Source organism: Lentzea albidocapillata subsp. violacea (assembly GCF_900100275.1).
Lineage (GTDB): Bacteria > Actinomycetota > Actinomycetes > Mycobacteriales > Pseudonocardiaceae > Lentzea > Lentzea violacea.
In genome coordinates this window covers 1-57671 of the sequence record NZ_FNET01000022.1, presented here as the reverse complement: position 1 = coordinate 57671, position 57671 = coordinate 1, and the positions used below count along the sequence as shown (strand labels likewise).

Below are 57671 nucleotides of genomic sequence, written 5' to 3'. Positions count from 1 at the left end.
GGCGTGTCCAGCATCGGCGCCATTCGCTTCAGTGCGGCGAGCCGACGGCCTTCGACCTGCTTGGCGACGCGCTCAGCGCGTGGAGTCGATTCCACGTACCGGCGGCGGCCCTTCTGGATCTTCTCCAGGTGGCCGGTGGAAGCGTCGGCCATCCGCTGCTTCATCCGAGCCGAGTGCTCGCGGCCGAACTCCGGGTTGTCCTCGTGCCACGAGAGGACCGCGTCACGCTGACGCTGACGCTCCGCAGGGTCCGCGAACTGGTCGATCGTGGTGCGGGAACGCCAGGCGAGCAGCTCCTCGTCCTGCCACTGCGCCAGGGACCGCTCGCTCCACTCCTCGCGTTTGCCGGGCTGCGTGAAGAACGCGCGCACCCGCTCTGCTGCGGCCGCGCGGTGCTCGGGCTTGGCCCAGTACTCGGCCTGCAGCGCACGCAGGCGCTCGGCGTAAGCCGTCTTCTCGGTCTCGCTCAGCGCCGAGTACCAGTCGAGGAAGCCCTGCTCGATGCGAGCGCGGAAATCCGGGTCCTGGTTGCGTTCAGCGAGCCGGGCGAGGCAGGAGGCGCGGAAATCGGGGTTCTTCCACTGCTCGGACAGCATCGCGGACTTGAACTCGGTGCCGCCCGCTGCGAGCCATGCGCGGTAGCCCTCGTGCACGTGCTCGCCCATCATCGCGGCGTGCAGTGCTGAGTGGTCTTCCCACGTCATGCGCTTGAGGTTGCGCGGGTCGTTGTTCCGCTTGTTGACGTCGACGTGGTGCCGGACGGTGCCGTCCTCGGTGCTGTCGAAGCCATGGCGCAGGTTGTACGCGTCGGCCAGGTAATGGGTGTACACCCATTCCTGCCGGTCGTTCATCCAGATCCGCTCATAGCCGTCGAGGTTGTGACCCTCCGCCTTCGAGGACACCGACCGATACAGCGGCATCAGCGAGTCGCCGGCCTGCAGTGCGTCCGCACGGCGGTAGGAACCGTCACGCAGCCGGAACAGGTGGTCTGGCGTGCATCGCACGGACTCGCCGTTGTCCAGGGTGACGCGGACGAGCGGCGCGTCCTTCTTGGTCAGCCGGGGCTCGACCAGCGGCACGACTACGACGCGGCCGGCCTTGTTGGTCGCATATCCGAAGTGCGTCACACCGCGCTGCCAGTCCTCGACCAGTTCCAGGAACGACAACGACTTGCCGGACGCCAGCGCGACCTGTGTCTCACCGACAAAACAGCCGAGAGCGGAGTCGCCTTCCACGAGAAAAAGTTCGCTACGCGAAACACCTGTGGTGCGGCAGTCGACCAGCTTGGCCGGCATCGCCGCGCCCTCAAGGGCCGTCTTGCGCCGCGCCGCGTCCTTCTGCTGCTTCTGGGTCAGCCGGACGCGCGAGGCGTCGACGACCTTCTGCAGCACGGTCTTGGCTTCGAGCTTGGTCTTGCGGTCCTCGGTCCACGCGCGGATCTGCTGGTCGACGATGCCCTGCAGCACCTTGGTGATGCCGGCGGTGGAGAGCTCGTCCTTGGTCTGCGAGGTGAACTGCGGTTCGGGGATGCGGACGTGGATGACGGCCGTCATGCCTTCGAGCACGTCGTCCAGGGTCGGCATCTCCTCCTTCGGCTTCAGCAGGCCGCGGGTCTTGGAGATGGCGTCCTGCACCGACTTCACCACGGCGCGGTCGAAGCCGCGGCGGTGGGTGCCGCCGTGCACGTTGCGGATCGTGTTGGTGAAGCATTCGACGATGCGCTCGTAGCCGGTGCCCCAGCGCAGCGCCACCTCGATCTCGGCCTGACGCTCCACTTTGGACCGCATCACGCCGTTCTCGTCGGCGGCGTTCTCGAAGTAGGTGCCGGTGCCGGTGATCACCAGCGTGCCGGAGACCGCGCGGTCGCCGGAGGGGGCGAGGAAGTCGACCATGTCGGTCAGGCCGTGCGGGTAGTGGAAGACCTCTTCGGAGATGGTGTCTTCCAGCGCGGACCGCAGGACGTAGGTGACGCCCGGCACGAGGAACGCCGTGTTGCGCAGCTTCTGGCGGACGGTGTCCACGTCGAGCGCGGCGCCGTTCTCGAAGTAGCGGGCGTCGTACCAGTAGCGGGTCGAGGTGCCGGTCGACTCGTTGCGCTTCATCTTGCCGACGATGTTCAGCCCGGTCTGGCGGGTGAACTTCGCCTTGGGGCCGGGGCCGTCGAAGACGCCGGGGACGCCGTGGGCGAACGACATCTCGTGGACCTTGCCGTCGCGCCGCACCGTGACGTCGTAGCGGTGGGAGAGGGCGTTGACGGCGGAGGCGCCGACGCCGTGCAGGCCGCCGGAGGTCTTGTAGCCGGAGCCGCCGAACTTGCCGCCGGCGTGCAGCTTCGTGAGCACCAGTTCCACACCGGACAGACCGGACTTCGCGTGGACGTCGGTCGGGATGCCGCGGCCGTCGTCGTCGACCTGGACGCTGCCGTCGGCGTGCAGGGTCACCACGACCTTCGTCGCGTGGCCCGCGACGCCCTCGTCGGTGGAGTTGTCGATGATCTCGCTGAAGAGGTGGTTGATGCCCCGGCTGTCGGTCGACCCGATGTACATGCCTGGCCGTTTGCGTACGGCCTCCAGACCTTCCAGATGGGTGAGGTCGTCGGCCCCGTACAGGGTCTCTGCGGTCACGGGTATTGCTCCCTGATTGTGTGCGGACTGCCAGCAGGGTATCCGCACCCTCTGACAATTCTTCGCAGGACGCCCGTCACGGTCGCGGAAACCGTCCTGGGTGGTGCGTCACAAAGCCCGGCGCCACGGTCTCCTCGCGGGGTGGAGTCGTGGTCCAGTCCTGGAGTACCCGCATCTCAGGGCCGTACTGCCCGGCCAGCGCGTTCACGTCGGCGTGCTGCCAGCGGCCGGTCGAGATGCGGTCTTCCAGGACACGCAGAGCGACGAGTTCTTCTGCCGCCGTGTGCATGCAGTGCCCGGCGCGGTTGACGAAGAGTTGTCGTACGTCACGTCCCCGGTAGGCGCCGGAGTGCTCGACGGCGGTGGGGTCGCCGAGCGCGTGCAGTGTCACGACGGGTGACCGGGGGCGGCTGGCGGGATCGCCGAAGGACCGAAGCCAGTGGACCGCGGAGGCGTCCGCGGGCACCCGTGGAGCGGCCGCCAGCGAAGCCAGGTCGTCCTGCAGGGCCACGCCGGCCTCCCGGTAGGCCGCCAGCACCAGTTCCCGCTGGGAGGAGCGCTCCAGCAACTGCCGGTAGTCCACACCCGTGTTCCAGCTCGGGTTGCCGCCGGCGCGCGCCTCGATGTCGGCGCGGCCGCTGCCCCACGCGAGCGAGCGGGCGAGCGTTCGGTCGTGAACGGCTGCCTGCGTCACCGCCTCCACCACTTCCACCGGACGGGGTTCGTGCACCCGTGACCAGGCCGGGATACCCGCTACGGCGTTGGCCAACGCCAGCCGGGCGCGTCCGGTCGCGGAACCCAGCGCGGAGTCGACGGCCGCGACCGCCCGCGTCTCGTTCACCGCGACGTCGGAGATCCGCACGACTTCCAGCGACGGTTCCAGCAGGGTCCGGACCACGAACCCCAGGTCGAGCAGCTGGTTGGACCGTTCGACGGCCCCTCCGAGTGCCCCGCACATAGCGAGCACCCCGTCGAACCGGCCGCGTTCCCCCAGCAGCACGGAGGTCAGCCCGCCCAGCGACGATCCCCAGGCGATCACCCGCCGTGGAGGTCCCACGGCACCCGAGAACCACGACACGAGCGCGGGTTGGTCGCGCAGCGCGTCGGGCACCGAATGGCCGTGCGGAACGCGGTATCGGGAGGCCGCGAGAGCGTAGCCACGCTCCAGCAGTTCGGCACGCGCGGCGGGCCGGGAGGCCATCTCGATCGGCGGCGTGTACCCGGCGGGGTACGTGCCGTGGCTGTAGAGCAGAAGCGTTCCGTTCCAACGAGATGGCACCTCGACCCGGTATTCGGCGCCCTCGATCTGTCCGGTGTGGACAGTCGGCGAACCGGTCTCCACCGGCATCAGCAACGACACCGCGAGCAGCAACTTCCCGAGCATCACGACCCCCTCCGACGATCACGTGAGAAACAGCCTCCCGGGAACCGGCCGGACCGGCGTCCGCCGAGCCGAGGATCCGGAGTACGCGAGGTTGCGTACGAGACCGTTCCGAGACCTTCCCGAAACGGACCCGTGAACCGGGATGAACATCGGCACGTATGCCCCGGTGTCGGAAGCGGATCGAAGGACGGAGTGGTCGCGTGCGGCATGGTGTGGACTCGGGTCTGTTCCAGCAGACCGCGCACAGCCCGTCCTACTTCGAGCTGTCGCGGACGGGTGCGGGTGAGCTCGTCGACTTCTGCATCCCGTGCAATCCGTACTTTCCGACGCCGGAGATGTTCGAGGAGCTGTCCAAGAACCTGGAGTCGGTGCTCAAGTTCTACCCGAGCGACTCCGGCAAGATCGCGGAGCAGCTCTCCAAGGTGCTGGCGCTGAACCCGGCGACGCTCGCGATGTCGAACGGCTCGACCGAGCTGATCACGTGGATGGACCACCTGTGGATCCACGAGAGCATCGCCATCCCGATCCCCACCTTCGGGCGCTGGACCGACCAGCCGATGGAGAGCAACAAGCGCGTCGACATGTTCCTGCTCCAGGAGAGCAACAGCTTCGAGCTCGACATCGACGAGTACATCAAGTTCATCCGCACTCGCGGCAGCAGGGTCGCGGTCATCTGCAACCCGAACAATCCCGACGGCGGCTACCTGCCGCGCCGGGAGATCATCCGGTTCATGGACGAGCTGTCCGACCTCGACCTGATCGTGATCGACGAGTCGTTCATCGACTTCGTCGAGGTCGAGCGCAATCCGTCGGTCGCGGCCGAGGCGTCCATCCGGCCCAACGTGGTGGTGCTGAAGAGCCTCGGCAAGAACTTCGGCCTGCACGGCATCCGGTTCGGCTACCTGGTCGCGAACCCGGGACTGGCCGGGAAGATGCGCCGGACGCTGCCCAAGTGGAACCTGAACTCCCTCGCGGAGACCGTCGTGTTCATGCTGGCCGAGCACGAGGGCGAGTACGCCGAGAGCCTGCGGCTGCTGAGCCGCGACCGCTACCGCATGGGCATGGAGCTGTCGCGCATCCCCGACCTGACCGTCTACTCGTCGCAGGCGAACTTCCTGTTCGTGAAGCTCGGCGGAGGCATGGACGGCCGCGAACTGCGCGACCACCTGCTGGCCAAGCACCAGGTCTTCATCCGTGAATGCGGCAACAAGCTCGGTATGACCAGCAAGTTCGCCCGGCTCGTCGTGCGGCCCGAACAGGACGTGGAACGACTCGTCGAGGGCATTCGCGACTTCACCCAGGCGAGGTGGACGAGCCACGCCGTGCACGCAAGCCACTCCAGCGAACCGTCGCTGCTCATGCACAGCGCCTGATCGCAGACAGCACCCCCAGAACTCATCTCCGAAAGGTTGCCCACAGATGTCATCACCGCACGCCCTCAGCGGTCGGCGCGGCCAGGTGGCTGCGGCCGCGCTGGTGGCCGCCACACTGCTGAACGCGGCCATGTTCGGCGGTACCAACGCCACGGCGTCGTCTCACCGCGAGGCTCCGCTCATCGCGGGTGACCCGGCCGTGGACAACACGGACCTGTACGCGTTCGTGAGTCCCGACCACAAGGACACCGTGACGCTGGTCGGCAACTGGTCCGGGTTCCAGGAACCCAACGGTGGCCCCAACTTCTTCCCGTGGGCCGAGGACGCGCAGTACGACTTCAACGTCGACAGCGACGGCGACGCCAAACCCGACGTCACCCTGCGGTTCACCTTCCAGGACGACGACCGGCGCAAGAACAACACGTTCCTGTACGCCAACGGTGTCGTGGACTCGCTCGACGACGAGAACCTGCTGTTCCGGCAGCGCTACAACCTCGAGGCGATCTACCAGAACGGCCAGAAGGTCAAGCTGGTCAGCAACGCCCCGGTCGCGCCGTCCCCGAACGGCCCGGCGTCGATGCCGGACTTCAAGAAGCTGCGCGACCAGGCGATCACGCAGATCGCCGGTGGCGGCAAGGTCTACGTGGGCCCGTCCGAGGACGCGTTCTTCGCCGACCTGCGCGTGTTCGACCTGCTCTACGGCGGCAACCTGAGCGAGGTCGGCCAGGACACGCTGCGCGGCTACAACGTCAACACCATCGCGATCCAGCTGCCCAAGCAGGCGCTGGCGTTGCGCAACGACGCCCACCGCAACCCGAACATCGGCATCTGGAGCACCACGCAGCGCCGCACCCTGAAGCTCTCGCCCGGCAAGGCGGAGGCGGTCGGCGACTTCGTGCAGGTCTCCCGCCTGGGCAACCCGCTGGTGAACGAGGTCGTGGCCCCCGCGGGTCTGAAGGACGCGTTCAACGGCCTGCGCCCCGACCAGGACGCCGGCGTGAAGGAGCTCGTCGACCGGGTCGTGAACCCGGAGCTGCCGAAACTGATCGAGGCGATCTACAAGATCCCGGCGCCACAGGGTCAGCGCGACGACCTGGCGGAGATCTTCCTGACCGGCATCACCAAGAAGCTCGGCGCGCAGATCAACGCCGACCTGAACTCGCAGGTCAACAACGCGGACGTGGACGCGCGGCGGTTCCGCCCGTCCGAGATGCTGCGGCTGAACATGATGATCGAGCCGAACGCCAACCCGAACCGCCTGGGCCTGCTCGCGGGTGACACGCAGGGCTTCCCGAACGGCCGTCGGCTGACCGACGACGTGGTGGACATCGCCGTCCAGGCGATGGAGGGTGCGGCGGCGTCCGGCAAGCTCGTCGACGCACTGGCCACGGGTGACAAGGTCGACGCGAACGACCAGCCGTTCGAGGCGAACTTCCCGTACGTGGGCCTGCCCCGCAACGGCACCGCCGTCAACGCCTCGGGCACCACGGCCGAGGTCGCGGTCAACCCGGTCGGCCGGATCGGCAACATCGACCCGATGGCCATGACCACGGCGGTCGGTTCCGCGCTCGTGTTCGGCGCCGGCTTCCTGTTGTGGCGCAAGCGCCAGCAGCACATCCGCAAGTACGGGTCGCACTCGAAGTGAAGTACCAGCAACGGCAGGCCGTCGCGGTGGTTCTCCTGGTCACCGCGGCGCTTGCCTACCTCGCCGCCTCCGGTCCTGCCGACAGCAGGGCCGGGGGCGCGCCCCTTGAGCCCGTCGTTCCCGCCGTGGCGCAGCAGAACCAGATGCACAAGGTCGTGCACCAGCTGCAACAACGGCTGCACGAGCTTCCGCAGGACAAGGACTCCTGGGCGCGGCTCGGTTCGTCCTATGTGGAACTGGCGAGGGTGACGGCCGACCCTGCCTACTATGCGAAGGCCGAAGGCGCACTGAAGAACGCGGGCGACACGGGTCCTGCCGCCATCGGCATGGGCACGCTGGCCAACGCCCGCCACGACTTCCACACGGCCCGTGACTGGGCCCTGAAGGCTGTTGCCGCACTGCCCGCCTCCGCGGAGGCGTACGGCGTGCTGGCGGACGCGTTGACGCAGCTCGGCGACGACGCGGGCGCGCAGGACGCGGTGCAGAAGATGCTGGACCTCAAACCGAACACGGCGTCGTTCGCCCGCGCTTCCTTCCACTTCGAACTCCACGGTGACGTCGAGGCCGCCCGCGAAGCGATGCAGCGTGCGCTGAAGTCCTCCACGACACCCGAGGAGATCGCGTTCTGCCGTTACCGGCTGGGCGAACTCGCGTTCGACCACAACCGGCTGGATGTTGCCGCCGAGCACTACGAGCAGGGACTCGCGGCGAGAGGAGACGACATGACTCTCACTCAGGGCATGGCCAAGGTCGCGGCGGCACGGGGCGACGTCCCGGTGGCGCTGGAGTCGTACCGCAGGCTCGTGGCGCGCGCTCCCCTGCCCCAGTACCTGCAGGAGTACGCGGAACTGCTGGAAGCCGGCGGGAAGACCGCGGAGGCCGCCCAGCAGTACGCCGTGCTTTCCGAGCAGCAACGACTGATGGAGTCGCAGGGTGCTTCCGACGATCTGGCCGCGGCCCTCGTCGCCGCCGACCGCGGTGATGGCATGCAGGCGCTGCGCCGTGCGGAAAGCGAGTGGAGCCGCCGGCAGAGCGTCTTCGTCGCCGACGCCATGGCGTGGGCCCTGCACGTCAACGGAAGGGACGCGGAGGCGTTGAGCTACTCCGACCGCGCGGTGGCGCTGGGCTGGCAGAACGCCACGTTCTCCTACCACCGCGGCATGATCCTGGCCGCGCTCGGCCGGGTCGCCGAAGCCCAGGAGGCACTGGTGCAGGCACTCAGGCTGAACGCGAACTTCTCCCCGCTGCAGGCCCTGAAGGCGGGTCGCAAGCTCGCGGAGCTTCGAGGCGGCCGGTGAGCCTGTCCAGCTGGGTGGTGCGGCCCGTCCTGGTGGCGGCGTTGCTGCTCGCCGGCATCTTCTTCGTCAACGGCGAGGCGTCCGCCCACCCGCTGGGCAACTTCAGCGTCAACCACTACCACGGGCTGCACCTGCACCCGGACCGGATCGACCTGCGGTCCGTGGTCGACGTGGCGGAGATCCCGACGCTGCAGGAGAACCTGAAGACCCGCGACGCGCGGCAGTGGTGCGACGAGGTCTCCCGCACCGACCGCTCCACTGTGGACGGTCGCCGGATCACCTGGACGCTCTCCAGCTCCACCAAGGAACACCCGGTCGGCCAGGCCGACCTCCTCACCACCCGGCTGGTCTGCGAGTTCACCGCCAAGGTGGATCTCGACCGGCCGGCCAGGCTCGAGTTCCGCGACGAGTCGAACACCGACCGGGTCGGCTGGCGCGAGATCACCGCCGCCGGCAGCGGCATCCGGCTCACCGGCTCGAAGGTGCCGACCGAGAGCATCAGCGACGAGCTGCGGACGTACCCGGAGGACCTGCTCAGCAGTCCGATGGACGTCCGTTCGGTCGTGTTCAGCGCCGAACCGGGCAGCGGGTCCGAGCCGAAGGTCGCCACCGGCTCCCCCGTCCAGTCGTTGAGCGTCACGGCGGCCAGGCTCAACGACATCCTGGGCAGCGACGACCTCACGCCGTGGCTCGGGTTCTTGGCGTTGTTGCTGTCGTTGGTACTCGGCGCCTCGCACGCCGCGTTGCCCGGTCACGGCAAGACGCTCATCGCCGCCTACCTGGCCGGACGACAGGGCACGCCGAAGGACGCGTTCATCGTCGGTGCGTCGGTCACGGCCACGCACACCGGTGGCGTGCTGGTCCTCGGGTTGATCATCAGCGCCTCCAGCGCGCTGGCCGGGGAACAGGTGCTGCGCTGGCTCGGGCTGGTCAGCGGTGTGCTGATCGCGATGATCGGCGTGATGCTGCTGCGCTCGGCCCTGTCGACGACCCGCGAACCCGCGCTGGCCGGAGTCACGACGGGACATGGACACGGACACGACCACGGGCAGGGGCACGGGCACGGGCCGGGGCACGGGCACGGGCACGGCCACGGCTACAGCCGCGCGAGCCTCGTCGGCATGGGCGCGGCCAACGGCCTGGTCCCCTCGCCGTCTGCGCTGGTGGTGCTGCTCGGCGCGATGGCCCTGGGCCGCACCTGGTTCGGCGTCCTGCTGGTCCTGGGCTACGGCATCGGCATGGCCGGCACGCTCACCGCGGTCGGGCTGCTGCTCGTGAAGGCGCGCGATCGCGTCGAAAGAATCCTGGACGGCCGAGCCACCCGCCTGCTGTCGCATTACGCACCCGTCGGCACGGCCGCGACGGTCATCGTCGTCGGCGCCTGGCTGACATTGCAGGCCGTCTAATTACACCAATGTAAGTCGAAGGGCCCGGATTCATCTGAATCCGGGCCCTTCGTCTGTTTCCACCCTTACAGGTTCGCCACCACGAACTGCTTGCCCTCGGTGTTCTCGACCGCGATCGACCGCACCTGGTCCGACGGGACGCTCACCATGCCGCGTACCGTCGCGCCCTCGACCCTGCCCTTCTCGGACGAGGTCCACGCGAACGCCTCGGACTTCGTGCCGTCCTTGGCGATCACGACCAGCTTGCACTTCTGCAGGGCGGGCAGGCCGTTGATCTTGGCCGTGACCAGGTACCGGTCCTGTGACGACGGTTCGATGCCCGCCACCAGCTTGATCCCGCCCGTCGCCGTGGCCTCGCCCGTGCGTGGTCCGGCGATCGACGTCTGCGGCGCCTGGTTCTGCATGAACGCCGCGGCACCCCCGAACGCGACCACCGCGGCTACTGCCGCGGCGGCGAGATAGCCCGGCCAGCGCCGGGGCTTGGCGTGCAGCGGTTCGGGAAGGTCCTCCACCGGCTGCGGACTGGCTCTCGGGCGTGGGGCGGCCTCCCGCTGCTGCGGAATGGCCGACTCCTGCCTGATCTGCCGCAGCGTGCGCTGCAGCACCAGGTCCGACGGCATGGGCAGGTCGTCCTCGAGCTCGTGCAGAAATGCCTCACGAGGCACGTCGTCAAGTGCTGTTCGGATCCGATGGAAGTCGGCGACCTGCGCACGGCAGGACGGACAGCCCCGAAGGTGCTGCTCCACGCCAAGACTCTCGTGCGCGTCCAGAACGCCGAGCGCGTAGCAGCCAAGGGTGACCGCGTCGTGCGCGCCAGCTGTCATACGACCTCCTCGTCGTCCCGATTCGACCCCCGCGGCGAAACGGTGTCACAAGGAAAACGGGCAGATAGGAGTGGTCGGTTCAGCGTTCGAACGAGTTCATTCTGATTGCGCATAACAATGGCATTACGTAACCGCCCAACTACCCTTCCACCTCGTGCTGAGCTGCCCTTTTCACTCGATCGGACGACTCAAGGTGCGGTGATTGACTACAGGCACGCCTGTGGACGAACCAGCGGTCGTTCCTCGGACTCGATGAACACCGCGAGGCCGTCCAGGACCCGTGCGAGACCGAACTCGAACTCGTCCAGGAGGCATTCGAAGCCGCCCGAGTTCCAGATGTGGGTCATCATCGGCAGCCGGTCCGGCGTGAAGTGCTCCCAGAGCGCCTCGCGGCCGTCCCACCAGTCCTCCTCGGACACACCGGTCTCCCGTTCGGCCTGGACGCGGTCCGCCATCGTGCGGCCGACGCCGTCGACGAAGTGGGACACCGTCGTCACCACGGCGACGATCTCCTCGGCCGCCAGCCCCAGCTCCGAGACGGCGGCGTAGGCCGCGTCCTGACGCGTCATGGCGTGCGGGCCGGGTATCCGGCGCGAGGCCGTCAGCTGCAGCATCCACGGGTGCGCGCGGTACATCGCCCACACCTGCCGGGCGAAGAACTCCAAACCGGCGCGCCACGGGCCCTTGGGCGTGGGCTCGGTCTCGCCCCACACCGCGTCCACCATCAGGTCCAGCAGCTCGGACTTGCCCGGCACGTGCCGGTAGAGCGACATCGCGGTGTTGCCCAGCGTCTCGGCGACCCGGCGCATGGTGAGCGCGTCGATGCCGTCGGCGTCGGCCACCTTGATGGCCGCCTCGACCACTCGCGACTGGCTCAGCGCGGCCTTCGGTCCCCTGGTCGGCTCGGCAGGCGGCTCCCACAACAGGCGCACGCTCCGGTCCCGATCGCTCTTCACCCAGCCCCCTTCACGAACCTGCTTGCTGTGAATCCTAGAACCGTGTACAACGTACACCTAGTGTACAACGTAAGCAGTTAAGCCATGGGGGTGAAGTCGTGGGACACGCGGTGCTCGCGGAAGGCCTGCGCAAGAGATTCGACAAGAACTGGGCGCTCGACGGGTTCGACCTGGCCGTGCCGACGGGAACGGTGTGCGGACTGCTCGGCCCGAACGGCGCCGGCAAGACCACGGCGGTGCGCATCCTGGCCACGTTGCTGCGCCTGGACGGCGGCCGTGCCGAGGTCGCGGGCCACGACGTGGTGCGTGAGGCACCGGCCGTGCGCCGGCAGGTGGCGTTGAACGGCCAGCAGTCCACGGTCGACGACGTGCTGACCGGCAAGGAGAACCTGGTCATGTGGGGGCGGCTCTACCACCTCTCCAAGCGCCAGGCCGAGACGCGGGCGGACGAGCTGCTGGAGCAGTTCGGGCTCACCGACGCGGCGGACAAGCGGGCCAAGCAGTACTCGGGCGGCATGCGGCGGCGCCTGGACCTGGCGTCGAGCTTCGTGATGCGGCCGTCGGTGCTGTTCCTGGACGAACCGACGACCGGCCTCGACCCGCGCAACCGCGGTGAGGTCTGGCGGGAGGTGAAGCGGGTCGTCGCGGAGGGGACGACGGTGCTGCTGACCACCCAGTACCTGGACGAGGCCGACCAGCTCGCGGACCAGATCGTCGTGATGGACACCGGACGGGTCGCCGCGCAGGGCACGCCGGACCAGCTCAAGTCCAAGCTCGGCGGCGACCGGATCGAGGTCGTGGTCCGCAACGCCGACGAACTGCCGGTCGTGGCGGACGTGCTCGGCCCGGACGCCGAGGTGGACCCCGACACGTTCCGGGTGAGCGCTGCCGTCGCCGACCGGGTGGCGGCACTGACGCGGGTGACGTCGGCACTGGCCGCGAAAGGCGTGGAAGCCGAGGACATCGCGCTGCGGCGGCCGACCCTCGACGACGTCTTCCTCGCCATCACCGGGCACAAGGCAGTCTCGGAGGTGCGGGCATGAAGTATGCGGTCGTCGACTCGTGGATCGTCGCCAAGCGGGACCTGATCCACTGGGTGCGCGAGCCGGTCAGGGTGTTCGCGAACCTCGCCTACCCGATCATCTCGGTGCTGATCTTCGGGCTGGTGTTCGGCAGCGCGATGAACGTCTTCGGCGGCGGTGACTACATCGAGTTCCTGCTGCCGGGCATGTTCGGCCAGACCATCGCGTTCGGTGTCGGCTCCACGCTGATGATGGTGTCGATGGACGCCGACCGCGGCGTGACGGACCGGTTCCGCGCCTCGCCGATGTCGCAGACCGGCGTCGTGGCCGGGCGCAGCATCGCGGACCTGGTGAACTCGTCGCTCGAACTGCTGGTGCTCGCGCTGTGCGGGCTCGTGATCGGCTGGTCGTTCCGCGACGGGCTGCTCAACGCGCTGCTGGCGTTCGCGCTGTTCCTGTGGCTGCGGTTCGCGCTGGTCTGGGTCGGCATCTACCTCGGCCTGCTGGTCAAGCCGGAGGCCGCGCAGGCGTCGTGGATGTTCCTGTTCCCGCTGACGATGTTCGCGAACACGTTCGTCTCGCCGGAGCTGATGCCGGGCTGGCTGCGGGTGGTCGCGGAGTGGAACCCGCTGTCGTCGACCGTGGCGGCGGCGCGTGAGCTGTTCGGCAACCCCGGGGTCGGCGGCGACTCGTGGGCCGCGCAGAACTCGCTGCTACTGGCCGTGCTGTGGCCCGCGGTGTTCGTGGCGATCTTCTGGCCGCTCTCGGTGCTGAAGTACCGCAACCTCAGCCGCTGAGAAGTCGGTCCGGAACTGGTCGGTGAGCCAGCTCGCGAGCAGTCGCCGCCAGTTCCGGACCCTGGCCAGCATCTCGGGTTTCAACGTCCGGTCGCTCTCCCACTCCTGCCAGTCCTCGCTCGCGAGCCAGCCGACGCAGCCCGCGATCCGGTGGATCCTGAGGAGTTTCAGGTCGGGCGTGTGGCCGTAACCAGTCCAGAACGCTTGGGGCAAAACGGTTCCGTGCAGGTAGAGGTGTTCCTCGAACGCCGCCAGCTCGTCGAGCGGGTTGCCCTGGCCGGGGTTGTCCCAGTCGATCAGCGTGGCCCTGTCGTCGCTGACGATGATGTTGTAGAGGTTCACGTCGTTGTGCAGCAACCCGACCTGGTGGACCTTCGCGAACGCCTCGCCGATGTGCCGCCAGACCTCTTCGGACACCGGCAGCGCGTCCGCCAGCGTCCGGCCCTCGACGTACTCGACCAGCACGTCACCCCGGCCGTTGTGCGCGAGGACCTCCGGCGCGCCGGGCACCACGAACTTCGGCAGGTCGCGCGCCACCTTGGGTTGCCGCAGCACGGCTTTGCGCCCGTCGGCCAGCGTCACGAGGTGCAGGACGTTGGTGAGGCCCTCTCCTTCCAGCGGCTCGACGCGGACGGCGGTCTCCAGCAGTCGGAACAAACACCCACCTCCAGTGGTGATCGGTGTAACACAAGGCACATCGGACAGATAAGGAACGTCGGGGGATGCATTCGGCGGCGAAGTACGCATGGAGGCATACCGATGGTTCAACGTTCTCGGCGCTTGGCGCTGTTCGCGGTCCTGACACTGGTTCTACCACTGGCTGTGACCGGACAGGCACTCGCTGATCCCAACAACAACTCCCCTGCGAAGCTCACCAAGGCCGTCACGCTGGACGGCGTCCTGCGACATCTCGACGCGTTCCAGTCCATCGCGGACACCCACGGCGACCGCGCGTCCGGACGTCCTGGATACCAGGCGTCGGTGAACTACGTGGTCTCGCAACTGAGCGCGGCCGGCTACTCGCCGAGCGTGCAGGAGTTCGACTTCCCGTACGTGGAGGACGACTCACGGCTCGACCGCGTCGCTCCTGCCCCGCGGATCTTCCAGCGGGACAACGAGTTCACCCGCAACGGGTTCACACCGACGTTCGAGGGTGACGTCACCGGCGTCATCCAGCCCGTCGACGTGACCGTCCCGCCCGCGCCCGTGCCGAACACGAGCACCAGCGGGTGCGAGGCAGCCGACTTCGCCGGGTTCGTCCCCGGCCGCGTCGCGATGCTGCAGCGCGGCACGTGCGGGTTCAGCGTCAAGGCGCTGAACGCGCAGGCCGCTGGGGCGGCCGCGGTCATCCTGTTCAACGAGGGCCAGCCCGGCCGCACCGGACTGACCACACCGATCGGCGACACCCCCGGTCTCGCGATTCCCGTGGTGTTCGCGACCTACGCCGCCGCCGAGGAGCTCATCGTGCTCACGCCGGGCGCCACGGTGCGGGTGAAGGTCGACTTCACCGAGGAGATCCGGAAGGCGTGGAACGTGTTCGCCGAGTCCCGTGCCGGCAACGCGAACAACGTCGTCATGGCCGGCGCGCACCTCGACAGCGTGCAGGACGGGCCCGGCATCAACGACAACGGCAGTGGCACGGCCGCGTTGCTGGAGACCGCGATCCACCTGAAGAAGGTCAAGACCAACGCTAAGGTCCGCTTCGCCTGGTGGGGCGCCGAGGAGGAGGGCCTGCTCGGATCCGAGCACTACATCGCCACGCTGCCGCAGGCCGAGCAGGACAAGATCGCGCTGTACCTGAACTTCGACATGGTCGGCTCGCCGAACCACTTCTTCGGCATCTACGACGGTGACGACTCGAGCGGCACCGCGCCCGTGCCGATCCCGCCGGGGTCGGCGCAGATCGAGGACGTGTTCGAGAAGTTCTACGCCGACCGCGGCCTGCCGTCGGAGGACACGGACTTCTCCGGCCGCTCGGACTACGGGCCGTTCATCGCGGTCAACATCCCGGCCGGCGGCCTGTTCACCGGGGCCGAGGACGTGAAGACCGCCGAGCAGGCGGCACGGTACGGCGGCACCGCGGGCATCGCGTTCGACCCGTGCTACCACCAGCCGTGCGACACCAGGTCGAACCTGAACCTGACCGCACTGGACGTCAACGCCGACGCGATCGCCACCGCGGTGATCACGTTCGCGTTCGACACCTCGACGGTGAACGGCGTACGTGCGCCCGGCAAGTCGCACGGACGCGCACCGCAGGGTTCCGCTAGCTAGACCAGAGGTCGCACCGGTGATCCGCCGGTGCGACCTGCTTGGTCACCGCTTCAGACCACGGCTTTGTTCCGCGACAACAACCGTGCCGCCACCGCCGCCGGCAGGTACATCAGCACGCCGTACACGGCGGACGGGATCGCCATCGTCTCGTCGTTGAGCACGGTCAGCGCCAGCGTGATCGCGATCGTGGCGTTGTGGATGCCGATCTCCATCGCGCTGGCGATCGCCTGCTTGCGCTCCACGTTGAACGCCTTGGGCACGTAGTAGCCGATCAGCAGGCTGAAGATGCTCAGCAGCAACGCCGCCGGGCCGAGCGTCCCGATGTTGTCGATCAGCTGCTGGTAGGCCTGCGCGATCGCGGCGATGATGACGAGCACCAGCACCACGACGGACGCGATGCGCACCGGGTCGTTCATCTTCAGCGCCCACGCCTCGAACCTGCGCCGCACCACCATGCCGATCGCCACCGGCACCAGCACGATCGCGAAGACCTGCACGAACTTCGCGGGCTGCAGCCCGACCTCGGCGTTGTCCGCCATGAAGTGCGCCATGCTCAGGCCGACCACCAACGGCAACGTGAACACCGCGAGCACCGAGTTGATCGCGGTGAGCGTGATGTTGAGCGCGACGTCCCCGCCGGCGAGGTGGCTGAAGAGGTTCGCCGACGTGCCGCCCGGCGACGCGACGAGCAGCATCATGCCGACCGCGAGCACGCCCTTGAGCCCGAACGCGAGCACCAGGCCGAGGCAGACCGCGGGCAGGACGATCACCTGGCAGGTGAGCGCGATGACCGCGGCCTTGGGGTACTTCGCGACCCTGGCGAAGTCCGCGACCGTGAGGGTGAGACCGAGTCCGAACATCACCAGGCCCAGTGCCAGCGGCAGGAAGATCTGTACGACTAGCACGGTGGCCTCCGCGGATGTCCAGCTTGTCCAGTGTGATCTGTTCGGAAGATCCTGGCGTTACCCCTGGGCTGATGGAATAGGCCAGGTGGCGGCACCGCAACCCGGATCCGTGATAGTCCTGTAGAAAACCTTCTGGAGGAAGAATGATCGCGGCGGTGCTCGGAGCGACCGGCAAGCAGGGCGGTGCCGTCGCCCGGCACCTCGTCGCGGCGGGCTGGGACGTCCGCGCGGTGACCCGCAACCCCGAGGTTCCCGGCGGCACGGTGGCCGACCAGGACTCACCGGAGTCGCTCGCGCAGGCCTTCTCCGGTGCCGACGCGGTGTTCAGCGTGCAACCCGCGCCGCACGACCCCCGCGCGCCGCAGGGCTACTCCCCCGCCACGGAGACCCGCTGGGGTCGCAACGTCGCCGACGCCGCGCTGGCCGCCGGCGTCGCGCACCTCGTCTACGCGTCGCTGGTGGAGGCCGTCGAGGAGACCGGCGTCGCGTCGTTCGACAGCAAGTGGGAGGTCGAGCGGCACATCGCGGACATCGGCCTGCCCGCGACCGTGCTGCGGCCGACGACGTTCATGGACGGCCTGTACGCGCCCGGCCTGCCCAAGCTCACCCACCTGCTGCACCCGTCGGTCCGCTACCACCTGGTCGCGGTGGACGACATCGGCGCGATCGCCGCGCGGGTCATCGCCGATCCCGACCGGTTCATCGGCTCGTCGCTGACGCTCGCCGGGGACCTGCTGACGCCTGTGGAGATCGCCGGGTTGATGGGTCTGGAGTACGAACAGTTCCAGGTGGACGATCCGGAACTGCGGAAGGTGTTCACCAGCGACGCCGAACCGGACGTCGACATCGAGGCCCTGCGCTCTCTGCACCCCGGGCTGCGCACCTTCGCGGAGTTCCTGGAGGACACTGGACGCCGTGCAGATCGGCGTGTTCACGGCCGGTGACCTCGAACCGGCCGGGATGGTCGCGCTGGCGGTCGCGGCCGACGAGGCGGGGGCCTGGCGGTGAAAGTCGGCAGCCCCGGGACGTCGAAAAGCTATGGTCGGCGGTGTGTTCAGCCTTGCCACACCGCCGCTCTTCGCCAGACTCCACGACGCACAGAACGTCCTGATCGCGGGAGCGGGCGGGGGATTCGACGTGTTCGCGGGCATCCCGCTCGGCGTCGCGCTGCGCGGGCAGGGCAAGCGGGTGCACTACGCCAGCCTCAGCTTCAGCGACCTGGAGCGCCTCGACCTCGGCGCGTGGCTCGAGCCCGGACTCGCCGCCGTCGCACCGGAGACCTCCGGCGAGGACGCGTACTTCCCCGAACGCGAGCTCGCGCGGTTCCTCGGCGACACCGTCTACGCGTTCCCGCGCACAGGTGTGCGGCCGTTGCGCAGGGCGTACCGCACGATCATCGAGAAGCACTCCATCGACGCGGTCGTGCTCGTCGACGGCGGCACGGACATCCTGCTGCGCGGCGACGAACAGCACCTCGGCACGCCGACCGAGGACATGACGAGCCTTGCCGCGGCCGCGGGCATCGACGGGGTGGTGAAGATCGTGACCAGCCTGGGATTCGGCATCGACGCGCACCACGGCGTGTGCCACGCGCACGTGCTGGAGAACCTGGCGGCGCTGGACAAGCAGGGCGCGTACCTCGGCGCGTTGTCGATCCCGTCGGACAGCTTCGAGGCCCGCGCCTACACGACCGCCGTCCAGCAGGCGCAGGACGCGACGCCGTTGTCACCGAGCATCGTGAACGGCCAGATCGCGGCCTCGCTCCGGGGCGAGTTCGGGAACGTGCAGTTCACCAGGCGCACCGAGGGCAGCGAACTGTTCGTGAACCCGTTGATGGGCGTGTACTTCAGCGTCGACCTCGACGCGCTGGCCCGCGGCGTGCACTACCTGCCCGCGCTGGAGAAGACGCGGACGGCGTTCGACGTGGCGCTCGCGATCGAGGAATACCGCGAGACCAACGACGAACGCCGCCCGAAGCGCGCTCTCCCTTACTGACGACGCCGGATCACCAGCGCCACCACCAGGACCATCACGCCGATCGCCACCGCGGATCCGAGCACCCACAGTGCGTAGACCGCGAACGCCACGAACTCCGCCCCGATCGACGCCACGGACGTGACCGTCGCGCGGGCATCAGACTCGATCCGGTGCTGGAGCTCGGTCTCCACGTGCACCAGCACGAACCGGTACAGGCCGTAGAACAGTCCCAACAGGATGATCGCGAGCGGTACGGCCAGCAGCGCCGCCACGATCAGCAACGCACCCGAGGCGAACAGCGCCCAGCCACGGAACGGCAACCGGCCGGCGAGCGAGGCACCGGCGGCGCCCATCAGCGGCACGCCGATCGTCGCCATCGGCACCCACACCGTCGGCACGCTCCAGTCCTGCGCCAGCAGTGTGAAGTACTCCTCGAACGCGTCGATCGCGTACACCAGGGCCACCGCGAGCACGGCACGTTTGATCGGCACGGACGCGCGCAGGCCGGTCGTCAGCGTCGCGAGGTACCCGAGTTCGTCGTCGTCCTCGTCGTCGCGTTCGGGTTCCGGGAACCGCAACGCGATCACCGCCGACGCGAGGCACATCGCGACCGACACCCAGCCCGCCAGCTCATAGCCACCGAAGGAGAACAACGCCGTGGCGATGACCGCGACCGGAACCTGGGCGATCAGCTCGATGGTGTCGACGCGGGCGTTGAGCCGGCCGTACAGGTCCTCGTCGCCGTTGGCCGCCAACCCGTCGTAGAGCAGGGCCTCGAAGGCACCGGACTGCAGCGTGCCGCCCAAGCCCCACAGTACGAAGCCGGCCGCGAATCCCCAGAACGACGGGAACAGCACCCAGGCCGCGTACCCGAAGGCTTGCAGCACACCGGAAGCGACCAGGCAGCCTCGCCGCGAGAAGCGGTCCGCAAGCGCACCCGACGGCACCTCGAACACGACCGAGGTCAGCGACCAGATCGCGAGCAGCACCGAGATGGAGGCGTCCGACAGCCCGCTGTCGGCGAAGAGCAACGCGTACAGCGCGTAGATCGGGATGAGGTGCGAACACCATGCCCACGCCGTCGCGGTTCGGGATAGATCAGTTGAAGATCAATGTCGTCGTCGCATGGGACAAGACTAGGCCGCCAGCGCCACCGAATAAATGGCGCTGACGGCCTGTAGTCGCCTAGTGGTGCGACCCGGAAGGTCGGCTGGGTAATTCACGCTCAGCAGGACACCTCACGATGCGCCCGTCTGACCGCGAATTCGCCCGGCAACCTTCCGGGCCGCACCACTAGAAACCTGCGGTGATCTTCGTGAACGCGAGCTCGGACTGCTGGATGCCGGAGCAGTGCGCGGCCACCTGGCCGTCGCAGCCACCGCGGTCGCGGTTGACCGACCAGAAGGCCAGTCGCCCGAGGCCGTTGGACTTCGACCAGTCACGGATGGCGGTCCAGTCGTCGACCGTGGTCAGCTCGCGCTGGTCCGACAGGCCGTTCATGCCCGAGATGCCGACGTGCTGGAACGCCTCGGCGTCGCTCCAGCCGAAGGTCGACCTGAGCTTGTTCTTCAGCCCCGTGGCCGCGTTGATGGTGTCGGTGCGGATGTTGGCGCTGCCGAAGTTGAACGGCATCAGCGTGAACACGTCGATGTTCGCGTTCAGCGCCTTGGCCTGGTCGATGAGCCGGTTGCCCCAGAACTCGGGACCGGTCTTCGAGGTGCCGATGGTGACGATCGTCTGCAGGCCGGGGTTGTTCTGCTTCACGATCTTCAGCGCGCCCAGGATCCGGTCCTGCACGACGGCGTTCTCGAACTCGTCGGTGTTCTCGATGTCGATGTCGATCGCCTTGAGCCCGTAGGCGCTGATCACCTGCTGGTACGCGCCGGCCAGTGCCTCGGGGGTCGAGCAGTTCGGGCCGAGCTTGTTGCCGCTCCAGCCACCGAACGACGGCACGATGTCACCGCCGGCCGCGCGGATGGCGTTGATCGCCTGCTGGTCCGCGCCACCGGTGAGCGGGCGCTGGCCGTCCCACGACGGGGTGCACCCGCCGCTGGACAGGATGAACGCGAGGGTGAACCACTTGACGCCGGTCTGGCTCATGACCTGCGTGGCGCTCTGCGGGTTGCCCCAGCCCAGGTACAGGTAGGGCGCGCCGCGGCCGGTGCCGGGCAACGGCGGGTTCGACGTCGTGGTCGTGGTGGTCGTGGTCGTCGTCGGCGGGTTGCCGGTGCCGTCGCACGAACCGCCGTTGACTTTGCAGCCGGACGGGCTCGCGCCGGAGCCCTTGACGGTGAAGCCGAAGCTCACCGAGCCGCCGACGGGCACGCTGCCGTTCCAGGTGTTGCGGACGGTGATGTTCTGGCCGTTCGCCCCGTAGCTGCCGTCCCACAGCGACGCGATCGACTGCCCGCTCGGCAGCGTGAACTCGACGGTCCACGACGTGAGCGCGGACGCGCCGCTGTTGGAGATCGTGTACTTCGCCTCGTAGCCGGTGCCCCAGTCCGAGGTCTTGGTGAACGCCGCCGTCACGCCCGACGCGCCACTCGCGGGCGCGGCGGCAACGCCTCCGACCACGGTGGCTATCGCCAGGCCGAGGGTCAGGATCTGCCAGCGAAATTTCTTCATGGTGCTCCATTCACGCGCAGGGGGTACGTGATGGCAGGCACGTTAACTGGTCTAAACCACCCGTTCAAGGGGATGAACCGGACATCGTTCGCCCTCGTCAGAGCCCGGCGGGAGAACGCTCCGCGCCATCGCGATCGCGCTCCTCCAGCAGTTGCAGCAGGGCGTAGGTGGTCTGCCGCTGCTCCTCCACGAGCTTCGTCAGCCACGATCCGAAGTAGAGGAACCCGCCGACGCCGATCAGCCCGACACCCAGGATGCCGCCCGACACGACGTACGGGATCTGCTCGAAGGTGTAGCCGGTGTGCGCGACGCCCCACCAGGCGAAGAGGATCGCCGCGATCCCCGCCGTCATCAGCATCGTGCCCACGAGCCCGAGTCCGCTGCGCATCCGTGCGCGGCGCCGGTCCTGGATCGTCATCGCTCACCCGTTGCGGAGGTCGGGGACACCGGTCGGGTGTCCGGAGGGACAGGGGGCGCCGCCCAGCAGGAAGGTGCCGAACGACTTCATGCCGAACGCTCCCGCCGCCGCGACCCCGAGACCGGTGAGCACCAGCAGTGCCGGTACGCCGGGGAAGTCGAGCAGCGAACGGGGTTTGGCGCGGGCGGACGCGACCGGTGTGACCGTCCTGGGCGGCGTCACGCCCGCGACCGGAGGCGCGCCCAGTGCCGGTGGCGAGGTGTCGGCGGCGGGCGGCACCACGGGCATGATCGGGGCGGGTGCGTCCGGCGGTGTCAGAGGTGCTGAGGCGGAAGCGTTTGCGACGGCCTCGGTGTCGCCGACGACCACCACCATCTTGCGCAGCGGGTTGAGCAGCGGCACGAGTTCCTTGGGCAGCAACGGGGCCAGGACGCCGTCCAGGATCCCGCCGAGACCGAGCTTGGTGCGCAACGCCAGCACGTCGACGGTCAGCGTGAGGCCGCGGCTGGAGGACGTCGCCGCCGCGCCTTCGAGCTTCGTCGCGGCCGTGGGCCAGGTGAGGGTGATCCCCAGCGGTTCCAACGCCTTCAGCAGTCCGTCCGGCGGCGCGTCCGGCGCCTTGACCGGGAACTTCTGGCCCAGCACGGTGAACTCGGCGATCGAGAACGTGCTGGTGCCGCTCCCCTTGCTGCCGTCGCTCACGGCGACCGACTCGAACTTCACGCCCGACAACACGACCAGGCCCGCCAGCAGTGAGATCGTCTGCGCGGACGTGACGGCGGTCGAGCGGGCCTCGGACGCGCCGGCCGAGCTGACGCTGCTCGACGACAGGCCGTCCGCGGTCAGCAGGAACGGCACCTCCTGCTTCGCGCCCGCGTGGGACTCGGCCTTCGCGGCTCCGGCGGTGGCCTTCATGCCCGGCTTCGACTCGTCCGCCGGGCCACCGGGGTGTGCCGCGTTGGCCTGCACCGGGTAGGCGAAGCCGAGCAGCTGGGGCAGGCCGGTGCCGACGGCCGCGCCCGGCCACAGCGAGCTGGCGACCGACCGGCCGATCGGGCCGGAACCCAGTTCCGTCTGCGTGTAGGAGAGGTGCACCTCGCCCTGCGGTTCGGCCGGCACCGGGATCAGGTCGGTGTGCAGCAGCACGGACACCGGCGCGGCGTGGGCGGTCAGCGTGAACCCGCCGATGTCCGCCTTCGCGGGTGCCGGGGACAGCAGGAGGAGCAGCAGGACGAGCGCGTACCTCATGACGTCCCTCCGAAGTAGACGGTGGCCAGATCGCTGCCGGCGGAGATCTCGCCGTGCGTCATCACGACGACCTGGTCGGCGACGGCCGAGGCGGTCTCGGCGAACTGCTCGACGATCAGCATCGTTACGCCGGACCGCGCCAGCTCCCCCACCACCTCGTACAGCTCGGCGACGATCACCGGGGCGAGGCCCATCGAGAGCTCGTCGATCACGAGCACGGCCGGGTCGGTGATCAACGCGCGGGAGAACGCGAGCATCTGCTGCTCGCCGCCGGACATCGAGCCCGCGAGCTGCCGGTGGCGTGCCTTGAGCTTCGGAAAACGTTGGTAGACCAGCTCGGCGTCGCCGCGCATCAGCCTCAGGTTCTCCGCCACGGTCAGGTTCGGGAAGATCGCGCGGCCTTCCGGGATCGTGCACAGGCCGGCCCGGGCCAGCTCGTCGGGCGGGGCGTCGTTGACGTGCACCCCGCCCAGGTGGACGTGGCCGGATGTGGCCCTGATCTGTCCACTGAGGACTTTGACGAGCGTGGACTTGCCGGCACCGTTCGGGCCGAGCAACGCGGTGACGGTGCCGCGCGGCACGTTCAGCGACACCCCGCGCAGCACCTCGATCCGGCCGTAGCCGGCGTGGACGTCCGTGATGTCGATCATCCGAGGTACGCCTCCCGGACACCTTCGTGCGCACGGACGACGTCCGGAGTGCCGGAGACCAGCAGCCGTCCCAGGTTCAGCACGTGCACGTGGTCGCAGTAGCCCATCACGAGGTCCATGTCGTGCTCGACCAGCACGACCGAGCGGCCCTCCGCGCTCAGTTGCCGCAGCAGCTCACCGAACGCGTCGGTCTCCGCCCGGTCGAGGCCGGACGACGGTTCGTCCAGCAGCAGGAGGCTGGGATCGGTGGCCAGGGCGCGAGCCAGTTCCAGCAGGCGCGCGGCGCCGGTCGGGACGGTGTCGGCCTGGTTGCCCGCGAACTCCGCGATCCCGACCCGTTCCAGCAGTTCCCTGGCCAGCTTCGCGGGCCTGCGGCGGCTTTCCAGCGCCACCACGACGTTCTCCCAGACCGTCAGCGACCCGAAGACCTCCAGCCGCTGGAACGTCCGCGCGACGCCGAGCCTCGACCGCTGGTGCGGCCCCCTGGTGGTGATGTCCTCGCCGTCGAGCAGCACCCGTCCGGCCGTCGGCCTGCGCAGCCCACTGATCACGTCGAACAACGTGGTCTTGCCCGCGCCGTTGGGCCCGATCAGGCCGGTGACGCCGGGTTCGACGGTCAGGGACACGTCGCCGACCGCGGTCACCTCGCCGAAGCGGACCGTCACGCCCTCCACCCGCAACGTGCTCATGCGCGCCGCCAGGACCAGGCCCGGAAGCCCCAGCCGACCAGCCCGTTGGGCTCGCGCGCGAGCCCGGCCGCCGCCACCCCGAGCAGCACGACCGCCACTCCCGCGAACGCCGGGAAACCGCTCTGCAGCACGGGAAGCAGCATCAGCAGCACCCCGCCGAGCAGTGCGCCGGACACCGACGTCACGCCCGCGATCACCGCGAACAGCAGCAGCGGCAGGTTGTTGAACAGCTGGAAGTCACTCGCCGCGACGGTCTCCCGTAGCTGGGCGAACAGCCCGCCCGCCAGCCCCGCGATCGCCGCCGACAGGGAGAACACCCACACCCGGATCCAGCGCACGTTCAGCCCGAGCGTCGCGCACGCCGCCGAACTGTCCTTGACCGCGATCATCCGCCGCCCGAGCCGTCCGCGCCGGACGGCCAGCACGCCGACGCCGACCAGGACGAAGACGGCCGCGCACAACAGCAGCTGAGCGGTCGCCGACTCGACGAGCTTCGGCACCTGCAGACTGCCCCGCACGCCGAACGCGATCGGCGACTGCAGCACGAGCTTGTCCATGAGCTGCGCGAACCCCAGCGTCGCCAGCGCCAGGTACAGCCCACTGACCCGCAGCGCCGTCAACGCGATCAACGCCCCGACGGCCGCCGCGACTCCGGCCCCGATCAGCAACGTCACGGGCGACGGACTGCCGAGCCGCGCCACCGTCACCGCGCCCACGCCGACGAACGTGAACTGCCCCAGCGACACCACACCGCCGTACCCGGTGAGCAGCACCATCGACAGCAGCACGATCCCGAACACCAGTGCCAGCGCGAGTTGCCCGGCCACCACCGAGTCCACCAGCAACGCCAGCACGACGACCACACCCGCGAACAGCCCGGCGCCCACGCCGGTCGTCAACGCGTTCGGCACGGCCACCCCGCGCGATCCCCGGACACCACCGATCCGCAGCGGCGACTGCGGCATCGCGAGCAGCACCACGAACAGCAGCAGGGCCGGAATCGCCGCCCGGAAGGAGATCCAGAACGGCGACGACGGCAGGTACGCCACCGCGTACGACTGCACCAGCCCGAGCCCGAGCGCGCCGGCGAACGTCCACGGCAGACTCCGCAACCGCCCCACCAGGGCGGCCGTGTACGCGGTGATCACGAGCAACGTCATCGTCACGTAGTCGAGCTGCACGACCGGCGTGAGCAGGATCCCGCCCAGCGCCGCCAGCGCCGACCCGATCGCCCAGCTCAGCGCCGACAACCTGGCCGGCCGCGTCCCGTAGAGCGCGGCCAGCTCCGGCGCGTCGACACAGGCCCGCATCGCGAGCCCGGTCCGCGTCCGGTTCAGCAGCACGTACAGCCCACCGGCGACGAGCACCGCGCAGGCCAGCGTCACCAGATCGTGCCCACTGACGAACGACTGTCCGATGTGGACGCCGAGCTGGTCGAGGAACGGCCGCACCGGACGCGCCTGCGGCGGCCAGAGCACCTGCGCCACCCCGATCAGCCCGACCAGCAACCCGACCCCGGCCACCAGCGTGATCCCGACCGGCGCCCCCGCGAGCCGCCGCATGACGAACCGCTCGACCACCAGCCCGAACAGCGGCGCGCCCACACCGACCACGAGCAGCAGCGCGAGCCACTGGGGCAGGCCGCGGTTCTCGGCGAGTTCCCAGTAGAGGAACGCCATGACCATGCCGATCGCGCCGTGGCCGACGTTGAAGACCTTGGAGGTGCTGTAGGTCAGCACGAGGCCGCCGGCGACGACGGCGTACGCGCCGCCGGTGACGAGGCCGAAGATGGTGTAGGCGAGCAGGGCGGTCATGAGCCGCTCCCAGCAGGGAGGCCGAAGGCCGGGCAGGCGAGCAGGGCGGTCATGAGCCGCTCCCGGCGAGGAGGGTGGTCATCCGCCCACCCCCGTGTCGATCAACGACCCGCACGAGTACCCCGAAGCGGGCGCCAACCGGCTCCACGTCCCGCCCTTCAACCGCACCAGCGTCATGCAGGCCGAAGTCCGCTTCCCTCCCACGTCCTGCGGCGCGACCATGCCCTCGGCGGTGAAGTCGTGCACCCCGCGCACCGCCTCGATCATCGCCTTGCGGGTGAGCTGCGGCCCGACCTTCGCCACCGTGGTCACGAACAACCGGGCCGCCGCCCAGGCGAACATCCCGAAGTACGAGGGCGCGGCACCGGGCGCCACCCGCCCCAGCCACTGCTTGTACAGCGCCACCTGGGCGTTCGCCTCCTCGAACAGGGCGCCGTTCGTGTAGACCACGGTCCCCTCGACCGCCGCTCCGCCCTGCTTGATGTACTGCGGGTCGTACGCGGACGGGTCCGTGATGAACGCCTCCGGCGTGTATCCCTGCTGCCGCATGGCCTGCTGCAACCGCACCGCGTACTGCGCCGAGCCGATCCAGTACACGATCTTGGTGCCGGTCTCCTTCAGCTTCGCCACGTACGGCGCGTAGTTGACGTCGGTGATGTCGATGGCCTGCGAGTAGACGAACTTGATCCCGCGTGCCTCGGCCGCCTTCTGCATGCTGCGCGCGTTCTGCGCGCTCGCGTCGGCGTTGAGGTACAGGTAGGCCGCAGCACCGATGCCGCCGGGGAAGCTCGACTTGACCAGGTCCGGTCCGGCCGACGACACGAGGTTCACGACGTTCGACGCCACACCGAAGCTCACGGGTGTGCGCTGGCGTTGTGCGGTGACGGTCGAGGCCCGCAGGTCGGGTATTCCGCAGCCGGCCGCCGCGGGTCCGCCGCCCTGGTCGAACGCCGACATCGAGCCGACCAGCGCGAAAGCCTGTTCGCAGGCCTGGGAGGTGGCCTGCTGGTCGCCTCCGCTGTCGGTGCGGGAGTCGAACGAGACGAGCTTGAGCTTGCGTCCGCACACCGAGCCCTGGGTGGCGTTGAAGTACTCGACGAACGCCTTGGTGGCCTGCTGGGCCGACTGGAAGAGGCCGGGCACCGGACCGCTGATGTCGGAGATGTTGGCGATCGTGATCTCGCCGGCCGTGACGCCCTTGTCCGTGGCGCCGCCGGTGCCCTGGCAGCCGCCCGCGATGCTGCCGGGCGGGTTCGGCTTCTGGTCGGGCTGCTGCGGGTTCGCGGCGCCCGGCTGCTCCGCGGTGCCTTCGGGCACCACGCCGTCCTCGCCGGTCACCGCACTGTCCTGGGTGCCGGCCGAGCCTCCTTGAGGCACGACGAGTGCCGCCCGTTGCTCGTCGGTGAGCCTGCTTCCGCAGCCGGCGAGCAACGCGCAGATCGTGAGTGCGATCAGTGCGGTCCTGCGACGCATGAGCACTGACGCTAGGGCTCTGCATCAATCCAGGTCCACGCGTCTTCTAGAACGCGTTCTACATGCAAACAATCGTCGCGAAATCCGTCACCAAAACGCGGTCGCCTCGTTAGGAGCGACCGCGTCAAGGAACACGTTCTACCTACGACGGCGGCAGCGGCTCCGGACGGCGCGGCCGGATCACGTCACCGGACGACTCACCGCGCACCCGTCGCATCACCCACGGCACGACGTGCTCGCGCGCCCACCTCCAGTCCTCCGCGCGCCGGACGCGGCGGTCGACCAGCGGGGCCACGCCCAGCACGGTCCGCTGCAACGAGTGCGGGACACCGAGAGCGTCCAGAACGGAGATCGCGACCTCGGCGTGCCCGGACGAGTTGAGGTGCAGCCGGTCCGGCGACCACATACGACGGTCGCGCAGCTGACGCATGTTCCACATGTCGCCCAGCACGCACGAGTGCTCGGCGGCGATCGCGCGCACGTGCTCGTTGTAGATGGCCACGCGACCACGCATCCTGCGGAACACCGGGTCGTCACCGCCGTCGACGCCGGTGAAGAGGATCACGCGCGCGCCCGCGTTGGACAGGCGTGCGACGGCCGCGCGGTAGCGGCGCATCAACGCGTCGATGTCCACCTTGGGTCGCATGAGGTCGTTGCCGCCCGCGTAGAGCGACACCAGGTCCGGCTTCATCGCCAGAGCGCGTTCGAGTTGCTCACCCAGCACCTGCGGCAGCAGCCGGCCGCGCACGGCCAGGTTGGCGTAGGTGAACTCGGGGTCCGCCGCCCCCAGCACGTCGGCGACGCGGTCCGCCCAGCCCCGCACACCATTGGGACGGCCGGCGTCTTCGTCGCCCACACCCTCGGTGAACGAGTCCCCCAACGCCACAAAACGCTTGCTCATGCTCACGACCCTATGACGGGCATTCGGCGCAGAGTCGACGGGGGTTGCGGCCGCTTCGATAACGTTTCGGTAACGGCAACGTCTCGAACTGAGGCGGCTTCCCATTCCTGGCCGTATTCCCGTTCGTGCGACTCCCCATGGACTTGGCGAAGCCGACGCGACTGATGGTCGCGCTGGCAGGCTGTGCGCTGGCGGTGCTCCTGAACACCGGAACCGCTGCCGGGCAGCCCGCCACGCCGTCGACCCCCATCTCCACACCGCCGCCGGACAGCAGCGGCAAGGGCGACGAGATCGTCCAGACGCAGTGGGGACCCCTCGGACCGGCAGACCGGGACTTCATGAACCGGGTCAAGACAGCCGGCCTGTGGGAGAAGCCCGCAGGCGAGAAGGGCAAGGCCAAGCGCGCCGACCAGCCCAAGATCCAAGAGGCCTGCAAGCACCTCATCGAGGGGCACACCCTCCTCGACAACGTGGTGAACCGGGCGGGCGTTCTGCTCGGCCACACGTTGCCCACGGAGGCCTCGGACGAGCAGAAGGGCTGGCTCGCCGAAATGGACGCGGCGACCGGTGACGAGTTCGACGCCGTCTTCGCCAACCGGCTCCGCGCGGCGCACGGCAAGGTCTACGCCTACGCCGCGCAGATCCGGGCCGGCACCAAGAACGAGCTCATCCGCATCCTGTCCACGCAAGCGATGATCACCGTCTTCGACCACATCAAGGTGCTCGAGGAGACCGGTCGCGTCGACTTCGCCGGACTGGAATCGCCACAACCGCTCGCACCGCCCCCGCCCGTGAACGACTCCGGGACCCCGGAGGCGACGGGCGACCAGGCGGCCGAGCAGACGGCCAACCCGACCGACGGCGTGATCCCGACCGTGCCGCAGGGCACCAGGTTCACCCGCACCGCCGAGCAGGGCGTGTTCGGGGACAACAACGGTGTCTTCTTCGGCGCCATCGCCGTGCTCGCGCTCGCGCTGGTGGGGATGCGAATGATCTCCCGATCGAAGAAATCACGGCGGAAATCTCGTTCGTACTGACAAAAACAGCACACCCAGGTTCATCCCGAAGATAGCGGCCCCTAACCGCCGTCAGCTTCACCATGCCGTTTTATCGGACTACCACGAGGTGGCAAATGGCTATTCACCGGAGGAAATCCACGATCTGGCTCACCGCCGCCGCTGCGGCGATGGCCGTGGTCGCGGGCGGTGCCGCGGTGGTGGCCGTCAGTTCTTCTGATGGCTCCGCGCTCGCCGACGGTGCGGACAAGAGCTTGTTCGTCGACATCACCAAGGTGAAGCCGAACGTCAAGAAACCAAGGGCGGAAAACGACGCCACCACCGGGACGTTCACCGTGGACTGCGGCAGGAACGAGAACGGGCACTTCAACCCGGACAACTTCATCGCGCAGCCTGGTGTCCGCAACGGTGCCGAGCACCTGCACGACTACGTCGGCAACCTCTCCACGAACGCGGACTCGAACAACAAGTCGCTGCAGGCGGCAGGTACGACCTGCAAGAACGGTGACAAGTCCGCCTACTTCTGGCCCGTCGTCCGCATCATCGACGAGGAGCCGGACGAGGCCGCACCGCCCGCCGAGCAGGCCCCGCCGAAGAAGGACGACAAGGCCCAGCAGGACAAGGACAAGGCGGCCAAGGAAGCAGCCCAGCTCGAGTGCCCCGACGTCGCGTCGCTGCTGCCCGAGGACGTGCCGGACGCGGCCCAGCCGGAGATCGACCGCGAGCTCGAGAACGTCGAGAAGGTGACGGCCGAGGCCGAGAAGAGGCTCGAGCAGGTCAAGGCGCAGGACCGCGACAACATCATCGTCGGCCCGACGCGCGAGAAGCGCGCCGCCATCCTGAACCGCATGATGCTGGCGTTCAGCCGCCAGGGCAAGCAGGCTCCCGACCTGAACCCGGCCGCCGCCTGTGCGGTGAAGGACCAGGCCCAGGGCGAGAAGGGCCTCGACAACGGGGGCGAGAACAGCGACGACGCCCAGGCCGAGGGCACCGAGAACAAGAAGAACGAGAACAACCCCGAGGAGAACGCCAACAACGAACTCGAGGGCAACGAGGGCGAGATCCAGCGCCCCGCCGTCGTCGACCTGACCTTCCGCGGCAGCCCGACCGGCAAGGTCACCGCGATGCCGAAGTTCCTCCGCGTTCTCTACGGTGACGCCAAGGCCGGCCAGAACGGCCCGAAGAACGCCAAGGCGTCCTGGACCTGCACCGGCTTCGAGGACAAGGTCCTGATAGACAAGTACCCGATCTGCCCGCAGGGGTCGAAGGTCAAGCGCGTGCACGACTTCCCGAGCTGCTGGGACGGCAAGAACATCGACTCCGCGAACCACCGCGACCACATCGTGTTCCCCGACCAGAACGGCAAGTGCAAGCGGGGCTTCAAGGCCGTCCCGCAGCTGCGCATCTCGCTGACCTACAACATCCCGCTCGACGTCCAGCAGGACGGTCGCTACCTGGTCGACTCCTTCCCGGAGGAGGAGCACAACCCGCTCACCGACCACGACGACTTCGCGAACGTGATGTCGCAGAAGATCATGAACCGCCTGGTCAAGTGCATCAACACCGGCAAGAAGTGCCGCGAGTGACGCTCTGACCACGTAGTTCAGCTAGGCGAAATCCCCTGGTGCCCCTCCCGCGCACCAGGGGATTCTCGTTGTGCGGCTTCGCATTGTTCACCAGCGTGAATCCTGTACCGGAACAGTTGACCGCAAAGGTATAGACCACTGACACTGGCCGCATGGTCACCCGTTCCTGCACGGTTCTGATCGCCCTGCTGGCATCTCTTCTGGTCCCGGTCACCGCCCAGGCGGCGCCGGCGACGTTCGTCCACCCGGGAGTCGTGGTCTCCCGGCCACAGCTGGACTTCATGCGCACCAAGGTCCTGGCCGGCGCCCAGCCGTGGAAGACCGCCTACGACCGCATGATGGCGTCGAAGTACGCCGACCTGAACCGCACGCCGAAACCACGGGCGGTCGTCGAGTGCGGCCCGGTCAGCAACCCCAACAACGGCTGCACCGACGAACGCGAGGACGCGCTCGCCGCCTACACGCTGTCGCTGGCCTGGTACGTCACCCGCGACGCCAGGTACGCGACCAAGGCCATCCAGATCATGGACGCCTGGTCCGCCACCATCCGCGACCACACCAACTCCAACGCCCCGCTACAGACCGCGTGGTCGGCCAGCAGCTGGCCCAAGGCCGCCGAGATCATGAAGCACGTCTACCGCACGTGGCCGGGCAGCGCGCGGTTCGGCACGATGCTGCGCGACGTCTACCTGCCCGAGATCCAGAACGGCCGCGCGAAGACCAACGGCAACTGGGAACTCAGCATGATGGAGGCGTCGATCGGCATCGCCGTGTTCCTGGAGGACCGCGCGGCCTACGACAGGGCCGTGAGCATCTTCCGGACGCGCATCCAGGCGTTCATCTACCTGACCACCGACGGGTCGCTGCCGAAGACGCCGCCGGGCAGTGGCATCGACACCAGGGCAGAGATCATCTCGTACTGGCACAACCAGTCCACGTTCGTCGACGGCCTCACCCAGGAGACCTGCCGGGACTTCGCCCACACGGCCTACGGGCTCTCCGCCGCCTCGCACCTCGCGGAGACCGCGCGGCACCAGGGCCAGGACATCTGGGGTGAGATCAAGGACCGCATGCGGCACGCATGGGGCCTGCACACCAAGTACCAGAACGGCGCGCCCGTGCCGTCCTGGCTGTGCGGCGGTTCCTACCGCCGTGAGCTCGGGCCGACGCCGGAGGTCAGCTTCACCGCGCTGAACACCAGGCTGGGCATCGCGATGACGAACACCAAGATCTACACCGAGTCGAAGCGTCCACACGGGACCGACAACCTGTTCATCGCCTGGGAGACGCTGACTCACGCAGCCAACCCCAGCTAGGACGTAGTGCCGTGGGGCGAAATTGGGTGAGCTAATTCACGCTCAGCAGGGCGGCTCGCGGCACCGCCCCCACGCCCCCATACGTCCAGTATGAGGACGTGGGGGCGGCACCACGATCCACCCGCCTGACCGCGAATTACCACGGCAAATTTCGCCCCACGGCACTAGCGTGCGCTCATGACCGAGACACCGGACGTGAAGCCACGCAGCCGCGACGTGACCGACGGCCTGGAGCGCACCGCCGCGCGCGGCATGCTCCGGGCCGTCGGCATGGGCGACGAGGACTGGGAGAAGCCGCAGATCGGCGTCGCCTCGTCGTGGAACGAGATCACGCCGTGCAACCTGCCGCTGGACCGGCTCGCGAAGGCGTCGAAGGACGGCGTGCACGCGGCCGGCGGGTATCCGCTGGAGTTCGGCACGATCTCGGTGTCGGACGGCATCTCGATGGGCCACGAGGGCATGCACTTCTCGCTGGTCTCGCGCGAGGTGATCGCCGACAGCGTCGAGACCGTGATGATGGCCGAGCGGCTCGACGGATCCGTGCTGCTCGCGGGGTGCGACAAGTCGTTGCCCGGCATGCTGATGGCGGCGGCGCGGCTGGACCTGGCCAGCGTGTTCCTCTACGCCGGGTCGATCCTGCCGGGCCGGGTCACGCTGACCGACGGCACCGAGAAGGAAGTCACGATCATCGACGCGTTCGAGGCCGTCGGGGCCTGCGCGCGCGGACTGATGAGCCGTGAGGACGTCGACCGGATCGAACGCGCGATCTGCCCCGGCGAGGGCGCGTGCGGTGGCATGTACACGGCGAACACCATGGCGAGCGCGGCCGAGGCGCTGGGCATGTCGTTGCCCGGCAGTGCCGCTCCTCCGGCCACCGACCGGCGCCGGGACGGGTTCGCGCGCCGCTCCGGCCAGGCCGTGGTCGAGATGCTGCGCAAGGGCATCACCGCGCGGCAGATCATGACGCGCGAGGCGTTCGAGAACGCGATCGCCGTCGTGATGGCGTTCGGCGGCTCCACCAACGCGGTGCTGCACCTGCTCGCCATCGCGCACGAGGCCGATGTCGAACTCAGCCTCGACGACTTCAGCCGCATCGGCGCGCGCGTGCCGCACCTGGCCGACGTGAAGCCGTTCGGCCGGCACGTCATGACGGACGTCGACCGCATCGGCGGCGTGCCCGTGGTGATGAAGGCACTGCTGGACGCCGGTCTGCTGCACGGCGACTGCCTCACCGTCACCGGCCGCACGGTCGCCGAGAACCTCGCCGACATCGCCCCGCCCGACCCGGACGGCCTCGTGCTGCGCGCGCTCGACAAGCCCATCCACCACACCGGCGGCATCACGATCCTGAAGGGCTCGCTCGCCCCGGAAGGCGCCGTGGTCAAGTCGGCGGGCTTCGACTCGGACGTCTTCACCGGCACCGCCCGCGTGTTCGACCGCGAGCGCGCCGCCATGGACGCCCTGGAGGACGGCACCATCACCGCGGGCGACGTCGTCGTCATCCGCTACGAGGGTCCCAAGGGCGGGCCGGGCATGCGCGAGATGCTCGCGATCACCGCGGCGATCAAGGGCGCGGGCCTCGGCAAGGACGTCCTGCTGCTCACCGACGGCCGCTTCTCCGGCGGCACGACGGGCCTGTGCGTCGGACACGTGGCACCGGAGGCGGTCGACGGCGGCCCCATCGCGTTCGTGCGCGACGGCGACCAGATCACGCTGAACGTCGCCTCCGGGACCCTCGACGTGGCCGCGGACCTCGACAGCCGCCGCGAGGGCTGGGCTCCGCTGCCTCCGCGCTACCAGCGCGGCGTGCTCGCCAAGTACGCCAAGCTGGTCGGTTCGGCCTCGCGCGGCGCCGTGTGCGACTAGGCCCTTAGGTCCCCCACTCGGCTGAATTGCCAGGCGGGCGCGGGTCACCCGGTCGGTGGATGACCCGCGATCCGCCCGCGATCGTGGGTACTTCGCGTCTGCAAGCCGACAGCCAACGCGGAGGGACAGAGACGATGATCGACCAGGCGCACGTTGAGGCCCTGTACGACTGCGACGTGATCGACAACCATGGCGAGAAGATCGGTTCGGTCAAGCAGGTCTGGCTCGAAGACGGCACTGGCGCACCCCTGTGGGCCGAGGTCCACACCGGACTGTTCGGGACGCGGCAGAGCTTCGTCCCGATCCAGGAGGGCCAGGTGGCGGGTGGCGCGATCACCGTTCCCGTCAGCAAGCAGCAGGTGAAGGACGCTCCGAGCGCCCACACCTCGGCCGACCACATGTCGGACGAGGAACAGGAGGCGCTCTACCGGCACTACGGGATGATCCCGCAGGCCAAGACCGGCGAGCACGACCGGCTCGGCGGCAGGCGCGGTGGACGTGACGCGGCCGAGGTCACGCTCTCGGAGGAGAAGCTGGACGTCGGCACCCGCAACGTCGAGGCGGGCCGGGTGCGGCTGGTCAAGCACACGGTCACCGAGCAGCGCAACATCACCGTGCCGGTGACACACGAGGAGGCCCGGGTCGTCCGCGAGCCCGCGAAGGGCAAGCCGGGCAGGGCGTTCGCCGACGAACAGGCGGAGGTCACCCTGCACCGCGAGGAACCGGTGGTGCAGAAGCGCACGGAGGCCGTGGAGCGGGTCCGGCTGGAGAAGGACGCGGTCACCGAGCAGCGGGACGTCAAGGGCGAGGTGCGCAAGGAACGCGCCGAGGTCGAGCGGGAGGGCGAGCGCCGCGACCGCCGCTGAATGATCTGACGCGCACCGCTCACCACTTCCGCCGGTGGGCGGCGCGCGCCTGGTCGCCGCCTCAGTACAGGCTGTCGAGCACGTCCGCGTAGCGCCTCTCGATCTCGCGGCGGCGCGGCTTCAGCGACGCGGTCAGCAACCCTTCCTCGACGCTGAAGTCGTGCTCCAGCACCGCGAAGCGCTTGATCGTCTCGTGCCGCGCGAGCTGCGCGTTGACGGTCTTGATCGCGGCCTCGACCTCGGACTCCGCGTCGGTGAGCCCGCCGGCGGTGTCCGGGTCGAGCGTCACGAGTGCCACGCAGTACTTGCGCCGGTCGCCGTGCACGATCACGTTGCTGATGTACGGCGACGCCGCGTTGATCATGCTCTCGATCCGGGTCGGCGCCACGTACTTGCCGCCCGAGGTCTTGATGAGCTCCTTCTTGCGGTCGGTGATCTTCAACCGGCCCGCGTCGTCGAGTTCGCCGATGTCGCCGGTGTGCAGCCAGCCGCCGGCCAGCGACTCGGCGGTCGCGTCCGGCCGGTTGTGGTAGCCGCGCATGACGCCGGGGCCGCGCAGCAGCACCTCGCCGTCGCCGGCGATCTTGACCTCCATGCCGGGGATCGGCGGGCCGACCGTGCCGATGGCGATCATGCCCGGCCGGTTGAAGAACGTCGCCGCGGACGACTCGGTGAGCCCGTAGCCCTCCAGGATCGTGATGCCGGCGCGCTCGAAGAACTCGGCGATCTCCGGGGCGAGCGGTGCCGAGCCCGACACGAAGTAGCGGATCCGGCCGCCCACCCGGTCACGCAACTTGCGGTACACCAGGCGATCCGCGAGCCAGCGCGTCGCCGGGCCGTGGTCGCGATCGGACCACCGGAAGATCTTCTCGGTGATCCCGCCCTTCTCCCGCGCGCCCGCGACGATCCGGCCATGGATCTTCTCGAAGATGCGCGGCGCGGCGGCCACGATCGACGGCCGCAGCTCGCCGAGGTTGTCCACGATCCGCTCGACGCCGCCGTCGACGGCGGTCGGCACGCCCGCGGCGATCATCGCCATCGTGAGCACCTTGCCGAACGCGTGCGACAGCGGCAGCCACAGGAAGTGCAGGTCCGTCGGCTGCAGAATGCCCAGGGACGCAATGGCCTCCGCGGTCGTCAGCCAGTTCTCATGGGTGAGCTCGACGCCCTTGGGCGTGCCGGTGGTGCCCGAGGTGTAGATCAACGTCGCCAGGTCGTCCGGCGCCAGCCCGCCGATCAACGCCTCGTAGTCGCCCGAACCCCGTGGCACCGCGCCGAACCGCAGCACCTCGACGCCGTCCGGCACCATCGCGGCGTGCTCGTCGGTCTCCACGACCACGATCCGGCTGCCGGAGTCGCCGATGACGTGCGCGACCTCCGCGGCCGTGCTGTTCGGGTAGATCGTCGTGGTGGCGCCACCGGCGGCGAGCACGGCGAGGTCGGTGACGATCCACTCGATGCTCGTGCGGCCCATCAACGCCACGCGGTCGCCCTTGCGCAGGCCCTTCCCGGCGAGCCCGAACGCCACCGCTGCCACCCGTTCCTGCAGCTCGGACCACGTCAGCGAGACCCAGCCACCGTTGTCGCGGTACCGCATCGCCTCGGCGTCGGGCGTGCGCGCGACACGGTCGCGCAGCAGGCCGGGAATCGACAGCGCCATTGCTTCTCCCCTTCTCTGGAGCGTCGCTCCAGAGCGGTACTCTAACCCTCATGCCCGACCGACGACAGTCTCTCCTCGACGCGGCGCTCCAGCTCGTCGGAGAAGGCGGCCTCGACGCCGTCACGATCGCGGCCCTGACCGAGCGGTCGGGCATGTCGAACGGCAGCATCTACCACCACTTCGGCAGCCGCGCGGGCGTGTTCGCGCAGCTCTACGCCGACAGCTACGGCCGGTGCGTCGCCGCGATACTGCCCGCTCTACAGGCCGGATCAGCCGAGGAGGGCGTGCGCGGGCTGACGCTGAGCTACCTCGACTGGGTCATGGCGAACCCCGACCGGGCGCGTTTCCTCTACGCCGCACCGGACCACGCCGACCCGGCGGCCAAGATGGCGGAGTTCGCGCCGGTGCTGGCCTGGTTCCTCGACCGGATGGCGTCCGGCGAACTGCGCACGGTGCCGCCGTGGGCGCTGGAAGCCGTGGCGATGGGGCCGGCGCACGAGTCGGTGCGCCGGTTCCTGCTCGGGGTGTTCGACCTGGCCCTGGCGCGCGGGATCGTCGCGGACGCGGTGTGGGCCGTATTGAAGCCCTAGCTGGCAGTAGAACACCTGTTCGATTATCCTGCGGTTCATGCGCCAGGGATCACTGTTCGACCTGGAGACGGAGCCGGAACTGGCTCCGCTCGCCCCGCGCCGCACCGAACTGGGCCACGGCGCGTGGATCGACGTCCAGCCCGGCTGGCTCGCGGGCGCCGACGCGCTGTTCGACCGGCTCGTCGACGAGGTGCCGTGGCGCGCCGAACGCCGCCAGATGTACGACGCGGTGGTCGACGTGCCGCGCCTGCTCTGCTTCTACAGCGGCGCCCTGCCGTTCGACGTCCTCACCACGGCCCGCGACGTCCTCTCGAACCACTACCTGGCCGAACTGAACGAACCGTTCACGACCGCCGGCCTCTGCTACTACCGCGACGGCCGGGACAGCGTGGCCTGGCACGGCGACACGATCGGCCGTGGCCAGACCGAGGACACGATGGTCGCGATCCTGAGCGTCGGCACGCCCCGCGCCCTGCTGCTGCGGCCGCGAGGTGGCGGCGAGACGCACAAGTACGCGCTGGGGCACGGCGATCTGCTCGTGATGGGCGGCTCCTGCCAGCGCACCTGGGAGCACGCCGTCCCGAAGACCTCGAAGGTCGTCGGGCCGAGGATCAGCGTCCAGTTCCGCCCGCGCGGAGTCCGCTAGCGACCAGTTCCTCGGACACCTGCCACACGCGCCGGGCCTCGTCGGCGTCGCGCAGGCGGCTGTAAAGGGCCTGCTCGGCGGGCGGGCCGCTCAGGTGGCCGACACGGCTCGGACCGTAGAACACGCCTGCCTCGGGCGCCGTCGCGGCAAGCAGGGCCGGGAGCTGGGCGGACTCGACGGTGCCGAGGACGCCCACGGACGACAGGACCCGGATCGCGCGCACGCCGAGCGTGTCGCTGGCACGGCCGACCTCGGGACGGGCGGCGAGCAGGCTGGTGGGTGCGACGCCGGGGTGGGCGAGGTTGCTCGTGATCCCCCAGCCGCCCGCCTCGCTGCGCCGAGCGAGCTCGAGCCCGAACAGGCCGAAAGCGATCTTCGACTGACTGTAGGCCTTGCCGCCGTTATAGGAACGCTCCCAGTTCAGGTCGCCCCAGTTGATGGCGTTCTGGTTGGCGGCGATGCTGATCTGCGACGTCACGCGGGCCCGGCCGGCCTTCAGCAACGGCAGCAGGTGCGCGACGAGGGCGAAGTGGCCGAGGTGGTTGGTGCCGAACTGCAGCTCGAACCCGTCCGCGGTCGTCTGCCGTTCGGGCGGGGTCATGACACCCGCGTTGTTGACGAGGATATGCACGGGCTTGCCCTCCGCGAGCAGCGTCTCGCCCAGCGCGGCCACCGATGCCAGCGAGGAGAGGTCGAGCGCGCGCAGGGTCACGTCCGCGCCGGGCGTCCGCTGCCGGATCGCGGCGATCGCCGCCTCGCCCTTGCGCTGGTTGCGGACGGGCATGACGACCTCGGCCCCGGCCGCCGCGAGCCGTCCCGCGATGCCGAGCCCGACACCGTCGCTGGCGCCGGTGACGACGGCCCGCCTGCCGGACAGGTCCGGAACCTCGATGTCGAACTTCCTGCTCATCGCGCACTCCCCTGCTCGTCGTGGTGTCTTCCTCCACAGTGGCCGGACCTGCATGGCCGCATCCAGGACCTCTCGCTCCGTGGCTACGGCGGCGCGCCCGCGTTACAAAGAGAACGACGAAGGGAGCCGACGTGATCGACCGAGCCGGTCTGGCCGCGTTCCTGCGCAACCGCAGGGAGGCGCTGCAACCCGAGGACATCGGCCTCCGGCGCGGACCGCGGCGCCGGACCAGCGGCCTGCGCCGCGAAGAGGTCGCCGCCCGGTGCAACATGTCCACGGACTACTACGCGCGCCTCGAACAGGAACGCGGCACGCACCCGTCCGAGCAGATGATCGCGGCGATCGCCCAGGGCCTGCACCTGTCGCTCGACGAGCGCGACCACCTGTTCCGGCTCGCCGGGCACAGCCCGCCGTCGCGCGGCGCGCTCAGCGAGCACGTCAGCCCGGGCCTGGCCAGGATCTTCGACCGGCTGCACGACACCCCGGCCGAGATCGTCACCGAACTCGGCGAGACCCTGCGGCAGACCCCGCTCGGCATCGCGCTCACCGGCGACGCGACCCGGCACACCGGTCCGGCCAGGAGCCTCGGCTACCGGTGGTTCACCGACCCGGCGGCCCGCGCGCTGTACGAACCCGCCGACCACGAGTTCCTGGGCAGGATGTTCGCCTCGGGCCTGCGCGAGGCCGTCACCCGGCGCGGCCCGGACTCCCGGGCCGCGCGGTACTGCGAACTCCTGCTCGCCTGCAGCGAGGAGTTCCGGCGGGTGTGGGGCGCCCAGGAGGTCGGCATCCGCCCCAAGGAGGTCAAGCGCTACGTCCACCCGAGCATCGGAGCGCTCGAACTGCACTGCCAGACGTTGCTCGACCCCGACCAGCACCACTTCCTGCTCGTCTACACGGCCACGCCGGGCACCGAGAGCTACGAGAAGCTGCAGCTGCTGTCCGTCCTCGGAGCCGACGCACCGACGGGCTGAGCAGAGGTCAGATCACGTCGACGAACACCGGGTTGGCGTAGAACCAGAGGTCCGCCCACGGGTCCGAGTCGGCGATCACGTCGATCATCGGGTCACCGGCCGGGGTGAGCCGCTTGCCATCGCTGCCCCGCAGCCGCAGGTAGAACGACCGCTCGACGTTCCTGAAGGTGTACGAGAACCGGATCTTGCCCGTGCGCGGCACCTCGAACGTCTTGGCGACGGTGGTCTCCGGCGCGAGGAACAGGTCCCGGTCGGCGGACGGACCGGTGACCGGGCCGGAGATCAGGTCGACCTTGGCCAGCACCGGCCTGGTGCCGGAGAAGTTCGGGCCGGACGCGCGGCCGACCTCGATGGTGACCTCGACGTCGCTGCCGCAGCGCACGAACGTCCGCCCGCCCAGCGTCACGCCGCGCAGGTCGTCGCGCGAGCGCACGCGCAGTTGCAGGCCGTCGATCAGGCGCCCGTGCACGGTCAGCACCTTGCCCGCCTGCAGGCCGCGCATGATGTCCACATAGGACTTCGACCGGGAGCCGACGATGTTCGCCCCGTACTGGCCGGGGAAGAAGTCGCCGTAGGTGGTCTGTTTGACGCCCGAGTCGATCGGCGCGCCCTTCGAGCCTGTCGTGGCGAAGTCCTGCTTGCCCGGAACGAGGGTGTCGTTGAAGACCTGGTGCACGTCCGAGTTCGCGGTGATCCACCACGGGCGTCCCTCGGCGAGCAGGGAGTCCCACAGGCCACCGACCTTGGCGGTCATCCAGTCGAACCCGCCGTGCGTGCGGTAGGACTCCGGTGGGTAGCCGGGGAACGACTCCGGGCCCGGCGCCGCCGTGTCGTAGTACCCGCGCGCACGGCCGGAGCCGCCCGCGGACTTCGGCGTGCCGGCGGCCTGGTGACCGGGCGCGCCCTCCATGCCGACGGCGACACCGGGAGCCGCGTCGCGCCAGCCGCGGATCTCGTGCGGGCTGTCGACGCCGCGCCGGGACGGGTGGTTCGCGAACATCAGCGCGATCTCGGTCCGTCCGGAGAGGACCTGCGCCTCCAGGTACCGCAGCGCGGCCAGGGCGAGGGACTCGGTGTTGTTCGCGATGCGGCCGTCGTAGGACAGCTCGAACGCCTTGAGGATGTCGACGGTGTGCTTGCCGGGCGGCATGAACACGGTGGCGTGCTCCGCGCCGGGGATGTTCCACTCCAGGCCCTGGTACACCAGCACGTCGCGCTGCGACCGGCGGACGCGCTCGATGTCCGGCGTGATCTGGTCGATCGAGAACTTCTGGTGCGCGACGCCGCCGTGGTCGGTGATGACGACCCAGTCGAGGCCGAACTCGTGCGCCTTCTGCACCTGCTGCGCGATCGTGTACTGGCCGTCGTCGGAGTAATGCGTGTGGATGTGGTGGTCGCCCGCGTACCAGCGCTCACCGCCGCCCCAGGGGTTGACCGGGACGTGCGCCTCGGCCCTGCCGGTACCGACGGCTCCGGCGACACCGGCGGCGCCCGCCGCGATGCCCAGGCCGGCCAGGAACTTGCGGCGCTCGACTGACGACGGGCGGTCGTCCGCGGGGTCGAGCCAGCTGCCCTCGACCGGCTCTACCTCGTGGTGGTGGTGCGTGTGATCACCGTGCGAGTGATCGTGAGAGTGGGACATGCGCCGATCTCAACCGGTCAAGCTGTCCAGGGAAACGAACGGAGAATGAACCCTTGTACCGGGAACTTCACTCACACGGCCTGGACGGCCAGCAGGGCCAGGTCGTCGTGGTCGTCCCGGTCCAGCCACTTCAGCACGGCCTCCTCGCAGTGCCGCGCGATCTCCTCCGCCGACAGGCCCTTGCACTCCTTCAGCACCGCCTGCAGACGCTGCTCGCCGAACAACTCCGTGCGGTTCGTGTGCGCGCGGGCCTCGGTGAAGCCGTCGCTGTACAGCACCAGCGTGTCGCCCGGCGCCAGCGTGACCTGCTCGCCGGAGAACCGGACGTCCGCCAGGATTCCGACGATCGCCCCCGTGGCACTCACCTCGTCCACGCTGCCGTCCGCCCGCAGCACCAGCGGCGCGGGATGGCCACCGGACGCGAGGGACAGCCGCGCTCCGCCGTTTGCCAGTGGCACCAGTTCCCCGACGACGAGCGTGGTGAAGAGCTTGGAGCCGGTGGCGCGCAACGAGGTGTTCAGCAGGTGCAGCAGCCGCACCGGGTTCGTCTCGACCAGGGAGAGCGCCTGCAGCGACTGCCGGACGCGTCCACTGTGGACCGCCGCTTCCAGGCCGTGCCCGCAGACGTCGCCCAGCACGAACGTCGCCGAGCCATCGGTGCGCGGGTGGACGTCGTAGAAGTCGCCGCCGACGAGCGCGCGCTGGTGGGCGGGGATGAACACCGAGGCCAGCGTCACGCCGTGCACCTCGGGCAGTGGCAACGGCAGCAGCGCCGACCGCAGCACCTCGATCGTCCGCTGCTGCTCCGTCAGCTTCGACGACGACTCCAGCGCCACGGCGGCGTGCTTGCCGAACAGCCGGATCCGTTCCACGTCGTTCGGCGCGAAGTCGCCCTTGCGGACCACGACCAGCGCGCCGCCGACACCGAGCGGCACGGCCAGCGCACAGCCGAAGTCCTCCGGCACGCCCCAGCTGCCTTCACCCAAAGAGGTGATCCTGAGCAGGCTGGACGTGCCGGTCAGCACCTCGGAGATCTCCGTGGCACGGCGAGGTGTGCGCGTGACCGTGGGCTCGCCGCCATCACAACGCCACCACTCCAGCCTGTCACGGGTGGCGGGCACGACGGCGACGCAGTGCTCGCCCAGCAGTTCCGCCGCGAGCTGCACGATCGTCTTCAGGGTCAGTTCGCGCGACCCGCCGCCGGCGAACCGCAGATGCGCGTGGTCGAGCGTGGAGTCCGTGAAGTACCAAGCACTCCAGCCGTCGCCGAGGTCGTGCCGGCGGCCCGCGACGTGCACGTCGAACCGCGCGCCGAGGCCGAGCCGGGGAAACCTGTCGGCGGCCGCGGCGTTGCGCACGCGCACCACTCCGGCCGGGTCCACGACGAAGACGGCCTCGTGCAGCCCGTCCACCAGGCGCTGCCAGCCGTCGAGGTCGATGCCCACGACGCTGCTCATCCGCTCTTGTCCTGCACAGACGGCCGGGTCATCACGGCCTCCTGCGGGTCGTTTGCGTGCATCGCGGCTTCAAGTTACCTCGCTCCCAACCTAACGTGGCAGTCTTGGCTGTGACCACCGAGGCACGGAGGCTTGGAGTGACCACGGCCAACGAAGAGACGGACGCGACCCTCGAACGGGTCCTCTCCGCCATGAGAGACCTGCGTGACGGCAACTTCCGCCGCAGGCTCGTCGTGCCGGGGAACGGACCTGTGTCAGCGCTCGCGGACGTTTTCAACGAGATCGCCGAACGCAACCAGTGGCTCGCCGGTGAGCTCGGCCGGGTCCGCCAGGCGGTGGGCCAGGAGGGCCGGCTGACCGAGCGGGTGGCGCCCGCGGGCACCGCCGGTGGCTGGTCGCTGATCGCGGACTCGGTGAACGGCCTGGTCGAGGACCTGATGCGGCCGACGACGGAGCTGAGCCGGGTGCTCGCCGCCGTCGCCGAGGGCGACCTGACCAAGCGCATGTCGGACCAGACGCTGCGCGGCGAGTTCGCGACGCTCGGTTCGACGGTGAACGGCCTGGTCGACCAGCTGTCGTCGTTCGCCGACGAGGTCACCCGCGTCGCGCGCGAGGTCGGCACGGACGGCCGCCTGGGCGGTCAGGCGAAGGTGCCCGGCGTCGCGGGCACCTGGCGCGACCTGACCGACAACGTCAACTCGATGGCGAACAACCTGACCAACCAGGTCCGCAACATCGCCCAGGTCGCGACGGCCGTGGCCACCGGCGACCTGACCCAGAAGATCACGGTAGACGTCTCCGGCGAGATGCTGGAGCTGAAGAACACGCTGAACACGATGGTCGACCAGCTGTCGTCGTTCGCGGACGAGGTCACGCGCGTCGCGCGCGAGGTCGGCACGGACGGCAAGCTCGGTGGCCAGGCGAAGGTGCCCGGCGTCGCCGGCACCTGGCGCGACCTGACCGACAACGTGAACTTCATGGCGGACAACCTGACGACCCAGGTCCGCAACATCGCCCAGGTCACGACCGCGGTGGCGCTCGGCGACCTGACCCAGAAGATCACCGTCGACGCGCGTGGCGAGATCCTGGAGCTCAAGTCCACGATCAACACGATGGTCGACCAGCTCTCCTCGTTCGCCGACGAGGTCACGCGTGTCGCCCGCGAGGTCGGTTCGGACGGCCGCCTGGGCGGTCAGGCGCAGGTGCCCGGTGTCGCCGGCACCTGGCGTGACCTGACCGAGTCGGTGAACGTCATGGCGAACAACCTGACGACCCAGGTCCGCAACATCGCCTCGGTGACCACCGCCATCGCGCGCGGCGACCTGACGCAGAAGATCACCGCTGACGCCCGCGGCGAGATCCTCGAGCTCAAGACCACGATCAACACGATGGTCGACCAGCTCTCCTCGTTCGCCGACGAGGCCACCCGCGTGGCCCGCGAGGTCGGCACCGAGGGCCGCCTCGGCGGTCAGGCGCAGGTGCCCGGCGTCGCGGGCACCTGGCGCGACCTGACCGACAACGTCAACTTCATGGCGAACAACCTGACCAACCAGGTCCGCAACATCGCGCACGTCGCCACGGCCGTCGCGAACGGCGACCTGTCGCAGAAGATCACCGTCGACGCGCGTGGCGAGATCCTGGAGCTCAAGTCCACGCTGAACGTGATGGTCGACCAGCTCAGCTCGTTCGCCGAGGAGGTCACCCGCGTCGCCCGCGAGGTCGGCACCGACGGCCGGCTGGGCGGTCAGGCCCGTGTGCAGGGCGTCGCCGGCACCTGGAAGGACCTGACCGACAACGTCAACCTGATGGCGGACAACCTGACCAACCAGGTCCGCAACATCGCCGCCGTCGCCACCGCCGTCGCCACCGGCGACCTCTCGAAGAAGATCACCGTCGAGGCCAAGGGCGAGGTCGCGGCCCTCGCCGAGACCCTGAACGGCATGGTCGACACGCTCCGCGCGTTCGGTGACGAGGTCACCCGGGTCGCCCGTGAGGTCGGCACCGAGGGCATCCTGGGCGGCCAGGCCCGCGTGTCCGGCGTCGCCGGCACGTGGAAGGACCTCACCGACTCGGTGAACTTCATGGCGGACAACCTGACCAACCAGGTCCGCAACATCGCCCAGGTCACCACCGCCGTGGCCCAGGGCGACCTGACGAAGAAGATCGACGTCTCGGCACGCGGCGAGATCCTGGAGCTCAAGACCACCATCAACACGATGGTCGACCAACTCAGCTCGTTCGCCGACGAGGTCACCCGCGTCGCCCGTGAGGTCGGCACCGAGGGCAAGCTCGGTGGTCAGGCCGAGGTCGACGGCGTGGCCGGCACCTGGTCGAAGCTGACCGACAACGTCAACCAGCTCGCGTCGAACCTGACCACCCAGGTCCGCGCCATCGCCGCCGTCGCCACCGCCGTGACCGCGGGCGACCTGACCAGGCAGATCACCGTCGACGCGTCCGGCGAGCTCGCGGAGCTCAAGGACAACGTCAACCAGATGATCGCGAACCTGAAAGAGACCACGCGCGCCAACCGCGAGCAGTACTGGCTCAAGACCAACCTGGCACGCCTGTCCGGCCTGATGCAGGGCCACCGCGACCTGCGCGCGCTGGCCTCGTTGATCATGAGCGAGCTGACGCCGCTGGTCAGCGCCCACCACGGCGCGTTCTTCCAGATCGAGGAGGACGACTCCAAGCAGAGCCTGGAGCTGACCGCCACCTACGGCTTCCGCCTGGACGCCGCCCGTACCACCCGCGTGGCCATGGGCGAGTCGCTGGTGGGCCAGTCGGCCCTGGAGAAGAAGACGATCCTGGTCACCCAGGTCCCCGGCGGGTACCTGACCGTCTCCTCGGCGCTGGGCGAGTCGGCCCCGGTGAACCTGGTGATCCTGCCTGTCCTGTTCCAGGGCGAGACCCTCGGCGTGATCGAGCTGGCGTCCCTCAACGAGTTCTCCGACGTCCACCTCGACCTCCTGGACCAGCTCAAGGAGGCCATCGGCGTCAACGTGAACACGCTGCTGGCCAACTCCCGCACCGACGCGCTGCTGGTCGAGTCCCAGCGCCTCACGACCGAGCTCAGGGCCGGTTCCGAGGAACTGGAGGACCGCGCGCGCCAGCTCCAGACGGCCTCGAAGTACAAGTCCGAGTTCATGGCCAACATGTCGCACGAGCTCCGGACGCCGCTGAACTCGCTGCTGATCCTGGCCAAGCTGCTCGCCGACAACCTCGACGGCAACCTCAACCCCAAGCAGGTCGAGTTCGCCCGCACGATCCACTCGTCCGGCTCGGACCTGCTGCAGCTCATCAACGACATCCTCGACCTCACCAAGGTCGAGGCGGGCCACATGACGCTGCACGAGGACCCGGTCCGCCTGGAGGAGCTCGTCCGCTACGTCGAGACGTTGTGCCTGCCGCTGACGGCCGAGAAGAACCTCGAGTTCTCCGTGCGCGTGGACCCGAACGTCCCGGAGACCCTGCACACCGACGAACACCGCCTCCAGCAGATCCTCAGGAACCTGCTCTCGAACGCGGTGAAGTTCACCCATGACGGTGGCATCCGCCTGCACGTGCGCATGGACGACCCGTCCACGGTGGCGTTCGACGTGCACGACACCGGCATCGGCATCCCGGCCGAGAAGCTCGCCGTCATCTTCGAGGCCTTCCAGCAGGCGGACGGCACCACGTCCCGCAAGTACGGCGGCACGGGCCTGGGCCTGTCCATCAGCCGTGAGCTGGCACAACTGCTCAACGGCGCGCTACGGGTCCGCTCGGAGCCGGGCATCGGCTCGACGTTCACCCTGTGCCTCCCGCTGGGCAAGGTCGCCCCGGACACGATCGTCCTGCCGGAACCGACCCCGATCGTCGCCCCGGCGCCGGTGCTGGCCGCCTCGGGCTCGATCCGCTTCCACGGCGAGAAGGTCCTCGTGGTGGACGACGACCTGCGCAACGTCTTCGCGCTCACGAGCGTGCTCGAGCTGGTGGGCCTGGAGGCGATCTTCGCCGACAACGGCATCACGGGCGTGCGGGCCCTCGAACAGTACGACGACGTGGCCATCGTCCTGATGGACATCATGATGCCCGAGCTGGACGGCAACGCCACGATCTCGGCGATCCGCGCGATGGAGCGCTACGCCGACCTTCCGGTCATCGCCGTCACGGCCAAGGCCATGAAGGGCGACCGCGAGAAGTCCCTGGCCTCGGGCGCCACCGACTACGTCACCAAACCGGTGGACACCGAGCACCTCATCCGCCTGATCGCCTACTACCTGGGCGTGTCGGCGGAAGCCTGAGGGCCCTACCCGCGCGGACGGGGCGCAGCCGGAGACCGGCCGCCCTTCCGCGCGCACCGGCCGTCAGTGAGCCGAGTCCACCGCCTCCTGCACGGCCGCGTCCACCGACTCGTGCAGGCTCAGCACCTCGGCCACGTCGGCCAGCTCGAACAACCGCCGGACCGGCGCCTGAGCAGCGGCGATCCGCAGCTGCCCGCCGGCCTCGGCCAGCCGGCGGTGCCAGTCCAGCACCAGCGCCAGCCCGGTCGAGTCCATGAACGCGAGTCCGGCCAGGTCGAGCACCGCGTGCGCCCCGGTCACGTCCTCGTCGAGCCGGGCCGACAACAGGGGGACGGTGTCGATGTCCAGCTCACCGGCGACGGCGAGCACTCGCCATCCCCGCTGGACCTCGCTGCCGACGTTGAGCTCCATCGTCGCCGTTTCCCTTCGCCACGCCCGACTCGTGCGACCCAAATCGTGCAGCACGACGTCCGACCATGCGACCACCGGGGGGCTGAAAGATCCGGACGACGCGCCGGATGTGCGACGATGCGTCCTGTGTTGAACGACCCACTGGCAGAGGTGCGGGTGATCCTGACCGCCGAGGGCGGTTCCTGCGCTCGCGCACGTCAGGTGGTGCGCGAGGCCGCGGCGTCGTGGGGGCTGTCCGAGGACCTGGTCGACGACGCGCAGCTCGTCGTGACCGAGCTCGTGTCCAACGGCATCGACCACGGTGAGGGACCGATCACACTCACGGTGAGCCGGAAGGCGGGCGGCATGCTCGTCGAGGTGCACGACGAGTCGTCGGAGCTCCCCCAGCTCAGACCGGTCGATCCCAGCAGCCCACGCGGGCGTGGCATGCAGCTCGTGCGGGCGCTGAGCGTCAACTGGGGAACCACGCCGCAAAGCGGCGGCAAAGTCGTCTGGGCGCAGCTGGAAGCCTGAAAACGGGGTACCTGTCCCGGTATGACCGCCACACCGCCTGATCCCGACCCGCAGCGCACGCCCGGCCTGGAGCCCGGCGGCGGGGTGCGGCCGGGAGACACCCCGCCGGAGTCCGGGCAGACCTCGGGTCTGTCCCACCACGAACCGGCACCGCCCAAGGCGACCACCACGCGCATTGTGATCGCGCTGATCCTCCTGCTGGCCGTGCTCGTCGCGGCGATGCTCCTGACCCAGGCTTTCCTGCTCGTGTGACCGCGCGGACGGACGTCCGCGGTTGTGAGCGTCCGGCGATGGCGCGTACGGTCGGTGCGGACGGGAGTCCTATGAACCAGCTTCGGCAGAGAACCACCTACGTCCAGTCCATTCCGATCGTCGCTCTCACCGGCGAGATCGACATGACGTCGTCGGCACCGGTGACCAGCAGGCTCGCCGAACTGCTCGACCGCAAGCCGCCCGCGTTGGTCCTCGACCTGCGGGAAGTGCGCTTCTTCGGCTCCGAGGGCATCCGCACGCTGGTGCAGGCCCAGCACCAGGCGGACGAGCTCGGCGTCAGGTTCGGCGTCGTCAGCGACAGCAGAGTCGTGCTGCGTCCGCTGGAGATGACGGCCGTCGACCAGGTGTTGCTGCTGTTCACCGACATCGACGACGCTGTCGCCGCTCTACGCGGCTGACGAGCTCAGCGCCCGGGAGCGTTCCACCAGGGCGAGCAGCAGGCCTTCCTTGGTGGACCACGGGGAGATGTCCACGACGTCGTGGCCCGAGACCTTCATCAAGCCCTCCGCGACCACCGCGCCCGCCAGCGACTGCTGGGCCCGGTGGCGCGAGATCCCCGGCAGAGCCGCGCGCTCGCGTACCGAGAGCTTCGCGAGGCGCGGAATCCACTTCTCCAGGTCCTTGAGCCGCAACTGGCGCGGCGCGTAGGTGCCGTTGCGGGCGCCGGCGAGACGGGCCAGCTGTTCGAACACCTTGGAGCACCCCACCGCGTGCGCGCTCTCACCCCACGGGAACGCGGACTCCAGGCGCTGCGCCACCTCCACGCGCATCTCCGTGACGGTCAGGCCGGTGCGCGTCAAAGTCCTTGCCCCCAAAGGCAACGACACCGCGCGTTCGGGCTCGGCGCCGGATCCCGCGGCGAGTTCGACGGTGCCACCGCCGACGTCCAGCACGACCATGGGACCCGCGCTCCAGCCGAACCAGTGCCGGGCCGCCGCGTACGAGAGGCGCGCTTCTTCCTTGCCGGACAACACCTTCAGCTCGACGCCGGTGCGTCTGGCCACCTTGCGGATGACCTCCTCGACGTTCGCCGAGTCACGCACGGACGACGTGGCGAAGGGCAGGAACGAGACGTCGCCCGCCTTCTTGCGGGCGGCGAGCACGGCGTCGCAGAGCGAGTCGACGCCGTCGCGGCTGATGGCCCCGTCCGCGTCGAACTCCCGGTCCAGCCGCAGCCGGACCTTGTGGGACACCAGCGGACGCAACAGGTCCCGTTCCACGACCACCAGGTGCGCGCTGAAGCACCCGACGTCCAGAACTCCGACCGCCATCCGCCACCTTCCTTCTACCAAGTCTTCTTTACCTCATCGGCAGCCATTCTGCGGACCTCAGGCCCCGAACGAGCAATCTTGACCCGATGAGATGCGTTACAGTCACCGAATGTCACTGGCGGAGATACCTTCCCGGCTCGAACGCGCCCTCGGCAAGGCACATTCCGGCGTAATCGTGCTGGCGGTGGACGGTCTCTCGTCGGACGTGGCCAAACAGTCCTGGTTGTCGGCCTCCGTCTCCACGCTGTCCTCGACGGTGCCGCCGACGTCCGCGACGGCGTTGCTGACGGCGCTGACCGGTGTTCCCGCCGACGTCCACCGGGTGCCGGGATCGGTGTACCGCAACGGATCCGGGCTCGTGCACGCCATCAACGGCATGCCCGCGATCCCGGCCCTGCCGACCGTGCTCGAACGGCACGGCGCGACTGTGCTCGCCCGCGAACTCGACCTCCTCGAAGGAACCTGGGCGCAGGCGCTGCTTCGAGGGTGCACTCGGATACCCGCGCCCGCGAAGCACAAACTGGTGGCGCAGTCCGAGGACCCGCCGCTGCTCGTCGCCAACGTCGTCGCCGATCTGGACAAGGCGCTCAAGGACGCCCGTTTCCTCTGGACGTACGTCAACATCGACGACCACGTGCACCGCCACGGTTACGACGAGTCGGTGTACGAGGCCATGCTTCGCCTGGACGCGCACGCTTCCCGCTGGGCCGCACAGGGTTGGACCGTCGTGGCGCACTCCGACCACGGCATGGTCCCCGTCGATCCCGATCCGGAGCTCACCGAGGCCTGGGACGCGATCGTGCGCGAGGAGTGCGTGATCCCCTCCGGCGGCGCGGGACGCATGCGGTGGCTCTACCCGAAGCCCGACCGCCTGGAGGTCGTTTTCGACCGCGTGGCAACGGCTCTGGGCGACACGGCGACCATCCACCACGCCACCGACCTCGGTCTGCCGCAGCCCGAGACCGGCCCGGTCGTCGCGGTGGCCGCGTCGCCGCGGTTCCCCGTGCCGGACCCTTCGGTGCGCTACGAGCACGGTGGCCTGAGCCGCGACGAGATCGACGTCCCTTTCGCCGTCTGGCAAGCCGTACAGTGAGCGCGTGCACGTCGAATTCTCCAACAGTATAAGGCAAATCGATTCTGCCGATTGGGATTCGGTGGTGCACCAGGCAGGTGCACCGGTGTTCTACCGGCACGCGTATGTCAGTGCCTACGAGCAGTCGCCGCTGACGGCCGTCGACGCGTTCGCGTACTTCGTGGTGCGCGACGGGGGCAAGCCGGTCGCCGTCCTGCCCGCCTACCTCCAGAAGGCCGCGAATCCGTTGCGCCGCCTGCACGAGGTCTACCCGGAGGCGGTCGGCGAGCCCGCGCTGCTCAGTCACACCTGGCACTGCTACGACGCGCACGTGCCCGCCACCGCAGACGTGTTGCCGAGGTTGCTGGACGCCATGACCCGCGCGGCGTCGATCTTCGGTGCGCACTGGTGCGGGTTCATGAACGTCCAGCGCGGCGGCACCCTGTCGCAGGCGTTGCGCGCGGCCGGTCTGCCCGCGCGCCACCTGACGGACAGGTGGGCCACCGGCCTCACCACCTACGAGCGGTACCTCGCGAGCCTGAGCCTGCGAGCCAGGGCGAACCTGCGCCGCAACGAACGCAGGTCCGCCGAGGCCGGCGTCACCATCGAGGCCCTCCCCGTCGACCACGCCTCGCTCGACGAGATCACCCTGCTGTGCGTCAAGACCGCCAGCCGCTTCGAGAACAACGGGTACTACCCCGGCACCACGTTCGGGAAGTTCGTGACGGCGCTGGGCGACCTGGCGCACGTGATCGAGGTGCGCCAGCACGGCAAGCTCGTCGCGGCCGGCGTCTGCCTCACCGACGCCACCCGCTTCCACACCTGGACCTGCGGCGTCGACTACGCCGTGGACGGCAACTACAGCCCGTACGGCGCGCTGTTCGCCGAGTCGGTCCGGCTCGCGATCCGCCTGGGCCTCCCGACGCTCGAGGGCGGCCGGGGCAACGCCCCGTTCAAACGGCGCCACGGCCTGAGCCCTCGCCATCTCGACGCCGTTCTCTTCCGAGCCTGAACTCCGAATTGTTCACAAGGGTGAACAATTCTCTTCACAAGGCCGGGATCCAGGAAGTTCAGATATCTGACCCTCTGTCCTTTGCGCTGTTCAGCGGCATAAGGGAAGCAATTCTCGACGCACCTTTACACGCCTTGATCCGATCTGACAGGGTGGCGCCGGGCGCAGGACGAAGAAAGGGACTGGACGGTCTCGTGAATCTGTCTCGACGCACCCTTCTGGCGGCCACTCCCCTGCTCACCGGAGCAGGTATGGCCATCGGCGCGGGAGAAGCCACCGCTTCGCCCGCGACCCTCCGCGCGGCCCTCGACTACGGCAACGCCAAGCTGACGGCGGTCGCCCCCGGCATCACCTCGTTCCCGGAGATCACCAGGGCCGAGAAGTGGACCTACGTCGCCGACGGCGGCTGGGTCGGCGGCTTCTGGCCGGGCACCCTGTGGCTCGCGCACCTCGACAGCGGCGACGCGCGGTTCCGCACGCTCGCCGAGGCCGCCGGCAACCGGCTGGCACCGCGGCGGCTGGACCCGCGCGACCACGACCTGGGGTTCCTCTTCTACCCCTCCTGGGTCACCGCGTACCGGCTCACCGGCGACACGAGGTGGCGTGACGGCGCGATCGACGCCGCGAACACGCTGATCCAGCGCTGGAACGCCACCGGCAGGTTCATCCGTGCCTGGGGCAGGCTCGGCACGCCGGGCAACGCGGGCCGCGTCATCATCGACACGATGATGAACCTGGACCTGCTCGCGTTCGCCACCGAGCAGACCGGCGACCGCAGGTTCCTGGACATCGCGATCGCCCACGCCAGGACCACCCGGACGCACTTCCTGCGCCCGGACGGCTCGACCCCGCACGTGTTCGACTTCAACCCGGACACCGGCGCGGCCATCGGCCCGAACACCGTGCAGGGCTACAGCCCGACGTCGTGCTGGGCGCGTGGCCAGGCGTGGGGCATCTACGGCTTCACGACCATGTACCGGCGCACGGGCCTGCGCGAGTTCCGTGACACCGCGCGCAAGATGGCCGACTACGCGCTGTCGGTGCTCACTCCGGACAGCGTGCCGGTGTGGGACTACCGCTCGCCGCTGGGCGGCAACGACATCAAGGACTCGTCGGCGGGCGCGATCATGGCGTGCGGCCTGCTCGACCTGGCCAAGGCCACCGGCACGACCCGCTACCGCGACCGGGCGCTGCGGATCCTCGACGGCCTGGTCGCCACGTGCCTGACGAACAGGTCGGCGCGCGCCGAGGCGATCCTGGCGCGCGGCACCCGCAACCGCCCGTCCGAGGACGGTGTGGAGGTCTCGCTGCCGTACGGCGACTACTACCTGTACGAGGCGATCCTGCGGGTGCTCAAGCCCACGCAGATCGCCAAGGCCATCGGCCTGTAGGTCCCTCGGTGTCTGCAAGTACCGCCACCTCCCGGTCGGCGGTACTTGCAGACACCGTTACCGCTCGATCACCTTCGCCGTCGGTCCGTTGCTCCAGGTCGCTTCCAGCCTGGACAACCGGCCGGCGGCGTTGCGGAAGTTCACCACCAGCGGCCCGCCGGGCTGTTCCACGGACACCGAGTACCCGTCCGCGGGTGTGGCCGACAGCGCCTGCACCCCCTGCGGCCGGTAGCGCACGACCACGTCACCACCCCGCAGGTGGAACGCGTGCACGTAGGAGCCGTCCGACTGCCATTCCCCCTGCGGAGATTGAGCCGAGGTGGGACGCGCATCCGTACTACTGGGAGGAGCCGGAACAGTCGTAGTGAGTACAGGAGGCCTGGTGGACGAAGGCGTGACAGGCGGCGGGGTGCCGACGGAGGCACCGGGCTCGGGCACCGGGACCGAGAGCGAGGTGATGGTCGGCATCGGCAGCACGGCCGACCCCGTCGTGGACCCCACGGCGGCGACCGGCGCGGGTTCCATCGCCCACCGGATGCCGAACCACGACAGGCCGACGGCGACCGTGGTCACCACCGCCCAGGCGACCAGGTACCCGACGGACCGTCTCACTGCGGCAATCCTCCTGTAGCGGCTCATGGCATCAGTACTGCTGGTCGAAGACGACCCGGTGGTGCGGGCGGCGATCACCCGCGCTCTCACCGGCCAGGGCCACATCGTGCACGGTGTCGCGCTCGCGATCGAGGCTTTGCGGGAAGTCACCGCGAACGACTACGACGTCGTGGTGCTCGACCTCGGGCTTCCCGACCTCGACGGCGGTGACGCGCTGCGGATGATCCGGGGCGTCACGAACACCCCGGTGGTCATCGCGACCGCCCGTGACGACGAGGCCGGTATCGTCCGGCTGCTCAACGCCGGCGCGGACGACTACCTCGTCAAACCCTTCTCCAGCGAGCACCTCGAAGCCCGCCTGCAGGCGGTGCTCCGGCGTGCGCGCGACAGCAGGCAGCTCGTGATCGGCGGCCTGGAGATCGACGTGAACCTGCGCAGGGCCACAGTGGACGGCCAGGAGCTCTCCTTGACACACAAGGAGTTCGAGCTGCTCTCCTACCTCGCGGCACGGCAGGGGGAAGTGGTGCCGCGGGCGGAGATCCTCGCCAGCCTCTGGCCGTCGCACCGTGACGACCAGACGCTCGACGTCCACCTGTCCTGGCTGCGCCGCAAGCTCGGTGAACGAGCCGCGCAGCCGCGTTATCTGCACACGGTGCGTGGGGTCGGCGTGCGCATGGTCGCTCCGCAATGAGGCGGTCACTGGTGCTGGTCGCTCTCGCGGCGACCAGCATGGTGGCGCTGGCGTTCCTCATCCCGCTGGCGATCGTCGTGAAGAACTCCGCCTACAACCGCGCTCTGAACGAGGCCGAGAAGCAGGCCGGCGCGATGACGCAGACGTTGCTGATCACCCGCAAGCCGCAGGAGATCCGGCAGGTGATCAGGAGCACCCGCTACGGCGGTCAGCAGCGGCTGGCCGTGCACCTCAGCGTGCCGGCCGGCACCTACGGCTACTCGCACATCACCGCTGCGGACCTGCAGGAGGCCCAGAAGCTCGCGACGGCGTCCACGGTCGAGAAGCCGGACGGCGTGGCCTATCTGCAGCCGCTGGCCACGAGCGAGAGCGGGATCGCGATCGTCGAGGCGTTCGTGCCACACGAGCAGCTGACCCACGGCGTGATCGGCACCTGGTGGGTGCTGGCGGGCGTCGCGGTCGGCCTGGTCGCCGGTTCGGTGCTCGTGGCGGACCGCCTGGGCGCACGGGCCGTCAAAGCCACCAGGGCGTTGGCCGAGGGCGCGCGCCGGATGGGCCAGGGCGACCTCACGGCGCGGGTCCCGGTGCAGGGGCCGCCGGAGTTCGAGGAGGTCGGCAAGGCCTTCAATGCCATGGCCGAACGCGTCCGGCACCTGCTCGCCGCCGAACGCGAGGTGGTCGCCGACCTGTCGCACCGCCTCAGAACGCCTCTCACGGCCCTTCTCCTGGACGCGGACACGCTCGGACACGGGCCAGGCGCGGACCGCGTCCGAGAGGCCGTCCAGGGCCTCGAGAGGGAGGTCGACGAGATCATCAAGATCGCTCGCTCCGGCCTGCAGCCCGACGACAGCGGCGCCGACGCGGCGGAGGTGGTGCGCGACCGGCTGGTGTTCTGGTCCGCGCTCGCCGACGACCAGGAACGGCCCTGGACCGTCCGCGGCGCCGACCGCCCCGCCCCCGTGCCGCTGTCCCGCGCCGACCTCGCCGCCGCGCTGGACGCGTTGCTGGGCAACGTCTTCCGCTACACGCCGGAGGGCACACGGTTCGCCGTGACGCTGGTGCACCAGGCCGATCTGGTGGCGCTGGTGGTCGAGGACGCGGGTCCCGGCATCGCGGACTCCGCACGGGCGGTGCGGCGTGGCGCCAGCGGCGGCGGTTCCACCGGGCTGGGGCTCGACATCGCCCGCCGTGCCGCGGAGACCACGGGAGGTTCTCTCCACGTCGACCGCGGTCCGCTGGGCGGTGCACGCGTGCAATTGAGGCTCCGGAGGGTCTAGTGGCCGTGGTGGGGCCGAAAGACGAACTCCGCCGGCGGCGCGGACCGTGGGACGGGTCCAGCGCCGCCGGCGGGCACCGGCCGGCTGCGCGGCACCGCTGCCGCACCACCGAGTCCCGAGCAGGAGGGAGGAACCCGATGAGCGGTGCGCGCCTGCCTTTCCCACACCGGTGTTACGAGGTGGATCAGCCGGGGCTCTCGGCGCCAGGTGTGGGGACCAGCGTATTCAGTAGGTCTGGGTCGATCTTTTGTGATCTGACCTGAAGTTAGCCGACCACTGATCGTCGCCCATCCCCCATTTAGCCGATTAATCGGTTTTAAATATATTTAAGTTCGCCCGGTCGGTCGTCCACGAGTTAAGTGAATTTAAGATAAGGTCACCCGCACGCCGCCATCCCCGCGCAATTCGGAAGGCAACTCATGCTCAGTGCGATGGCAGCCACGGGTTTGGCACTTTCCCTCCTCGTCGCCCCTGAGGCGCCGAGCACGGCCGATGTGGTTCCACCCGGCAAAATCACGGTCGACGTCGTCACGGTGAACGGTTCCGGCTGCCCCGCCGGAACGGCCGCGGTAGCGGCCTCCCACGACAACACGTCATTCACGGTGACCTACAGCGACTACACCGCCCAGGCCGGTGCCGGATCGACACCGACGCAGTTCCGCAAGAACTGCCAGCTGAACCTGCGTGTGCACTACCCGCAGGGCTTCACGTTCGGGATCGCGAAGGCCGACCACCGCGGGTTCGCGCACTTACCCCGAGGAGCCCGCGGCATGCAGCGCGCGGGCTACTACTTCTCCGGCTCGTCGTCCACGGGAACGAGCACGCACGACATCGCGGCACCGACGAGCGACAACTGGCAGTTCACCGACACGACCGAGGTCGCGGAGATCGTGTTCGCGCCCTGCGGCGCGGTGCGCCACCTGAACGTGAACACCGAGCTGCGGGCATTCACGAACTCGGCGAACCAGCCGGCGTTCGTTTCGATGGATTCCACGGACGGGAGCGTCAGGACCCGTTACCAGTTCGCCTGGAAACGATGCTGACCCAAGATGATCACGGAGGGGGCCCGGCGCTATACTCACAGTGAGCAACGGGCCTTCTCTTCGTGACCCACACGTGACTTTTGACGGGCGAGTCAACCGGACCATTGCTTCCCGCGTATACCCATGTAGATTCCCGCTCACCGTGACGGCCATTCGGGTGACTGTCACGGACTCGCGCGCCCACGCGAAACGGAGGCAGCATGCAGGCGAACGCCCAGACCGCCCAGGTCGACGACCTGACACTCATCGCGCTGCCCACCGCGGTGAACTGCGCGGATCTGTTCGTGCGATTCACCCTTGGTGAGTGGCGCCTGCGCAACATGACCGCGGAGTGCTCGGCCGTCGCCTGCGCGCTGGTCGAAGCCGCCATCGAGTCAGCCGATCCGAAGACCTCGCGGCTGATCACGCTGCGACTGCGACTGAGCGGCGACTACCTCGTCGTCGAGCTGGAGGCAGCCAGGTTCGTCATGCCGCCCACCTCCCCGGACCTGCGCACCGGCGAGCTGCAACTCGGCAACGGCGTCAAGCTGATCTGGTGCGAGCTGGCCCTGCCGACGGGCGTGAACGCCAACGCGGTGCCGCTGCCCCGGCGCGAGAAGCGCCGCTCCCCCGCCGCCGAGGCGCTGGGCGACGAGCCGGAAGTCGATCCCGAGCTCATCCAGCGCATCCTGTTCGGCCTCGGTGGCTCGATGGGCAACGGCCACCAGCGCTAGTGTCCTGCGCCTGAAATCCGCTGGGTAAGTCTATGGTGGGGTGATGGCGCGGATTGGACGTCCTCCTGCTGAGGTGACGTTGACCGAGCAGGAGTGGGAGACGCTGCAGCGGTGGGCGCGGCGGGCGAAGTCGTCGCAGGTGCTGGCGCAGCGGTGCAGGATCGTGCTGGCGTGCGCGGATGGTGTGCCGGGTAAGCAGATCGCGGCGGATCTGCGGGTGCATCCGACGACGGTGACCAAGTGGCGCAGGCGGTTTCTTCAGCATCGGCTGGACGGC

Annotated in this window: 51 protein-coding genes (1 of these 51 running past the window's edge); 29 read left to right on the top strand and 22 right to left on the bottom strand. The window is 69.2% G+C overall.

Annotated elements, in window-relative coordinates:
* Nucleotides 1-2624, bottom strand: partial view of an ATP-binding protein gene (locus BLR21_RS33790; RefSeq protein WP_090012644.1) — the 5' portion only. It extends 883 nt beyond the left edge of the window; only the first 2624 of its 3507 coding nucleotides appear in the window; its start codon is at nt 2622-2624; its stop codon lies off the left edge, out of view.
* 76 nt (nt 2625-2700) lie between these two features.
* The gene (locus tag BLR21_RS33785) at nt 2701-4008 is read right to left on the bottom strand and encodes a hypothetical protein (protein WP_090012808.1); all 1308 of its coding nucleotides are present in this window, start codon (nt 4006-4008) and stop codon (nt 2701-2703) included.
* A gap of 200 nt (nt 4009-4208) precedes the next feature.
* On the opposite strand from BLR21_RS33785, the gene BLR21_RS33780 reads away from it, so the two are divergent.
* The 4 genes from BLR21_RS33780 to BLR21_RS33765 are packed head-to-tail and all read left to right on the top strand — an operon-like array spanning nt 4209 to nt 9730.
* The gene (locus tag BLR21_RS33780; protein ID WP_218131045.1) at nt 4209-5381 is read left to right on the top strand and encodes a pyridoxal phosphate-dependent aminotransferase; all 1173 of its coding nucleotides are present in this window, start codon (nt 4209-4211) and stop codon (nt 5379-5381) included.
* Nucleotides 5382-5427: 46 nt separating this feature from the next.
* Nucleotides 5428-7026, top strand: coding sequence for a DUF4331 domain-containing protein (locus BLR21_RS33775; RefSeq protein ID WP_090012640.1), 1599 nt, complete (start codon nt 5428-5430; stop codon nt 7024-7026).
* Complete coding sequence (locus BLR21_RS33770; protein WP_090012638.1) at nt 7023-8324, top strand: tetratricopeptide repeat protein; 1302 nt, start codon at nt 7023-7025, stop codon at nt 8322-8324. The genes BLR21_RS33775 and BLR21_RS33770 overlap by 4 nt, the downstream gene beginning before the upstream one ends.
* Nucleotides 8321-9730 (top strand): nickel/cobalt transporter, encoded by a 1410-nt coding sequence (locus BLR21_RS33765; protein WP_256335108.1) that lies wholly within the window; start codon nt 8321-8323, stop codon nt 9728-9730. Before BLR21_RS33770 ends, BLR21_RS33765 begins: the two co-directional genes overlap by 4 nt.
* Nucleotides 9731-9795: 65 nt before the next feature.
* Here the strand turns inward: BLR21_RS33765 and BLR21_RS33760 are convergent, their stop codons facing one another.
* Nucleotides 9796-10554: an anti-sigma factor family protein gene (locus BLR21_RS33760; RefSeq protein WP_143028008.1), complete on the bottom strand. Its 759-nt coding sequence runs from the start codon at nt 10552-10554 to the stop codon at nt 9796-9798.
* A 206-nt stretch (nt 10555-10760) separates the two neighbouring features.
* Nucleotides 10761-11510, bottom strand: coding sequence for a TetR/AcrR family transcriptional regulator (locus BLR21_RS33755; RefSeq protein WP_176929919.1), 750 nt, complete (start codon nt 11508-11510; stop codon nt 10761-10763).
* 98 nt (nt 11511-11608) lie between these two features.
* Between BLR21_RS33755 and BLR21_RS33750 the strand changes: the two genes are divergently transcribed.
* Together BLR21_RS33750 and BLR21_RS33745 are read left to right on the top strand one after the other, a co-directional pair.
* A complete protein-coding gene (locus BLR21_RS33750; RefSeq protein WP_090012632.1) occupies nt 11609-12553 on the top strand; it encodes an ATP-binding cassette domain-containing protein in 945 nt (314 codons plus the stop codon).
* Nucleotides 12550-13329 carry an ABC transporter permease gene (locus tag BLR21_RS33745; RefSeq protein ID WP_090012630.1) on the top strand — a complete coding sequence of 260 codons (780 nt, stop codon included), beginning with the start codon at nt 12550-12552 and terminating at the stop codon, nt 13327-13329. The genes BLR21_RS33750 and BLR21_RS33745 overlap by 4 nt, the downstream gene beginning before the upstream one ends.
* Here BLR21_RS33745 and BLR21_RS33740 read toward each other — a convergent pair.
* Complete coding sequence (locus tag BLR21_RS33740) at nt 13246-13986, bottom strand: lipopolysaccharide core heptose(II) kinase RfaY (RefSeq protein WP_090012628.1); 741 nt, start codon at nt 13984-13986, stop codon at nt 13246-13248. The genes BLR21_RS33745 and BLR21_RS33740 overlap by 84 nt on opposite strands.
* Before the next feature lie 102 nt (nt 13987-14088).
* On the opposite strand from BLR21_RS33740, the gene BLR21_RS33735 reads away from it, so the two are divergent.
* A complete protein-coding gene (locus BLR21_RS33735; protein WP_090012626.1) occupies nt 14089-15603 on the top strand; it encodes a M28 family metallopeptidase in 1515 nt (504 codons plus the stop codon).
* A 50-nt stretch (nt 15604-15653) separates the two neighbouring features.
* Here the strand turns inward: BLR21_RS33735 and BLR21_RS33730 are convergent, their stop codons facing one another.
* The gene (locus tag BLR21_RS33730; RefSeq protein ID WP_256335107.1) at nt 15654-16508 is read right to left on the bottom strand and encodes a bile acid:sodium symporter family protein; all 855 of its coding nucleotides are present in this window, start codon (nt 16506-16508) and stop codon (nt 15654-15656) included.
* 143 nt (nt 16509-16651) lie between these two features.
* Here BLR21_RS33730 and BLR21_RS33725 point away from each other — a divergent pair, with 143 nt between their 5' ends.
* Nucleotides 16652-17452, top strand: a complete 801-nt coding sequence (locus BLR21_RS33725) for an NmrA family NAD(P)-binding protein (protein ID WP_090012622.1) — start codon at nt 16652-16654, stop codon at nt 17450-17452.
* Nucleotides 17453-17558: 106 nt separating this feature from the next.
* Nucleotides 17559-18503 (top strand): DUF1152 domain-containing protein, encoded by a 945-nt coding sequence (locus BLR21_RS33720; RefSeq protein ID WP_090012802.1) that lies wholly within the window; start codon nt 17559-17561, stop codon nt 18501-18503.
* On the opposite strand, the gene BLR21_RS33715 is transcribed toward BLR21_RS33720, so the two are convergent.
* From BLR21_RS33715 to BLR21_RS33675, 9 genes are all read right to left on the bottom strand, one after another.
* Nucleotides 18497-19516 carry an MFS transporter gene (locus BLR21_RS33715; protein WP_256335106.1) on the bottom strand — a complete coding sequence of 340 codons (1020 nt, stop codon included), beginning with the start codon at nt 19514-19516 and terminating at the stop codon, nt 18497-18499. The two genes, BLR21_RS33720 and BLR21_RS33715, sit on opposite strands and share 7 nt — an antisense overlap.
* 262 nt (nt 19517-19778) lie before the next feature.
* Entirely contained in the window at nt 19779-21110 is a 1332-nt protein-coding gene (locus tag BLR21_RS33710) for a cellulose binding domain-containing protein (protein WP_090012617.1), read from the bottom strand.
* 97 nt (nt 21111-21207) lie between these two features.
* Complete coding sequence (locus BLR21_RS33705; RefSeq protein ID WP_090012615.1) at nt 21208-21528, bottom strand: hypothetical protein; 321 nt, start codon at nt 21526-21528, stop codon at nt 21208-21210.
* 3 nt (nt 21529-21531) lie between these two features.
* Nucleotides 21532-22776 (bottom strand): choice-of-anchor P family protein, encoded by a 1245-nt coding sequence (locus tag BLR21_RS33700; RefSeq protein ID WP_090012613.1) that lies wholly within the window; start codon nt 22774-22776, stop codon nt 21532-21534.
* The gene (locus tag BLR21_RS33695; protein WP_090012611.1) at nt 22773-23426 is read right to left on the bottom strand and encodes an ABC transporter ATP-binding protein; all 654 of its coding nucleotides are present in this window, start codon (nt 23424-23426) and stop codon (nt 22773-22775) included. The genes BLR21_RS33700 and BLR21_RS33695 overlap by 4 nt, the downstream gene beginning before the upstream one ends.
* Nucleotides 23423-24115, bottom strand: coding sequence for an ABC transporter ATP-binding protein (locus BLR21_RS33690; RefSeq protein ID WP_090012608.1), 693 nt, complete (start codon nt 24113-24115; stop codon nt 23423-23425). The genes BLR21_RS33695 and BLR21_RS33690 overlap by 4 nt, the downstream gene beginning before the upstream one ends.
* Nucleotides 24112-25929, bottom strand: coding sequence for an ABC transporter permease (locus tag BLR21_RS33685; protein WP_090012606.1), 1818 nt, complete (start codon nt 25927-25929; stop codon nt 24112-24114). The genes BLR21_RS33690 and BLR21_RS33685 overlap by 4 nt, the downstream gene beginning before the upstream one ends.
* Before the next feature lie 78 nt (nt 25930-26007).
* A complete protein-coding gene (locus BLR21_RS33680; protein ID WP_090012604.1) occupies nt 26008-27402 on the bottom strand; it encodes an ABC transporter substrate-binding protein in 1395 nt (464 codons plus the stop codon).
* Nucleotides 27403-27544: 142 nt separating this feature from the next.
* Nucleotides 27545-28303, bottom strand: coding sequence for an SGNH/GDSL hydrolase family protein (locus tag BLR21_RS33675; protein WP_090012602.1), 759 nt, complete (start codon nt 28301-28303; stop codon nt 27545-27547).
* A 137-nt stretch (nt 28304-28440) separates the two neighbouring features.
* On the opposite strand from BLR21_RS33675, the gene BLR21_RS33670 reads away from it, so the two are divergent.
* From BLR21_RS33670 to BLR21_RS33650, 5 genes are all read left to right on the top strand, one after another.
* On the top strand, nt 28441-29340 hold the full coding sequence (locus tag BLR21_RS33670) for a DUF4142 domain-containing protein (protein ID WP_090012600.1): 900 nt from the start codon (nt 28441-28443) through the stop codon (nt 29338-29340).
* A gap of 95 nt (nt 29341-29435) precedes the next feature.
* Nucleotides 29436-30905 (top strand): DUF1996 domain-containing protein, encoded by a 1470-nt coding sequence (locus BLR21_RS33665; protein WP_090012598.1) that lies wholly within the window; start codon nt 29436-29438, stop codon nt 30903-30905.
* 152 nt (nt 30906-31057) lie between these two features.
* Nucleotides 31058-32221, top strand: a complete 1164-nt coding sequence (locus BLR21_RS33660) for an alginate lyase family protein (protein ID WP_090012595.1) — start codon at nt 31058-31060, stop codon at nt 32219-32221.
* A gap of 177 nt (nt 32222-32398) precedes the next feature.
* Nucleotides 32399-34087 carry a dihydroxy-acid dehydratase gene (gene ilvD, locus BLR21_RS33655; protein ID WP_090012592.1) on the top strand — a complete coding sequence of 563 codons (1689 nt, stop codon included), beginning with the start codon at nt 32399-32401 and terminating at the stop codon, nt 34085-34087.
* Between the two features lie 134 nt (nt 34088-34221).
* Entirely contained in the window at nt 34222-34953 is a 732-nt protein-coding gene (locus tag BLR21_RS33650; RefSeq protein ID WP_176929918.1) for a DUF2382 domain-containing protein, read from the top strand.
* A 61-nt stretch (nt 34954-35014) separates the two neighbouring features.
* Here the strand turns inward: BLR21_RS33650 and BLR21_RS33645 are convergent, their stop codons facing one another.
* Nucleotides 35015-36613: an AMP-dependent synthetase/ligase gene (locus BLR21_RS33645; RefSeq protein WP_090012586.1), complete on the bottom strand. Its 1599-nt coding sequence runs from the start codon at nt 36611-36613 to the stop codon at nt 35015-35017.
* 50 nt (nt 36614-36663) lie between these two features.
* On the opposite strand from BLR21_RS33645, the gene BLR21_RS33640 reads away from it, so the two are divergent.
* Both BLR21_RS33640 and BLR21_RS33635 read left to right on the top strand, forming a co-directional pair.
* On the top strand, nt 36664-37203 hold the full coding sequence (locus tag BLR21_RS33640; RefSeq protein WP_090012583.1) for a TetR/AcrR family transcriptional regulator: 540 nt from the start codon (nt 36664-36666) through the stop codon (nt 37201-37203).
* 37 nt (nt 37204-37240) lie between these two features.
* Nucleotides 37241-37849: an alpha-ketoglutarate-dependent dioxygenase AlkB gene (locus BLR21_RS33635; protein ID WP_090012580.1), complete on the top strand. Its 609-nt coding sequence runs from the start codon at nt 37241-37243 to the stop codon at nt 37847-37849.
* Here BLR21_RS33635 and BLR21_RS33630 read toward each other — a convergent pair.
* A complete protein-coding gene (locus BLR21_RS33630; protein ID WP_090012578.1) occupies nt 37815-38759 on the bottom strand; it encodes an SDR family oxidoreductase in 945 nt (314 codons plus the stop codon). The two genes, BLR21_RS33635 and BLR21_RS33630, sit on opposite strands and share 35 nt — an antisense overlap.
* Nucleotides 38760-38890: 131 nt before the next feature.
* Here BLR21_RS33630 and BLR21_RS33625 point away from each other — a divergent pair, with 131 nt between their 5' ends.
* Complete coding sequence (locus BLR21_RS33625; RefSeq protein ID WP_090012575.1) at nt 38891-39733, top strand: helix-turn-helix transcriptional regulator; 843 nt, start codon at nt 38891-38893, stop codon at nt 39731-39733.
* Between the two features lie 7 nt (nt 39734-39740).
* On the opposite strand, the gene BLR21_RS33620 is transcribed toward BLR21_RS33625, so the two are convergent.
* Together BLR21_RS33620 and BLR21_RS33615 are read right to left on the bottom strand one after the other, a co-directional pair.
* Complete coding sequence (locus BLR21_RS33620; RefSeq protein WP_090012572.1) at nt 39741-41375, bottom strand: PHP domain-containing protein; 1635 nt, start codon at nt 41373-41375, stop codon at nt 39741-39743.
* 71 nt (nt 41376-41446) lie between these two features.
* Entirely contained in the window at nt 41447-42832 is a 1386-nt protein-coding gene (locus tag BLR21_RS33615; RefSeq protein WP_090012569.1) for a PP2C family protein-serine/threonine phosphatase, read from the bottom strand.
* Nucleotides 42833-42969: 137 nt separating this feature from the next.
* Here BLR21_RS33615 and BLR21_RS33610 point away from each other — a divergent pair, with 137 nt between their 5' ends.
* Nucleotides 42970-47115, top strand: coding sequence for a HAMP domain-containing protein (locus BLR21_RS33610; protein ID WP_090012566.1), 4146 nt, complete (start codon nt 42970-42972; stop codon nt 47113-47115).
* Nucleotides 47116-47178: 63 nt separating this feature from the next.
* On the opposite strand, the gene BLR21_RS33605 is transcribed toward BLR21_RS33610, so the two are convergent.
* Nucleotides 47179-47526, bottom strand: a complete 348-nt coding sequence (locus BLR21_RS33605) for an STAS domain-containing protein (protein WP_090012564.1) — start codon at nt 47524-47526, stop codon at nt 47179-47181.
* Between the two features lie 126 nt (nt 47527-47652).
* Here BLR21_RS33605 and BLR21_RS33600 point away from each other — a divergent pair, with 126 nt between their 5' ends.
* The 3 genes from BLR21_RS33600 to BLR21_RS33590 all read left to right on the top strand — a co-directional run bounded on the left by BLR21_RS33600 (nt 47653) and on the right by BLR21_RS33590 (nt 48710).
* Nucleotides 47653-48039 (top strand): ATP-binding protein, encoded by a 387-nt coding sequence (locus BLR21_RS33600; RefSeq protein ID WP_090012562.1) that lies wholly within the window; start codon nt 47653-47655, stop codon nt 48037-48039.
* Nucleotides 48040-48060: 21 nt separating this feature from the next.
* A complete protein-coding gene (locus tag BLR21_RS33595) occupies nt 48061-48291 on the top strand; it encodes a DUF6480 family protein (protein ID WP_090012559.1) in 231 nt (76 codons plus the stop codon).
* A 71-nt stretch (nt 48292-48362) separates the two neighbouring features.
* Nucleotides 48363-48710 carry an STAS domain-containing protein gene (locus BLR21_RS33590; RefSeq protein ID WP_176929917.1) on the top strand — a complete coding sequence of 116 codons (348 nt, stop codon included), beginning with the start codon at nt 48363-48365 and terminating at the stop codon, nt 48708-48710.
* Here the strand turns inward: BLR21_RS33590 and BLR21_RS33585 are convergent.
* Nucleotides 48699-49583 (bottom strand): Ppx/GppA phosphatase family protein, encoded by an 885-nt coding sequence (locus tag BLR21_RS33585; protein ID WP_090012552.1) that lies wholly within the window; start codon nt 49581-49583, stop codon nt 48699-48701. The two genes, BLR21_RS33590 and BLR21_RS33585, sit on opposite strands and share 12 nt — an antisense overlap.
* A 109-nt stretch (nt 49584-49692) precedes the next feature.
* On the opposite strand from BLR21_RS33585, the gene BLR21_RS33580 reads away from it, so the two are divergent.
* From BLR21_RS33580 to BLR21_RS33570, 3 genes are all read left to right on the top strand, one after another.
* Nucleotides 49693-50676, top strand: a complete 984-nt coding sequence (locus BLR21_RS33580) for an alkaline phosphatase family protein (RefSeq protein WP_090012550.1) — start codon at nt 49693-49695, stop codon at nt 50674-50676.
* A 64-nt stretch (nt 50677-50740) separates the two neighbouring features.
* Nucleotides 50741-51667 carry a GNAT family N-acetyltransferase gene (locus tag BLR21_RS33575; RefSeq protein ID WP_143028006.1) on the top strand — a complete coding sequence of 309 codons (927 nt, stop codon included), beginning with the start codon at nt 50741-50743 and terminating at the stop codon, nt 51665-51667.
* 194 nt (nt 51668-51861) lie between these two features.
* Nucleotides 51862-53058 carry a glycoside hydrolase family 88 protein gene (locus BLR21_RS33570; RefSeq protein WP_256335105.1) on the top strand — a complete coding sequence of 399 codons (1197 nt, stop codon included), beginning with the start codon at nt 51862-51864 and terminating at the stop codon, nt 53056-53058.
* Nucleotides 53059-53115: 57 nt separating this feature from the next.
* On the opposite strand, the gene BLR21_RS41985 is transcribed toward BLR21_RS33570, so the two are convergent.
* Nucleotides 53116-53670 carry a hypothetical protein gene (locus BLR21_RS41985; RefSeq protein WP_143028005.1) on the bottom strand — a complete coding sequence of 185 codons (555 nt, stop codon included), beginning with the start codon at nt 53668-53670 and terminating at the stop codon, nt 53116-53118.
* Between the two features lie 25 nt (nt 53671-53695).
* Here BLR21_RS41985 and BLR21_RS33555 point away from each other — a divergent pair, with 25 nt between their 5' ends.
* The 5 genes from BLR21_RS33555 to BLR21_RS33535 all read left to right on the top strand — a co-directional run.
* On the top strand, nt 53696-54361 hold the full coding sequence (locus BLR21_RS33555) for a response regulator transcription factor (RefSeq protein WP_030478935.1): 666 nt from the start codon (nt 53696-53698) through the stop codon (nt 54359-54361).
* The gene (locus BLR21_RS33550; RefSeq protein WP_090012536.1) at nt 54358-55638 is read left to right on the top strand and encodes a HAMP domain-containing sensor histidine kinase; all 1281 of its coding nucleotides are present in this window, start codon (nt 54358-54360) and stop codon (nt 55636-55638) included. The genes BLR21_RS33555 and BLR21_RS33550 overlap by 4 nt, the downstream gene beginning before the upstream one ends.
* A 419-nt stretch (nt 55639-56057) precedes the next feature.
* On the top strand, nt 56058-56681 hold the full coding sequence (locus tag BLR21_RS33545; protein ID WP_090012533.1) for a DUF4360 domain-containing protein: 624 nt from the start codon (nt 56058-56060) through the stop codon (nt 56679-56681).
* A 200-nt stretch (nt 56682-56881) separates the two neighbouring features.
* The gene (locus BLR21_RS33540; RefSeq protein WP_090012530.1) at nt 56882-57394 is read left to right on the top strand and encodes a histidine kinase; all 513 of its coding nucleotides are present in this window, start codon (nt 56882-56884) and stop codon (nt 57392-57394) included.
* Nucleotides 57395-57437: 43 nt separating this feature from the next.
* Nucleotides 57438-57671: helix-turn-helix domain-containing protein (locus BLR21_RS33535; protein ID WP_143028004.1), on the top strand; the 234-nt coding region annotated here is incomplete at its 3' end.

Excerpts from the sequence above, each read along its gene's own strand:
- BLR21_RS33580 (WP_090012550.1), top strand. The coding sequence starts at position 49,693 with ATGTCACTGGCGGAGATACCTTCCCGGCTCGAACGCGCCCTCGGCAAG.
- BLR21_RS33710 (WP_090012617.1), bottom strand. The coding sequence starts at position 21,110 with ATGAAGAAATTTCGCTGGCAGATCCTGACCCTCGGCCTGGCGATAGCC.
- BLR21_RS33700 (WP_090012613.1), bottom strand. The coding sequence starts at position 22,776 with ATGAGGTACGCGCTCGTCCTGCTGCTCCTCCTGCTGTCCCCGGCACCC.
- BLR21_RS33540 (WP_090012530.1), top strand. The coding sequence starts at position 56,882 with ATGCAGGCGAACGCCCAGACCGCCCAGGTCGACGACCTGACACTCATC.
- BLR21_RS33595 (WP_090012559.1), top strand. The coding sequence starts at position 48,061 with ATGACCGCCACACCGCCTGATCCCGACCCGCAGCGCACGCCCGGCCTG.
- BLR21_RS33785 (WP_090012808.1), bottom strand. The coding sequence starts at position 4,008 with ATGCTCGGGAAGTTGCTGCTCGCGGTGTCGTTGCTGATGCCGGTGGAG.
- BLR21_RS33670 (WP_090012600.1), top strand. The coding sequence starts at position 28,441 with ATGGACTTGGCGAAGCCGACGCGACTGATGGTCGCGCTGGCAGGCTGT.
- BLR21_RS33660 (WP_090012595.1), top strand. The coding sequence starts at position 31,058 with ATGGTCACCCGTTCCTGCACGGTTCTGATCGCCCTGCTGGCATCTCTT.
- ilvD (WP_090012592.1), top strand. The coding sequence starts at position 32,399 with ATGACCGAGACACCGGACGTGAAGCCACGCAGCCGCGACGTGACCGAC.
- BLR21_RS33650 (WP_176929918.1), top strand. The coding sequence starts at position 34,222 with ATGATCGACCAGGCGCACGTTGAGGCCCTGTACGACTGCGACGTGATC.
- BLR21_RS33635 (WP_090012580.1), top strand. The coding sequence starts at position 37,241 with ATGCGCCAGGGATCACTGTTCGACCTGGAGACGGAGCCGGAACTGGCT.
- BLR21_RS33640 (WP_090012583.1), top strand. The coding sequence starts at position 36,664 with ATGCCCGACCGACGACAGTCTCTCCTCGACGCGGCGCTCCAGCTCGTC.
- BLR21_RS33630 (WP_090012578.1), bottom strand. The coding sequence starts at position 38,759 with ATGAGCAGGAAGTTCGACATCGAGGTTCCGGACCTGTCCGGCAGGCGG.
- BLR21_RS33550 (WP_090012536.1), top strand. The coding sequence starts at position 54,358 with ATGAGGCGGTCACTGGTGCTGGTCGCTCTCGCGGCGACCAGCATGGTG.
- BLR21_RS33690 (WP_090012608.1), bottom strand. The coding sequence starts at position 24,115 with ATGAGCACGTTGCGGGTGGAGGGCGTGACGGTCCGCTTCGGCGAGGTG.
- BLR21_RS33645 (WP_090012586.1), bottom strand. The coding sequence starts at position 36,613 with ATGGCGCTGTCGATTCCCGGCCTGCTGCGCGACCGTGTCGCGCGCACG.
- BLR21_RS33695 (WP_090012611.1), bottom strand. The coding sequence starts at position 23,426 with ATGATCGACATCACGGACGTCCACGCCGGCTACGGCCGGATCGAGGTG.
- BLR21_RS33620 (WP_090012572.1), bottom strand. The coding sequence starts at position 41,375 with ATGTCCCACTCTCACGATCACTCGCACGGTGATCACACGCACCACCAC.
- BLR21_RS33685 (WP_090012606.1), bottom strand. The coding sequence starts at position 25,929 with ATGACCGCCCTGCTCGCCTACACCATCTTCGGCCTCGTCACCGGCGGC.
- BLR21_RS33725 (WP_090012622.1), top strand. The coding sequence starts at position 16,652 with ATGATCGCGGCGGTGCTCGGAGCGACCGGCAAGCAGGGCGGTGCCGTC.
- BLR21_RS33615 (WP_090012569.1), bottom strand. The coding sequence starts at position 42,832 with ATGAGCAGCGTCGTGGGCATCGACCTCGACGGCTGGCAGCGCCTGGTG.
- BLR21_RS33760 (WP_143028008.1), bottom strand. The coding sequence starts at position 10,554 with ATGACAGCTGGCGCGCACGACGCGGTCACCCTTGGCTGCTACGCGCTC.
- BLR21_RS33545 (WP_090012533.1), top strand. The coding sequence starts at position 56,058 with ATGCTCAGTGCGATGGCAGCCACGGGTTTGGCACTTTCCCTCCTCGTC.
- BLR21_RS33675 (WP_090012602.1), bottom strand. The coding sequence starts at position 28,303 with ATGAGCAAGCGTTTTGTGGCGTTGGGGGACTCGTTCACCGAGGGTGTG.
- BLR21_RS33555 (WP_030478935.1), top strand. The coding sequence starts at position 53,696 with ATGGCATCAGTACTGCTGGTCGAAGACGACCCGGTGGTGCGGGCGGCG.
- BLR21_RS33745 (WP_090012630.1), top strand. The coding sequence starts at position 12,550 with ATGAAGTATGCGGTCGTCGACTCGTGGATCGTCGCCAAGCGGGACCTG.
- BLR21_RS33605 (WP_090012564.1), bottom strand. The coding sequence starts at position 47,526 with ATGGAGCTCAACGTCGGCAGCGAGGTCCAGCGGGGATGGCGAGTGCTC.
- BLR21_RS33775 (WP_090012640.1), top strand. The coding sequence starts at position 5,428 with ATGTCATCACCGCACGCCCTCAGCGGTCGGCGCGGCCAGGTGGCTGCG.
- BLR21_RS33665 (WP_090012598.1), top strand. The coding sequence starts at position 29,436 with ATGGCTATTCACCGGAGGAAATCCACGATCTGGCTCACCGCCGCCGCT.
- BLR21_RS33590 (WP_176929917.1), top strand. The coding sequence starts at position 48,363 with ATGAACCAGCTTCGGCAGAGAACCACCTACGTCCAGTCCATTCCGATC.
- BLR21_RS33680 (WP_090012604.1), bottom strand. The coding sequence starts at position 27,402 with ATGCGTCGCAGGACCGCACTGATCGCACTCACGATCTGCGCGTTGCTC.
- BLR21_RS33705 (WP_090012615.1), bottom strand. The coding sequence starts at position 21,528 with ATGACGATCCAGGACCGGCGCCGCGCACGGATGCGCAGCGGACTCGGG.
- BLR21_RS33735 (WP_090012626.1), top strand. The coding sequence starts at position 14,089 with ATGGTTCAACGTTCTCGGCGCTTGGCGCTGTTCGCGGTCCTGACACTG.
- BLR21_RS33585 (WP_090012552.1), bottom strand. The coding sequence starts at position 49,583 with ATGGCGGTCGGAGTTCTGGACGTCGGGTGCTTCAGCGCGCACCTGGTG.